Consider the following 57,671-nt stretch of genomic DNA (forward strand, 5'->3'; position numbering starts at 1 on the left):
GAGAGGACTCGGTCACGTTCCGCGACCCCGGCATCGCTTGCAAGCGATGCCTTTCGAGTCCCCACGCAATGTGCACTGGCACATTGCTTTCTGGGCAGATATGAAAAAAGCCGATGATCTTTCGATCATCGGCTTTTTTGTATTTTTTTTGGTGCCCAGAAGAGGACTCGAACCTCCACGGTGTTACCCGCTAGTACCTGAAACTAGTGCGTCTACCAATTCCGCCATCTGGGCCCCGTCAGCTCGCTGTGTTGCTTGCTCGCTGCGAAGAAGTGAGATTATGCGTAGGGGACGCGGGAGTGTCAACAGATTTGTGTAAAAAATTTTCTTTTCTCTCACGCACCCGGATCACCACGCTCAAATTCCGCACAGGTGGCAGTTTTCATGAGGTTTGCCGTATGATTGTCCCTGACTGTATGACGCCGCTCCCCGCGCGTCATCCAACTCCACGGACCGTCGGGCGCATGGTGCGCCACTCGGCCGGACTCAACCGGCACAGTAACGCTACCGACCTTTGAGCAAATATCCCTATCCGATCCCGAGCCGCGAAGAAATCCTCGGTGTCCTGCGCACCGCCGACTCCGCGCTGTCCGCCAACGATATCGCCGAAGCCCTCGCCATCAAAAAGCAGGAACGCGAAGGCTTCTTCAAGCGCCTCGCCGCCATGGAGCGCGATGACCAGATCCGCCTCGATCGCCGCGGTTACTATCAACTGACTCACCCCTCGAATTTCATCGCCGGCCGTGTCATCGGCCACCGCGACGGGTACGGCTTCGCCGTGCGCGACGACGACGGCGACGACCTCTTCCTCCCCAACGAGGAGATGAAGAAGGTCATGCACAACGACCGCGTCCTGCTGCGTATCGCCGGCTATGACCGCCGCGGCCGCCCGGAAGGCCACATCGTCGAGGTCGTCAGTCGCGCCAATACTCATGTCATTGGGCGTCTCCTCAACGAGAACGGCGTGATGATCGTCGCCCCCGAAGACAAACGCATCGGCCACGACATCCTCATCCCGCCCCGCGCCCAAGGTAAGGCCAAGGTCGGACAGGTCGTCTCCGTCGAACTCACCGATTACCCCAGCCGCTACAGTCAACCGATCGGCCGCGTCTCCGAAGTCCTCGGCGATATCGACGATCCCGGCATGGAAATCGAAATCGCCGTGCGTAAGTACGGCGTGCCTCATCAGTTTTCCGCCGAAGCGCTCGCCGCCGCCGGTGCACTCCCCGATGAAGTCCGCGCCCCCGATCTGCGTCATCGCATCGATCTGCGCGATGTCCCCCTCGTCACGATCGACGGCGAAGACGCCCGCGACTTCGACGATGCCGTCTACTGCGAACCCGCGAAGGTCGGCCGCAGTAACGGCTATCGCCTGATCGTCGCCATCGCCGACGTGTCGCACTACGTCGCCCCCGGCGGCCCGCTCGACGCCGACGCCCTCACGCGCAGTACCTCCGTCTACTTCCCGCGACGCGTCATTCCGATGCTCCCGGAGAAGCTCTCGAACGGACTCTGCTCGCTGAACCCGGACGTCGACCGCTGCGTGCTCGTGTGCGACGCGCTCATCGCCCCGAACGGCGAAGTGAAGGCCTATCAGTTCTATCCGGCGGTCATCCACTCCGCCGCTCGCCTGACCTACACGGAAGTGGCGGCAGTACTCGGCAACACGAAGGGCGCCGAAGCCCAGCGCCGCGCCAATCTGCTGCCGCACCTCCAGAATCTGTACGACCTCTACAAGGTGCTCGCAAAGGCCCGCAAATCGCGCGGCGCCATCGAGTTCGATTCGACGGAGACTTACATCGTCTGCAACGCGCAGGGCAAGATCGAACAGATCCTGCCGCGCACGCGCAACGACGCGCACCGCCTCATCGAGGAATGCATGCTCACGGCTAACGTGTGCGCTGCGGATTTCCTCAAGCGCCACAAGCAACCCGGCCTGTACCGTATTCACGCCGGTCCCTCGGGCGAGCGCCTTCAGGTCCTGCGCACGTTCCTCAAGACCCTCGGGCTCTCGCTCGGCGGTGGCGACGAACCGGCCACGTCCGATTATTCGGAACTGATGACGCAGATCGAGTCGCGTCCCGATGCGCCCATGCTCCAGACGATGCTGCTGCGCTCGATGCAGCAAGCCGTCTACAGCCCGGACAACATCGGTCACTTCGGTCTCGCTTATCCGGCCTACGCCCACTTCACGAGCCCGATCCGACGCTACCCCGACTTGCTCACGCATCGCGCCATCAAGGCGATTCTCGCGGGCAAGAAGTACGAGCCGGAAGTGCCCGAAGGCGTGGAGCTGACGACCGGCCTGTCGCCGCACGCGCGCAAGCTTCAGAAAGACGACGACGCGGCGAAGAACAAGAAGTCGCCGGCCGCCAGGAAGCGCGATGCGATCTGGGATGAACTCGGCCTGCATTGCTCCGCCAACGAACGTCGCGCCGATGAAGCGTCGCGCGATGTGGAAGCCTGGCTCAAGTGCTACTTCATGCGCGACAAGCTCGGCGAGGAATACGGCGGCACGGTCAGCGCCGTCACGTCGTTCGGCATCTTCGTGCAACTCGACGATCTCTTCATCGAAGGCCTTGTCCACGTCACGGAACTCGGCAGCGATTACTTTCAGTTCGATGAAGTCCGTCACGAACTGCGCGGCGAACGCACCGGCATTCGCTACCGTCTCACCGACCGCGTTCGCGTGCAGGTGAGCCGAGTGGATCTCGACGCGCGCAAGATCGACTTCCGCCTCGTGCGCGAGCCGAACGCCCGCTCGCTGGCGAAGACGTCCGGCCGTAGCGAGCGCGGTGGTGCACCTGCGCCGTCACCGGCTGCCGGCACGCCCGGTGTCGCCGGTTCGGCAAGCCCGGGCCCGACCATTCGTCAACTGCCCAAGGGCGGGGCGTTGCTCAACGGCGTGCAACCTGCGCCGGCTGGCAAGCGTCCGGCCAAGCCGAAGTCCGCAAAGGTGAAAGCAGCGCGCGCCGATCGCGGCGCCGCGCCTGCCAAGCACTCCGGTGGAAAAGCGCCGGCCAAGCGGCAAGGCGGGCAGGGAGGGCAGGCGAAGAAGCCGCGCCGGTAATGCAAGCCATGCGTTTGCGATATGAGGCGAGCCGTTTGCAGTAATATGGGCGCCTTTGTCGGCAACGACCGGCATCGGTACCCGCGATGAAGTGCGGCGGCGGTGGCCCTGACGGGCTCCCGCCGCCGCGGTGCTTTTGGGGCCTGCCCCGCGCCGAAGGCACACGCTATTTTGAGGATGCAAAATGAGTAAATTGAAATTGCTGTTCGGCTTTCATGCCGTCACCGCGCGCTTGCGTCACGATGCGACCAGCATCGAAGAAATCTTTTACGACCCGACCCGCCGCGACCGCCGCATGACGGACTTCCTCAAAGCCGTGGAGTCGTTCAAGAACGCCCCGGGCGTCAAGATCAAGGTGATTCAGGCCGACGGCAAGCGCCTCGACGGAATGGCCGGATCGTCGCGCCATCAAGGTGTCGTCGCGCAGGCGCAGGAAGTGTCGCTGGCGCTCAACCTCGACGAACTGCTCGACGGGATTTCGGGCGACCCGCTGTTGCTCGTGCTCGACGGCGTGACCGATCCCCACAACCTCGGCGCCTGCCTGCGTGTGGCAGACGGGGCTGGCGCGCATGCCGTGATCGCCCCGAAGGATCGCGCCGTCGGCCTGAACGCCACCGTCGCCAAGGTCGCCAGTGGCGCGGCCGAGACGGTGCCGTACATCATGGTGACGAACCTCGCGCGCACGCTGCGCGAACTCAAGGACCGTGGTATCTGGGTCGTGGGCACGTCAGACGACGCGCCCGCCGACATCTACGGTACGAAGCTCACCGGCCCGATGGCGATCGTCATGGGCGCCGAAGGCGAGGGCATGCGACGTCTCGTCGGCGAAACCTGCGACGAACTCATGAGCATTCCGATGGCCGGTGGCTGCGAAAGCCTGAACGTCTCCGTGGCGAGCGCCGTCTGTCTGTATGAAGCCGTGCGTCAACGTACGGCGGCAGCGAAGGGCGCCAAGGGCGCGAAGTCCTGATCCGGACCTGCGCCCCGCGCCGCCGGGGTGCAGGCGATCTCAGCTCGGGGTGGCTGGACTTTTACGACCTGCACCCGTTTGCAAGTCACCGATCGAGTGCTGCGAACTGTGCGCGCTGCCGATGCCGCCCGACGGCAGAGGCGGATAATCAGGTGCGACCAGGCGGTCGTAGCGTTGCTGAAGTTCGCGCAGAGCCTGATTGGCCGCTTCCTGCCGAACGCGCGTCTGTTCGCACGTCTGTTCGCGCCGCTGTTCGATAGTCCGCGCGCGTGCCATCACGTCGGCGTGGCGCTCGGCCCGCAACTGGGCATCTTCCCGGGCACGCTCGGTGGCTTTTCGCGTGGCATCCGCCTGAGCTCTCAGTGTCGCGGCGTGTGCCGCCTTTTGCTGTGCTTCCCGAGCCGACTTTTCCTGCGCAATGCGACTGGCCTCGTTCACCCGGCTCAGGGTCGCCTGCGCGGCGCGCTCCCTAGCCCGTTGTGTCGCCGTCTCCTGTGTCTTGCGTGTGGCCTGTTCGTACGATCGTTCCGCTGCCTGCTGAGCTGCCTGTTTCTGTGCATTCTTCAACGTTCTGCGCCGCGTTTCATCCGACAACCATGACGCCGCTCCCATTCCCGCCGACAGGGTCTGCGTTTTCAGTGTTTGCTGCGTTTTCCGGCGCGCCTCGAGAATACGCTGAGAATAGCTGGACGATTGCTCGGCAGCGTCGCGGCTCGCCGACGCCATCGCCGCGGCGCTCCTGGCCGTGAACGCAGCAGCAGCGGTCTGCTGCGCTTTCAACGCCTGTGCGCTGGTCGATGCCTTTTCGCTGCCATGCACCACCAGCGCTCGCGCCGATTCCCCGGATTGCGACTCCGTGCCGAGCAACGCTATGCCATATTCGTCAAACGCGGCGCGCCAGAGCGCCTCATATTTGCTCTCCACTTCATCTTGCGTCGCGTCGGGATGCCGGGTCAGAAACGTCCGGTAGGCATCGAGCACGCGCTGCTTGATCGCCTTCACGCAGTCCCCGCGTGCGTCCGTCAGAGCGCGCCGGTAGGAGGGCATCGTATCTTCGCAGATAGCGTCGATGATCCTCGACGGCGGTGTCTCACCCGGCATCTTTTGGTGCCAGGCGTCGTTAACGGTTTTTGTGACCATACTGCGGAATTCGTAAATCTCACCGTCTGTGTATTCCGTCAGACGCTTGTTCAGATGGTTGCCGCACGCGGTGCTCGCCATCCGGACCATGGCCGAATGCGTCAGTCGATGGCAGAGCTGATCGAGCCAGTGTGCCGCAGCCTGCCGTCTCACGTGACGTTGCGATGGGGGTTTGCGCGAATCGACGTGGCGAAGTTCCAGGCCACGCTCGACCATCACCCGCCGGTTAAACTTTGAGGCGAACGAAGACGATTCGGAGATATATTTCCTGCTGAACATCACCTGTCTGAACTTGAGGGCGTGCGGTGGTTGGTTCATGCGCCGATCAGGCCAGAGTTCTTTCATGAACCCGCGGTTTCCCAACTTATCTCGGGATAGCAACAGGATCTTGATACACCTTAACAACACCCCAGCGTCGACCAGCGCATCCATCGCGTGGATGAAGGCCTCGCCGAGCGGCTCGTCAAATCCGGCTCTCATTCCGGTCATCGACGTCAACTGATAGCCTTCGTCGCTATCGAACATCTCCCAAACCTCCCTTGGCGCCAATAGTTCGTCGTCCACCAGTTTGGCTAGCAATTGGAGGTACTCCGTTGTGCATCTAATGGATAGCTGGGCGGTCGCTGGTGAATCGCCGTTGGCATGTTTGAGACCCAGGGCGAGTGTCTTGACGACGTCGTTGGACAACAGCTGCTTCGCCTCTTCCTTCATCAGGGTGCGATCGCCGGCATGCATTTGATCGCGCAACCGATGCATCACAGCGGCCACGTGTTGAAACTCTCTGACCGTGGCGAAGTTGCTGTTGACGACACGAACGCTGTCGTCCAGAAGGAAGATGTAATCGAGCGGGCGGCGCATCACGGCCTGCACGGCCGGCAAGGGACCGCTGTCGAACGTTTCGCTATGGGACAGACGGCCGACCAGCACACGGCTGATGATCTTCGATGGCATGTCGTCCATGTCAATGGCCCGCGCGATGACCGCTTCCGCCGTCTGTATCTCGGGCGGCAGCGTGCCCGTCGAGTTGCCGGCGCGTGCAAATGCGGAGCTTCGGCTGACCGCTTTGACATTGTTCACGCGATTGCGAGCGTCAACCACCCTCAATTTGCCGTCGAACAACGTGTTTCCCGCGCCGAGTTGACCATGAATCCACAGCATCGGGGCTGTCCCCTCATGCGCATCGATTTCCCGGGCGAAGTAGACGTGAGTGGTCGTGCTTGTGCAAAAGGCAACGTACATCACGTCGGCCACGCCCAAACGTGATTGCATGTCGATCACGCCCGAGCGGGTTCCGATGTTCCACATGCCGTCGGCGATGGTCACGTCTTTGGGTCCCAGAATCGCCTGGAAGATCCGAGGCACGATCGTGTGCTTTGCGGGATCGAATGCCATCAGGTGCACGGTCTGATCCGTGGCGTCCGGTTGACTCGGCTGCGGCTCGAGTTCCTGGGAGAAGGGTTCCGCCGCCGTCTCGTAGCTGTCGCTCAGCCAGACTCGCAGCAAAGGCGCGAGTCCGTCCAGGCAGGTCGCATCGGGTTGGTAAAGCGCCGGGGGCGACGCAGAGGGGGACTCGGCTTGCGTGTTGGTACTGCTGTCGAGCGTGTAATTGAGTGTCAGCGTGCCTGGGCCGGATTCGGTGTCTGGTGATTCGAAGCCCAACAGGCGGCTCAGGCTCGGTGAGTTCCGGATCGGCTCCGCAACAAACGCCGGCGTATGGGTATCAGGCGCACCCGGCGTGCGAACAAGAGATTCCATGGATGCGCTGCGTGGGCGAAGCTGCATCATCGGCCATTCGGTTTTCGACGTGGTGGGACGTGGATCAAGCGCGAAGTCGGCTGATATCCGTTTCTTGAGGGGAAGTCTGTTCCGCGGATCAAGGGCTTCTGTGCGCTGTGCTTGCGCGCTTGATGCGGCACCCGAGACGATTTGCGTATTCAACGGCATGACGTGTAAAAGGGACGTCTGCACCCGGTGGCGGAAGTTTTTGCTTCGTAGACCGAATCGAGTGGCACGTCCGCAGGAGTTGAGGTCCGGCGAGTGTTGCGGGGGGCTCGAATCGGACCTTTCCGAAATCGCTCAGCGGTGACGTCAGTAAGCCGGAGCCTTGCGGCACCAAGGCGATGCGGCTCGCCACGATGTTCGCTTTGGGCGTCGTCATCAATGCACCGCTTGCGTCGGCGGATCAACCGGTCATCGCGACCTTGCTGCTTTTTGACTTCGAATCCTTCGACGACGTTTGCTCACGTGTGCCTCCCACTGGCCCTTGCGGTATCGTCGGGAATGTGTGCAAGGCGCCCGATGGTGCCTGGCGGGTGGCTTGTCGGCTCGTCGAGGGGGAGGAAGTATGAGCACTGAGCGCTTCCGAGCGTCGTTGCCGTGCGGCGGCATCGTGTGCGGCAGTCTCCTTCGCATGCGTCTCGATTCTTTGCTGTATGACTTGCCGCTGCATGACGGCTTCTGCCGCGCGTCGCTGCGCCTCCTGACGCGTTCGCTCTTGCGTCGCTTGCGCCGAGCGAGACGCGATCGTTTGTGCGATGCGCTGCTCAGCGGCCTGCTTGGCCCGCGCATTCGCTTCTTGCTGCGCTCGCCACTGGACGGTCTGCTGTGCATGGCCCTGTGCGGTTGTCGCGGCGCGCTGTTTTACCGCTTGCGTGACCCGTATCGCGGTTTCTTCTCTCGTTCGCGCGCCGATGGTTTCCGCCGCACGAGTCTTGATCTGTTGAGCAAGCCTCACCTTTATCTGCTCGGAACTCTTGAAATTTGCTGCAGATTGGACACGCTTCTCGGCGTCCGCCTGGGTCGACGCGTAAATCCGGGCGCGGCTGTGCCGGGTTGATGCTTCGTCCTCGCTTGGGAGCGCAGTCGTTGCGGCTGCGGACAGTGCCTCCGAGGCCTTCTCTCCATGATCTTCTTCACCGGCGCTCGACGTGTCGAGGGACGTATCTTCCCCGGCGACCATGCGCCGATAGCGCTGAAGTGCGCTATCGATGATGTCCTCTTTCGCCGTGGATAACGCTTCGGTGGTCGCATCCGGATGCCGGGCAAGAAATTCGCCGAACTGCTGAATGGCGCGCTGGATAATCTGATCCACCGCAGTGGTTCGGAGATCGGTCATGTCTCTTCGAAAGCCGGGGAGAATATCGTTGACGATCATGTTGATCATTGCCGGCGGGGGGGGTTCCGAAGGAAATTTCTCTTGCCATACTTTGCGCGAGGCCGATTCTACCCAGTGCGAAACCTGCGCCTCGTCGGCCGACGTGACCCGAGGCATTCGTGGCCGCAATACCTTTTCGAGGTTGATCAGACTAATCTTGTCGAGAACGTCCTTACAGAGAATTGCGCGAAACTGGTCGAGCGCACGATCAAGGCTGGTGCCGCTCCCGGTGTCCTGCATTTCGGCAGATTTCCGGGTGTGCGGGCAGAACTTGAGCGGGCGTACGGCGATAGTGTTGCGGCGCGAAGCGCTGGTCGACAGTGCGGTCAGATTGATGTAGCCCTTTTGCAGCAACATCCTCTTGAATTCCTTCGGAAGATTTCCTGCATCGTTGCGGTACGAGCTTGCGCAGAGTTCCCTCGCAAAGCCTTCCACCTTGGACGCCTGGGTTGCGACAACAATGCTCATGATGCTGAAAGTTTCGATGCCATGTCGATGTAGCGTGTCGAGCATCGCGACATACGTGTCCCCGAACGTTCGCACGATCCTGGCCTGGCGTCCGACCATGGAGGAGAATTGGTACCCCGCATGGGTCGCGAGCATGTTCCAGATATCCGTTGGGCAGAGCACTTGAGCATTCACCAGCGCGCTCAGCAGTTCGATGTAGGCAAGGGTTATGCGCTGGGACAATTCGGCCGCTGTCCTTGAATCGCCGTTGATATGCGCCAGCCCTTTGGAAAGCGTCGTCACATGCGTTTCTTGCAGAAGCGCCAGCGCGGCCTGCTTCATCGTCGTGGTGTTTCCGACGATCCTCCAGTCGCGGAGAGTATTGACCGCGACTGCCAGCGCCTGAAGTCGCGCGATGGTGGGGACGTCGCTATTCACATAGCGGGCGCCGGCATCTCTCAGATAAACGTATTCGATGCTGCGATTCACGAGCGCACGAAGCGACGAGAACAGGTTGTCGCATGCGACTTCTGTATCGATCATGCGGCCGACATACAGGCGCGATTCGATTTGCTCGACGCTTTTGTTGATTCTCATGGCTTCGACGATCACTTTTTCCGCGCTGGGGTGCACGGGTCTGGCCGTGTTTTCCGTGTCATTGACGCGATAGAACGACGACGGCGCATTGTGGACGACGCGCCGTGCGTCGACGATGGTCAGCCTGCCCTCGACGACGGTGTCCGCGTCGCCAAAGGCGCCCTGGTAGTGGATCGGCAACCGAGGACACGTTTTCGTGGACGGATCGAGTTCCTGGGCGAAGTAGATCGTGGTGCCGCCCTGTGTGTTGTACATCACGTACATCAGGTTCTCGGCGCGGATCTTTTCCTGTGCTGCGATGGCGCCCGACGGGGTTGCGATGTTCCAGCCGTCCTGCGTCTTGTGAACGACATCGACCCCCATGATCTTCTGAAAGATGATGGCGGAGGCGTCGTGGAGCAGCGGATCGAATGCGCTTCGCAGCGCAACGATCGGTGCCAGAGGCCTGTTCGCCTGTGGCGCGTTCAACGTTGACCCACCCGGGGCGGACAGCACTTTCGTCAGCGAGGGGCAGGACGTTGCCAGCGTCTTGGAGAGTTCGATGACCTCGACAGATGCGCTTCGAACGGGGCCGTCGATGGTCTCAGGTCGGCACTCCGGTGAATCCTCGTCGTCACCGGAAGAGGGAGCGCGCCCGGCTGCTGCGCTTGCGACAAGGCGACGCGTTGTCAAATGATGTTCGACCGTCACTGGCAACGTCCCGGGGGCGGTGGTGCTCAAATCGAGCGGCAGTTGTGACGCACCGCATTGCCGGTTTGCCGGACTGAGATCCAGCGCGGCGTACAAGCTGACGTCGTGCGGGTGGGCGGGATGGATAGCAAGTGGGCGAACGAGTGATCCCCGGGGCGGTGGCGATGCGCTCAAGCGAAGGGTGGGGCCGAACTGAGAGGGGCGTAGTTCTCGCGGCGCGTTCAGGAATTCACTGACCAGTCGTTTCTTGAAATGTTTGGCAGTCTGCCTCACCGTCGTGACAGCACGCTGAACCTGCTCGGAGACGGTTGAAGTCGTAGGAGACGTCGGAGAAACCATGGTGATGGGTGGCGGAATGGGATCGCTCGGTGGCTGTCATCGGAGACGATGCAGAACAGGCCGGGCGAAACACACCGAAGAGAGTTGAGGTGTCGCGAGTGTTGCGAGGGGGAGGTGTGCGACCTTTCGGAAATCGCTCAGCGACGGTGTCGGTTGCGACAGACTTGGTCGCTGTAAGGCAGCGGGATGCTGTGACGCCGTGGTTTGGGGGAAGTCATTGCCGCGCGCGCGGCCTCATTGCCGCGGCGCGTGCGTTATTGCGAGGCATATTGCGTTGATTTATCGCGCTGCGGCAATCAACGCTTCGAGCTTGAGGGCGTCGGCGGCAAACGCGCGAATGCCTTCCGCGAGCTTTTCGGTGGCCATGGCGTCGTCGTTCAGGGCGAAGCGGAACGAGGGTTCATCCGTCTTCACGCGTTCGATGCTCGCGTTGCGCGCTTCCTTCACATCGAGCTGGCGTTTGACTTCGCCTTCGGTGGTGCGTAATTGCTCCAGCAGCGCCGGGCTGATCGTGAGCAGATCGCAGCCGGACAGCGCCAGGATCTGACCCGTGGAGCGGAAGCTCGCGCCCATCACTTCCGTGTCATGGCCGAAGTGCTTGTAATAGCGATAGATGCTGGCCACCGAGCGCACGCCTGGATCGTTCTCGCCGGCATTGGCCGCTTCGTCCCAGTTGGCGCCGGCCGACTTCTTGTACCAGTCGTAAATGCGTCCGACGAACGGCGAGATCAGGCGTGCCCCGGCTTCGGCACAGGCGGCGGCCTGAACCAGCGAGAAGAGCAGCGTCATGTTGCAGCGAATGTTGTCGCGCTCGAGAATTTCGGCGGCGCGAATGCCTTCCCACGTCGATGCGATCTTGATCAGCACGCGCTTGCGCTCGATGCCTTCGGCTTCGTACATCGCAATGAGCTTGCGGGCGCGGGCCACCGTGCCTGCCGTGTCGAACGACAGACGGGCATCGACTTCCGTCGATACGCGCCCGGGCACGATATCGAGAATTTCGCGACCGAAGGCGATCAGCAGGCGATCGATGATCTCGTCCGTCGATGCCGAACGATGCTCGCCGACCACACGCGTGAGGATCGGGCGATAGGCGTCCTTCTGGACGGCGCCGAGAATCAGCGAGGGATTGGTGGTCGCGTCTTGCGGCTTGTAGGCGTCCATCGCCTGAAAATCGCCGGTGTCGGCGACCACGATGGTGTGACGCTTGAGTTGATCGAGCAGATTCATGAGAGCGGCCTTGCGAGAAATGCACTGCGTGACATGAGGCATGCCGGGCGACGAAAAACGGCGCGCCACGCCCGACTCCGGTAAACTTCCGACTTTACCAAACTTTGCCGGAAATCCCCATGACCCAGGACGAACTCAAACGCTTGGTTGGCCAGGCAGCGGCCGACTATGTGAACCAGCACGTGCCCGAGGGCAGCGTGATCGGCGTGGGCACCGGGTCCACCGCCAACTGCTTCATCGATGCGCTCGCCGCGCACAAGCGCCGCTATCGCGGCGCGGTCTCCAGCTCCGAAGCGAGTACCGAGCGTCTGCGCAAGCACGGCATCGAGGTGTTCGACCTCAATCAGATCGACAGCCTGCCCGTCTACGTCGACGGTGCCGACGAAATCAACGCGCTGGGCCATATGGTCAAGGGCGGCGGCGGGGCGCTCACGCGTGAGAAGATCGTGGCGTCGGTGGCGCGCGAATTCGTCTGCGTGGTCGATGCCTCCAAGGAAGTCGCCGTGCTCGGCGTCTTCCCGTTGCCGGTCGAAGTGATTCCGATGGCGCAGGCGAGCGTCGCGCGTGCGCTCGAAGCGCTTGGCGGCAAGCCGCAGGCCCGTGTGCGCGCCGACGGCAGCCCGTACATGACCGACAACGGTTGCGCGATTCTCGACGTGCACGGCTTGCAGATCATCGACCCGGTCGCCTTCGAGACGAAGGTCAACCAGATCCCCGGCGTGGTGACGGTCGGCCTCTTTGCACAACGCGGCGCAGACCTTACCCTCATGGGTACGCCGTCGGGCGTTCGTACGATCCACTACAAAGACTGATCTCAGGAGGGCAGGATGGCTGGATCCCGTCGTCTTCCCGAAACCTGGTTCCGCCGCGGCCTCTGGCTGATCGCCGTGTTGTTCGCGGCGTTTCTCATTGGCCTTGGCGGTCTTGTCGTCGACAAATTGCCGGGCGTAGCGGCTCCCCCGACGCTGGCTTCCTTCGTCGATGTCGCGCAGGCCCAACGCGCCGATGCGGCGATCAAGCAGGCGCAGACACAACTGGAAGATGTCGAAAGCCAGTTGGAGACAGCGCGCCTGCAACTCAAGGCGCGCAGCACGGCCTACCGCAATGCCCGCGAGTCTTTCAACGACTGGGTGGCGACACGGACGGCCACCGCGCAGGCCAGTCAGGACGCCGAACTCATCTCCCGCACCCGGGCGCTCGATACGCTCAAAGCCGCCGAGCGCGACGCGCAGACGCAGGTCGACAGCCTGGAGTCGAAGCAGTTGGAGGCGCAACGGGCGGTGCAATCGACGCGCGAGGCGCGCTTTGCCCTGAACGAAGCGGCGAGCGAGCAGTTGGCGGCGGTGCAGCGTTCGCAGGAATTGAAGGTGTTCGGCATACGGCTGGCGTTGACGCTGCCGTTGCTCGCGATTGCCGGCTGGCTTTTCGTGCGTCAGCGCAAGAGCACGTGGTGGCCGTTCGTGTGGGGCTTCATCTTCTTCGCGCTGTTCGCATTCTTCGTCGAACTGGTGCCATATCTGCCGGATTACGGCGGCTACGTGCGGTACCTCGTCGGTATCGTTCTCACGGTACTGATCGGTCGTTACGCGATCGTCTCGTTACAGCGTTATCTCGCACGGCAGAAGGCTGAAGAGCAATTGCCGGACGAAGAGCGTCGCAAGACGTTGTCATACGATCTGGCGCAGGCGAGGCTGGCGAAGTCGGTGTGTCCGGGATGCGAGCGGCCGGTCAAGCTGGATGACCCGGATCGTGACTATTGCGTGCACTGCGGCATTTGCCTGTTCGACCATTGTGGCACGTGCAAGACGCGCAAGAACGCGTTTGCGCACTTTTGCCATCATTGCGGCGCGCGTTCGACGGGCACAAACGCCGATCTGCAATCCCACCCGAGTCCCGCGGCATGATCGCTGGATAAGTCAACGTGCTCGGCGAGTGCGCTGAAGTTTCGGTGCACTCGCTGTATGTCACCTCCGCCTGTTCTGGCCTGATCGGGGCCACGTCCACGGGCAAACGGCTCACCCGGCACGCCGTACCTCCAGCCCGTCGACCAGCGCGTCCAGTCCCAGCGCAAATGTGGCGTCCGGCCCTTGCGCTCCTATCTCATCGAAAAGCTGCTGAAGAAAGGCGGATGGTTCCGGCACGTCGGCATCGGCGCCCATCTGCCGAGTTGGCGCGTTCGCCTCATATCCCTGTTGTTCCATGACGGCGCCGACCGTGTAATGGCTGATGGCGATCAAGGCATGGGCGGCATCGGTCGGGCTGAATCCTGCGTTGCACAGGAAACGGATTTGCGCTTCGATGACACCGAACTGTGGCGCTGAAGGCCGTGTGCCCGCGTGAATGCGTGCTCCATCGCGATAAGCCAGCAGGGCATTCCGGAAGCTGTGCGCGTTTTCCTTCAGGAAAACCTGCCAGTCCTCGCCGACCACAGGCAGCGAACGCCGATGACGTTGCGTGAGCATCGCTTCCGCCAGCGCGTCCAGCAGAGCGCGCTTGTTCCGAAAATGCCAGTACAGCGCAGGCTGCTGCACATCAAGCCGGTCAGCCAGCTTCCGTGTCGTCAAGCCATCGACGCCGACCTCGTCGAGCAGATCGAGGGCGGCGCGAATCACGCTGGCCCTATCCAGTTTCGTCATCGTCTGTCTCATCTTTCTTTCTGAATTTATCGATGATAAAATTTTTAAGTTATTTATCAATGATAAATTTTTTGGAAAATTCCGTGAGTGCATCGCTTTTCGTCGTCATGATCGTGGTCGTACTCGATGCGATGGGGCTTGGGTTGATCATGCCGGTGTTGCCGACATTGCTGCGCTCCTTCGTGCCGGGCGATCAGGTGGCAGCCCATTACGGTGTGCTGCTCGCGCTCTATGCGTTGATGCAGGTTGTTTTCGCGCCGGTGCTCGGGCGTATGTCGGATCGGTATGGGCGGCGTCCCGTGTTGATGGTGTCGCTGGCCGGGGCGGCGCTCGACTACGCGGTCATGGCGTCGGCGCCGATGCTGTGGGTGTTGTACGTGGGGCGAAGCATTTCGGGTATCACGGGGGCGACGGCGGCGGTGGCGGCGTCGACTGTCGCCGACGTTACGGCACCTTCGGCGCGCGTGCGCTGGTTCGGCTATATCGGCGCGGGTTTTGGCGCGGGCATGATTGCGGGGCCGGCACTGGGCGGCCTGCTGGCGGGGCATTCGGCGCATACCCCCTTCGCGGCGGCCGCCGCGCTCAACGGGGTGGGGCTGGTGCTTGCTGGATGTCTGTTAAGGGAAACGCGGCAGGCGCATCGAGAGGGGCGGGGCCGCAGAGCGGTACGCACAGTACGAGCGGGTGAACGCGTCCGCGTGCTGGCCGGTTTTCGCGTCGGCGGTGCTTTTCGGGGGATGGCGGGATTGATCGGTGTGTTCTTCGTCGTTCAGTTCATCTCGCAGGTGCCGGGCGCATTGTGGGTCGTGTATGGCGAGGACCGTTTCTGTTGGGACACCACAAGGGTGGGGGTGTCGCTGGCGGTCTTCGGCGCCGTGCACGCGTTGTTTCAGGCGGTGTTGGCGGGGCCGTTGTCGGTGCGATTGGGAGAGCGCAGAACGCTGCTGCTGGGGATGGCGGCGGATGCCCTGGGGTTCGTGATGCTGGCGTTTGCCACTACGGGATGGATGGTCTTCCCGGTCTTGTTGCTGCTTGCCGCCGGGGGCGTGGGCATGCCGGCTTTACAGGCGATGTTGTCGAGGGGTGTCGATGAGGCTGCGCAGGGTGAGTTGCAGGGCGTATTGACGAGCCTGACGAATGCGAGTGGCATCGTAGGGCCGTTGTGCTTCACGGCCTTATATTCGGCGACGCGCCTGGTGTGGCCCGGATGGGCATGGATGACGGGCGCTGTTCTGTATGCGGTGTGTGTGCCGGTGGTGTATCGATGCACCGCGACGCGGCACCGTCCGGAGGGCGGTTCAAGGGGGAGATAAAGCGCCGAAGCACGCGCCGCACCCGGTCCCCGCCCACCTGACGCGAGGTATTACTCGGCTGCCGGCGGCGGCACGTAGCCTTGCGCCACGTCGGCGCCATCGCCGAAGAAATACTTCTCGGTTTGCTTGACGAGATACTGGCGGGCGCGCGGATCGGCCATGTTCAGGCGGTTCTCGTTGATGAGCATCGTCTGTTGCTTGAGCCATCCGGCCCAGGCTTCCTTGGAGACGCTTTCCCAGAGGCGTTTGCCGAGTTCACCGGGCATCGGGGGGAAATCGAGACCTTCGGCTTCTTTGCCGAGCTTGATGCATTGAACCATGCGGGCCATGAGGGGACTCCTTCGTGATCGTCGTATGTGTGTGAATGGGTGGCTGGCGCGCGTTCACCGGATTGCTGCCGTGGCAAGGGCAGCCGGTGAGTCGAAGCGCTGGCCGATATCCGGATATGGGGGCAGGGGCGCACGATGCAAGGGCGGTTGTCGAACCCTTGCCGCGCCGCCCCTGACCCTCCTGAAATTACAGCTTCTTGATGAGCACCAGCGAGCGGCGCTGCCAGTTGTAGAGCCGGCGCCGGTCGGCGGGCAGATCATCTACGCCTGCCTTGACGAAGCCGCGCTTGAGGAACCAGTGCTCCGTGCGGGTCGTGAGCACGAACAGCCGCTCCAGACCGCGCGCGCGGGCGCGCTGCTCGATGTGCTTGAGCAGACGTTCACCGTCGCCCGATCCCTGAGCTTCCGGATCGACCGTCAGGCAGGCCATCTCACCAATGCGCTCCGTCGGATACGGGTAGAGTGCGGCGCAGCCGAACAGGCGCCCATCGTGCTCGATGACCGAGAAATGATCGATGTCGCGCTCCAACTGGTGACGGCCGCGCCGCACCAGCGTGCCGTCGGCCTCCAGCGGCTCGATGAGTTGCAGGATGCCGCCGACGTCGTCGATGGTCGCCTCGCGCAGGCTTTCCAGATTCTCGTACGAGATCATCGTGCCGACGCCATCGTGCGAGAAGAGTTCGAGCAGCATGCTGCCGTCGAGCGCGAACGGCACGATGTGGGCACGGCCCACGCCGGCGCGGCAGGCGCGCGTCGCATACTTCAGATAGAACGCCGAGTCGCGGTCGATCGTGCCCTGCGACTGCATGCGCTGGGCGTCTTCGAGCGTCAATTCACGCTGCAACTCGTTGTATTCGTTGAGAACGCCGGGCGTCTCGGTGATGAAGATCAGCTTGTCCGCGCGCAGCGCAATCGCTGCCGACGACGCCACGTCTTCCATCGTCAGATTGAACGACTGCCCGGTCGGCGAGAAGCCGAGAGGCGAGAGCAGCACGATCTTGCCGTTCGCGAGCGACAGGCGAATCGATTCCGCGTCGACCTTGCGAACCACGCCCGTGTGCTGGAAGTCCACGCCGTCGACGATCCCGACCGGGCGGCCCGTGACGAAGTTACCCGACACCACGCTGATGCGCGCGTTGCCCATCGGCGTGTTCGGCAGCCCCTGGCTGATCGACGCCTCGATGTCCAGACGCAACTCGCCGGCGGCTTCCTTCACGGCTTCGAGCGCGGCGGCATCCGTGATGCGCAACTGCTGGGCAAAGTGCGATTCGATATGTCGCAGGCGCATCTGCTCTTCGACCTGCGGTCGCGAGCCGTGCACCAGCACGATGTGCATGCCCATGGCGCAGAGCAGCGCGACGTCCTGAATCAGGGAGTCGAGCCCGCCTGCCGCGACCAGTTCGCCGCCAAAGGCGACCACGAAGGTCTTGTCACGGAATGCATGGATGTAGGGGGCGACCGAACGCAGCCAGTCTACGAACTGGGCTTGATGGGCGGTCTCTTCGTCTTGGAGGGCGGGGTCGGGTTCGGTCAGCATGGGTGTACGTGCGCAAACATGCGCAGATTATATAATGCGCGCCCATGGCAAGTGATGAACGAAATCGACAATCTCAGCCCCCGAAGCCGAAAGTGACGGCGCCGGGGCAGACGCGTGCCCAAACCGCAGGCACGTCGCAAACTTCCGACCCCGGGAATCCCGTGAGGACGGGCAAGCCGCAGCCGCCTGCGCAGCCGGCCGACAAGGGCCGCCCGACGAAGGGCGGTGCCGGCACAGGAAACCCCGGGCAGCCCAAAGGCGCGCGCGCAGACAGTGGGCCGACGGCCGGCGCACGCCGTGCGTCCCCCGCCGAGCGAGAGGCGGAACGCGTCAAACGCGATGCCGAACGCCTGGCCGCCCGGCAGGCCGCCGCCAACCGTGTGCCGGAGATCGCCTTCCCCGAAGCGCTGCCGGTGTCCGGCCGACGCGAGGAGATCGCGCGCGCTATCGCCGACCATCAGGTCGTGATCGTGAGCGGTGAGACCGGCTCGGGCAAGACCACGCAGCTTCCCAAGATATGCCTGGCGCTGGGCCGCGGCCTGGGCGCGGGCGGTACCGGCCTCATCGGTCACACGCAGCCGCGCCGGATCGCTGCCTCGGCCACGGCACGCCGCATTGCCGACGAACTGAACACGCCGTTGGGCGAAATCGTCGGCTTCAAGGTGCGCTTCAACGACACGCTCTCGAATGGCGCGTCCGTCAAATTGATGACGGACGGGATTCTCCTCGCCGAGACGCAGACCGATCCGTTGTTGCGTGCGTACGACACTATCATCATCGACGAGGCGCACGAGCGCAGTCTGAACATCGACTTCCTGCTCGGCTACCTCAAGCAGTTGCTGCCGCGCCGCCCCGACCTGAAGGTCATCATCACCTCGGCGACCATCGACGCCGACCGCTTCGCCCGCCACTTCGGCACAGGCGAGGGAGATGCGCTGCGTCCGGCGCCGGTCATCGAAGTGAGCGGACGTCTGTATCCGGTCGAGGTGCGCTATCGACCGATTCAGGATGACGTGCGCATCGCGAACGCCGAGGGACGTGATGGACGCGAGGGCAGCCGCGCCAGCGCGCGCGACCGCGAGCGCGATCTGATGGACGGCATCGTCGATGCCGTCGACGAACTCTGTCGCGAAGGCTCGGGCGACGTGCTCGTCTTCCTGCCCGGCGAGCGCGAAATTCGCGAGGCGGCCGAATCGCTGCGCAAGCACCATCCACCGCACACCGAGATTCTGCCGCTGTTCGCGCGCCTGTCGGCGACCGATCAGGAGCGGGTGTTCAAGCCGTCGAACGCGCGACGCATCGTGCTCGCCACCAACGTTGCCGAAACGTCGCTGACCGTGCCGGGTATCCGGTACGTGGTCGACGCGGGCACGGCGCGCGTGAAGCGCTACTCGTACCGCAACAAGGTCGAGCAGTTGCAGATCGAGTCGATCTCGCAGGCGGCGGCGAATCAGCGGGCAGGGCGATGCGGCCGTGTGGCCGACGGCGTGTGTATCCGTCTGTACGACGAGGCCGACTTCCAATCGCGCGCGCGCTTCACCGATCCGGAAATCCTGCGCTCGTCGCTCGCCGCCGTCATCTTGCGGATGCAGTCGCTGCGACTCGCGAAAGTCGAGGAATTCCCGTTCATCGAGCCGCCGCCGGGTCGCGCCATCGCCGACGGCTACCAGTTGCTGAACGAACTGGGCGCCGTCGACGACGCCAATCAGCTCACCCCGCTCGGTCGCGAACTGGCGCGCCTGCCGCTGGATCCGCGCGTAGGTCGCATGATCCTCGCCGCGCGCGACCAGCAGTCGCTGCGCGAAGTGCTGATCATCGCCAGCGGTCTGGCCGTGCAGGACCCGCGCGACCGGCCGATCGAAGCGCAGGACGCCGCCGACAACGCCCATAAGAAGTTCGCCGACGAGCGCTCCGAATTCCTCTCGTGGATCAAGATCTGGAAGTGGTTCGAAGACGCCATCGCGCACAAGAAGTCCAACCGTCTGCTCGCGCAGGCGTGCCGCGAGAACTTCCTGTCGCAACTGCGGCTGCGCGAATGGCGCGACGTGCACAGCCAACTGCTCACCGTGGTGCGCGAGCAAGGCTGGCGCCTCAACGAGTCCGAGGCGACCTACGAGCAGGTGCATCTGGCCTTGCTCGCGGGGTTGCTCGGCAATATCGGCTGCAAGGCCGACGACGATCCGCACTTCCTCGGCGCGCACGGTATCAAGTTCCACATCTGGCCGGGGTCCTCGTTCGTGAAGAAGGCTGGGCGCTGGGTGATGGCCGGCGAACTCGTCGAGACGAGCCGCCTCTATGCGCGCTGCATCGCCCGCATCGAGCCGGAGTGGATCGAGCGCGTGGGCAAGCATCTGGTGAAGACGTCGCTGTCCGACGCGCACTGGGAAAAGAAGGCCGCGCAGGTTGTCGCCTACGAGCGCGGCACGCTCTACGGTCTGACGATCTACGCGCGCCGACGCATGAACTTCGGCCCGCGCGATCCGCGTCGTGCGCGTGAGATTTTCCTGCGCAGCGCCCTGGTCGAAGGCGAATGGGAGACGAAGCTCCCGTTCTACGCGCATAACCGCAAGCTCATCGCGGACATCGAGCAACTCGAACACAAGTCGCGTCGTCAGGACGTGCTGGTCGACGACGAACTGATCTACGCGTTCTACGACGCTCACGTGCCCGCCGACCTGTACGACGGCGCGAGCTTCGAGCATTGGTATCGCGAGACGTCGAAGGGCGCGCCGAAACTGCTCTATCTCGTGCGCGACGATCTGATGCGTCACGAGGCCGCGGGCGTGACGACCGACCTCTTCCCGAAGAAGACGGCGATCGCGGGCATCGAAATGGCGCTCACGTACCACTTTGAGCCGGGTACGCCGCGCGACGGTGTCACGCTCGCCGTGCCCCTCTATGCGCTCAATCAGGTCGACGCCCGCCGCTGCGAGTGGCTGGTGCCGGGCATGCTCAAGGAGAAGGCGCATCTGCTCATGAAGTCGTTGCCGCAGAAGCTGCGCCGTCACTTCGTGCCGTTGCCGGAATACGCGGCAGGTTTCGTCGACCGGGCGACGTTCGGGCAGGGGGCGTTGCTTGACGCCCTGATGGCCGACGCGCGCGAGTTGACCGGCGTCATGCTCAAGTCGAGCGACTTCAAGCTGGAAGTGCTCCCGGCGCACCTGTCGATGAACTTCAAGGTGATCGACGAGCATGGGCGTCAGCTCGGCATGGGGCGCAACCTTGCACAACTGCGCGCCGAACTCGGCCAGCAGGCGCAACGTACCTTCCAGCAACTCGCGGCGAAGAGCGGGGCGACGCCGACCGGTGTCGTGTCGGCGGACGCCGGGCCAGCGCAAGGTCAAAGCGGGCGTGATGGCGCGAAGGCCGGTCAGTCGGGCAAGGGGACTGGCAAAGTCGCGGCGCCAACCGCTTCGTCGTCGGCGGCCGTCGAACCCGGTCGTTACGACAACCTCACGACATGGAGCTTCGGCGAACTGCCGGAAATGCTCGAGATCCGCCGGGGCGGTCAGACGCTGTTCGGCTACCCGGCGCTCGTCGACCGGGCAGACCATTGCGATCTGGAAGTGTTCGACGACCCGGACGAGGCGCAGCGCCAGCACCGTGCCGGTCTGCGGCGTCTTTTCGCGATCCAGTTGCGCGAGCAGGTGAAGTACCTCGAGAAGAACATCCCCGGTTTGCAGCAGATGGCCATGCAATACATGAGTCTCGGCACGCAAGAGGAACTGCGCGACCAGATCGTGGATCTGGCGCTGGAGCGCGCCTGTTTGCAGTTGCCGTGGCCGAGCGACAATGCGTCGTTCGTGGCGCGCAAGGACGAAGGGCGGGGACGTCTGACGTTGCTCGCGCAGGAGATCGCGCGGCTGGCCGGGCAGATTCTGGCCGAGTACGCAGCGCTACAGAAGAAGCTGGCGCAGGCCAAGCCGTTCGCACAGGCGTACGCCGATCTGACGGCGCAGTTGCAGCGGCTGATCGGCAAGCGCTTCCTGATCGACACGCCGTACGCGCAACTGGCGCATTTCCCGCGCTATCTGAAAGCGATGGCGGGCCGTATCGACAAGCTCAAGGCCGATCCGACCCGCGACGCACGCGCCATGAGCGAACTGGGGCCATTGCTGCAAAACTGGCAGCGCGCGACATCGCAACGACGCGATCACGGCGACGTGCGGCTCGACGAGTTCCGCTGGCTGCTCGAAGAGTTGCGGGTCTCGCTCTTCGCGCAGGAGTTGCGCACGCCGATGCCGGTGTCGGTCAAGCGTCTGCACAAGGTCTGGGAGGCGTTGCAGCGCTGACATGGCGTGGATGTCGCGCTGTTGGGGACACCCCGGCCTGCCGCGATTTGCGCCAGATCATGAAGTGTTGGAATCGTGTTTCGCCTGATCAAAAAATGTAGGTGGGACGCGCCTTGGCGGGGCGTTCCCGGCCTACAATAGCGACACTTTTTCCAGAGACTTCGTGATGCGCAAACTTCTGCTCGCTGCCGCTCTGGCAGCTTCCTTCGGTCTCGCGGCGCTGTCCGCTCCGGCCCGGGCGGCCGCCCCTGCGCCCGACAGCGTCGTGGTCGTGCTCAACTCGGCCGACGCCAGTGTCAGCCTGATCGACAAGGCCACGCAGAAGGTGATTCAGACGTTCCCGGTCGGCAAGGAGCCGCATCACCTGATGGCGACGCCCGACAACCAGTCGCTCATCGTCGCCAATTCGGTCGGCAACAACCTCGTCTTCCTCGATCCGAAGACGGGGCAGATCCAGCGCAAGATCGAGAACATCGAGGATCCGTACCAGATCGGTTTTTCGCCGGACAAGAAATGGTTCGTGGCGAACGCGCTGCGTCTGGATCGGGTGGACGTGTACCGCTTCGACGGCAAGAACCTGAGCGTCGCTCAGCGGATTCCCATCAAGAAAATGCCGAGCCACCTCGTGTTCACGCAGGACAGCAAGCTCGTGTTCATCTCGTTGCAGGAATCGAACGAGGTCGCCGCCATCGATCTGGCCACCCAGAAGGTGATCTGGAAGATGAAGGTCGGTGACAGCCCGGCGGGCGTGTGGCTCACGCCGAACGACAAGTATCTGCTCGTGGGCATGACCGGTGCGGACTATGCCGCGGTGGTCGACTGGCGTAACCAGAAGGTCGTCAAGACGATTCCGACGGGCAAGGGCGCGCACAACTTCCGCTCGCTCGCCGACGGCAAGCACGTGCTGATCTCGAACCGGGTGTCGAGCACGATCAGCATCATCGATCAGGACTCGCTCACCAACGTGGGCAACATCACCGGGCTGCTGCCGGGGCCGGACGACATGGAACTCACCGCCGACAAGAAGACGCTGTGGGTCACGTTCCGCTGGGCGCGCAAGGTCGGCATCATCGATCTGGCGTCGCGCAAGCTGATCAATACGATTCCGGTCGGGCGCTCGCCGCACGGGATCTATTTCTACGACCGCGCACCGGTGCTGTAACATCAAGGCCTTACTCCCAAGGCTCTGCCGAACGGGTGTCCTCGCGACGCCCGTTTCGGTTCGTACAGCACCTGAATGAACGATATTCTTCGCGCGCTCGGCCGCGCGCTCGTGAGTCTGCTGCATCCGCGCATGCTGTGGCTCACCGCAATGCCCTTCATCGTCTCCGGTCTTCTCTGGGGCGCCGTGATCTGGTTCGGATGGGAACCGTTCACCGATTTCCTTCGCGTCTGGCTTGAACAGTGGGAATTCACGCAGTGGATTTACCGCTTCTTCGGCTATTTCGGGGTGGACAGCGTGCGCATGGCGCTCGCGCCGTTCATTCTGGTGGCGCTGCTCGTCCCCCTGATTGTCGTGACCGCGCTGCTGCTCATTGCGGGATGGTCGATGCCGGCGGTGCTGCGGCATCTGTCGCGCCGTCACTTCATTCATCTCGAAGCCCGGCAGGGCGGCTCGTTCTGGGGCAGCCTCGGTCAGTCGCTCGGCGCGACGGTCGTGTTCCTGATCGCCGCGCTCGTCACGCTGCCGCTCTGGCTGGTGCCGCCGTTCTTCGCCATCGTGCCGCCGTTGCTGTGGGGCTGGTTGACCTATCGCGTGATGACTTACGACGCGCTGGCGTTTCACGCGAGTCCGGAGGAGCGGCGCAGGCTGGTGCGCGAGAAGCGGCTGCCGTTGCTCGTGATCGGCGTGGCCACCGGTTTGCTCGGCTCGTTGCCGACGCTGCTGTGGGTCTCGTCCGTCATCATGATCGTGCTGTTCCCGGTCATTGCGCTGCTCGCGATCTGGCTGTACGTGGTGATCTTCGTGTTCTCGGCGCTGTGGTTCGCCCACTATTGCCTGCGGGCGTTGTCGCGCATGCGTGCGGAAGAGGCGCACCGCGAGCCGGTGTTCGCCGGAACCGTGCTGCCGGTGACCGGTACGCCGACGTCCGAGAGCGAGGATCTGCCGCCGGCGCAGGCATTGCCGGAATCCCCGGAGTCGCCCCTGTTGCCGGGGCCACGCTCCCCCAACGGTTCGCCGTGAAAGTGGCACAATCGTCGAACGGCACGCGCCCGAGGCTCGGCGCGAGGCAATCCCCCAGGCACTGACGACAAAAGAAAGGAAGCATCATGGCGGTCGGCATCATCATCATCGGCGACGAAATCCTCTCGGGACGCCGTCACGACAAGCATCTGCCCAAGTTCATCGAATTGCTCACCGAGCGCGGCATGCAGCTTGGCTGGGCCGAGTATGTCGGCGACGATCCGGCGCGCATCACGGCCACGCTGCGCCGCACGTTCGCCAGCGACGACATCGTGTTCGTGACCGGTGGCATCGGTGCCACGCCGGACGATCACACGCGCCAGTGCGCGGCGGCGGCGCTCAACGTGCCGCTGGCGCTCACGCCGGAGGCCGAAGCGCTCATCATGGAGCGCATTGCCGACACGAGCCCCGACGGCGTTGCTGACATGTCGCTGCCCGATAACCGCCATCGTCTGAAGATGGGCGAGTTCCCGGTCGGCGCACGTGTGCTGCCGAATCCGTATAACAAGATTCCGGGGTTTTCCGTCGAGCAGCATCACTTCATGCCGGGCTTTCCGGTGATGGCGTGGCCGATGATGGCCTGGGCGCTCGATACCTACTACGCCGACCTGCATCACCTGACGAAGCACGCCGAGCGTTCGGTGCTCGTGTTCGGACTGGCCGAATCGACGCTCACGCCGCTCATGGAAGCCATCGAAGCGGAGTACGACGGCATCAAGGTGTTCAGCCTGCCGAGCGTGGGCGACGCCGAACGTGGCGCGATTTACGCACGTCGTCACATCGATCTGGGGGTGAAGGGCGATCCCACGCTGGTCGGTGCGGCGTTCGAACGTTTGATGGCCGGCGTGAACGCGCTGGGCGGCGAGATCGTGCATCCGGCCGAGGCGGTCGCGTTGCCGGAAGGGACGGTGCCGTCGGCCAAGTGACGATGGGATCGTGAGTCCGTCGAGGGGCGCCTCATGCGTTCGGCGGCGGTCTGAGCGGATTGGAATCGCAAAACGGCGCTTGCCTCGATGGGGCAAGCGCCGTTTTGTTTCTGCGGGCAAGGCACGCTGGCGGGCACACGCGCGTTACCAATCGTCGCGCCGCCGTGGTCGGCAAGGGGCTAGCCGCTTGCCGGTGCGTGCACTGCCGTGGCGGCGTGACTTATAACCCGGTCCGAAACTGGTCAGAACCCGGCGAGCACGAGCTTGCCGATGGTGCGGCCGCCTTCGAGTTGCGCGTGGGCGCGTCGCAGGTTGGTGGCATTGATCGGGCCCAGCACCTCGCCGACCGTGGTGCGCAGCGTGCCGGCATCGACCAGTCGTGCGACTTCGGTCAACAGCTTGTGCTGCGCGATCATGTCGGGCGTCTCGTACATGGCACGCGTGAACATGAACTCCCAGACGAACGTGGCGCTCTTGCTCTTGAGCAAACCGATTTCGAGCGGCCCCGCGTTCTCCACGATCGAGCAGATCTTGCCTTGCGGGGCGACGGCCTCGGCCATCGCGGGGAAATGCGTGTCCGTATCGTTCAGGCACAGCACGAAGTCCACCTGGGGCAGGCCGACGGCCTTCAACTGCGTGGGCATGTCCTGATAGTGATCGATGACGTGCTGCGCGCCGAGCTGACGACACCAGTCGCCCGATTCCGGCCGCGAGGCCGTCGCCACGATCGTCAGTTTCGCCAGTCGGCGGGCCAACTGAATGGCGATGGACCCCACACCGCCTGCGCCGCCCACGATCAGGATCGACTTGCCCTCGTCGCTGCCGTCCGGCGCGATGCCCAGACGATCGAACAGGGCTTCCCACGCGGTGATCGTGGTGAGCGGCAGCGCGGCCGCGTTCGCGAAGTCGAGCGACGTCGGCATGTGGCCCACGATCCGTTCGTCCACCAGATGAAATTCGCTGTTCGCGCCGGGGCGCGTGATGCTGCCGGCGTAGTAGACCGGGTCGCCGACCTTGAATAGGGTCACGTCCGGCCCGACGGCGGCGACGGTGCCGGCGGCGTCCCAGCCCAGCACGCGCGGTGCGGATTCGGTCTTGTCCTTCGGGGCGCGCACCTTGGTGTCGACCGGATTGACGGAAATGGCTTCGACCTTGACCAGCACGTCTCGGCCGGCGGGCGTCGGGGTGGGGAGTTCGATGTCTTCGAGCGACTTCGGGTCGTCGATCGGCAGGTAACGTGTCAATCCAATGGCTTTCATCTGCTTTCTCCTGAAGTGGTGGCCCGTCGCCCGCCTTGTGGCGAACTGGCGACGTGCCGGATCCGATAACGAGAGATTACGGCTAGTCGATTGCTTTGATAATTCGGATAATGCGGAAAAGATTTTTTGGAAATTCCGATAAATGTCATTGGACCTCGATACCGTAGCGTTGTTCGTTCGGGTTGCCGCGCTGGGAAACGTGTCGGCGGCGGGGCGCGAGCGGGGGTTGTCCCCGGCGGCGGCCAGCACGCGTCTGGTGCAACTGGAGACCGCGCTGGGCGCCCGCTTGCTGCACCGGACGACGCGGCGCGTCGCGCTCACACAGGAGGGCGAGGTGTTCCTGCTGCAGGCGCAGGCGTTGCTCGCAGCCGAAGCGCAGGCGCTGGCGAGCGTCGGGCAAGGGCTGGCTGCGCCACAAGGGCGTTTGCGGGTGTCGTGCTCGTCTTCGTTCGGGCGGCAGCACGTCTCGCCCGCGTTGCCGGCGTTTCTCGAGCGCTATCCCGGGATTTCACTGGATTTTCGGCTCACGGACCGTGTCGTCGACCTGCTGGAGGAGGGGGTGGATCTCGCCATCCGTGTCGGCGCCCTGCGGGATTCGACGCTGGTCGCCCGAAAGCTCGCGTCGAATACGCGCACGTTGTGTGCGTCTCCCGCCTATCTTGCGGCGCACGGCACGCCGCGGCATCCGGGGGATCTCGCCGCTCACGACTGTCTGATTCTCGGGGACCAGCGTGACTGGCGCTTCGTGACGCCGGGCGGCACGTTGAATGTGCGCGTGAGCGGGCGCCTGGCTTCCGATAACGGCGAGGTGTTGCGCGACGCGGTACTCGCCGGCATCGGCATTGCGCTCAAGTCGACGTGGGATATCGGGGCGTATTTGAAGCGCGGCGAACTCGTGCCGGTGCTGCCCGCGTACCCGCTGGCGGAGGAGGTCGCCATCTGGGCCGTCTATCCGAGCCGGGCTTTCGTGCCGCCGAAAACCCATGCGCTCATCGAATTTCTACAGGAACGTTTCGGTCCCGTGCCGTATTGGGATGTGGAGGCTGGCGTCGACCACGGAACCGCGTTGAGACGGTGACGTGGTGACGTGGCGGGGTGCGCCTCAATGTAGACGATGGGTACGAGGCAATTGCGTGCCCGTATCCTCGTGGCCGATGGCGGGGCTGGCGTGGTGCAACACGAGCCGCCAGCCGTCTGCCTCCTTCAGGTAGACGTTGGTTGCCAGCACGAACGCATACCGAGCTTCCGGACGGGTTTCGACCTGGATCTGCTCAAGCACGTTATGGACGGCGCACAACGGGTTGTGCGCGACCTGAAGGTGGCTGACCGTCACCTGAAGGCCGCCTTTGGTAAGAATTTGCCGCCAACTCGCGCGTACGGCCGCGGGGCCGACCTGGCGGGGGCCCGAGGGATGGATGCAGACGACTTCCTCGTCTTCCGACCAGACATCCATCAGCGTATCGGTGTCGCCGGCACGCAACGCTTCGTAGAACGCGTGCTCGGCGTCTTCCGGGCTAAGAAATATGGTTGCGGGCATAACGACGGCCTCCGTCGGGGTCCAACGCTCGAAACACCGCCCGGCGGATGTGCCGCGTGGTGAACGCGCCGATTATGGAGGGTTTGCCCGGGCTTGTCGAACGCGTGACGGATTGGCGTCGCCGCGGGTCGTCATGGCGGGCAGCAGGGGGCTGATTTGCCCGGCGGTGCTTGCGGGCGCCGGATTGGCTCATGTGCCGAAAGCCCGGGGCTGGCAGATGGACGCGCGGTGAGCGACCTTTGATCTGGCGCAAGGCATCCACCGGGCTGGGCCGGTAGCTTATGGGTAACGGTAACGCAGAAGTGGCGTCCGAGCGGATGGACGGTAACGAAACGAGCGAAACGTGTGAATCGTGCGGGGAAGTGAGGGGAAGTGCGAGCCGGTGAGGGGGCGCAGGAGCGGGGGCGCTCGTGCGCCCCCGGACGCCGGATCAGCAGTGATGCACGCCGGCGAGCTCGCGCAGGGCGACGCCGTCGATGATCTTGACGTGACGCTGGCGGATTTCGATCATGCCGTTCTGCGCGAAGCGCGAGAACAGGCGGCTGACCGTCTCCAGCTTGAGACCGAGGAAGCTTCCGATTTCTTCGCGGCTCATGCGCAGCACGAACTCGTTCGCCGCATAACCGCGCGCCGACAGCCGTTCCGACAGATTCAGGAGGAATACGGCCAGACGTTCCTCGGCACGCATCGTCCCGAGCGCAAGCAGTTGCTGGTGCTCGTTACGGATTTCCTGACTCATCAGGCGATGCAACTGGCGTTGCAGCGACGGTACCTGGCGCGACAGCGTCTCCAGCTCGTTGAAGCGGGCGATGCAAAGTTCGCTGTCTTCCAGTGCGACGGCGGTCGTCGGATGATGGTTGTCTGCGACGGCGTCCAGACCGATCAACTCGCCCTGGAGGTGGAAGCCGACGACCTGCTCGCGGCCGTCGGGGGCCGTGACGCAGCTCTTGAGCGACCCGAAACGAATGCCGTAGACGGCGTTCAGATCATCGTTGGCGTGATAGAGCACTTCGCCCTTCTTGAGGCGGCGGCGCTCGCTTACGAGTGCGTCAAGTCGTTCCAGCTCCGGCTCAGGGATGCCGACGGGCAGGCAGAACTGCCCCAGTGAGCAGGTGGAACAACGAGGCTGGGCAACCGGAATGGGGTTGCCGGGAATGCGACCGATCTCGGTGGTCATGGTGGCCCCTGAAGTTATTTTGAGAGTTTACCATGAGGCGTCGACTCGCCATTTCGGCTGGCGGGACGCCGAGGTTTCGACGATGCTTTACGGGCGTCAGTGTTTCAGTAATAATTGCGCACATACCGGACGTCCGTCTCGCCGCACTATCGGCCTGGGCGTTTTCCCGGCAGGTCGTTTCGAAGCATTCTGGTCGCGCCGCCGTCACTACGACCGAACACAAAAGGGCGCGCGCTTATGCGAAGCGGTTGTTTTTTCGATCGACGACCGTTTCTCGTTTTCCAAGCATCCATTTATTCCTGATACCGGGTTGCCAAGCCCCCGGTCTGCTTAGTCGCACATGAATACCCAAGAGGCGAAACTTGTCCTCGAGACCGCGTTGATTTGCGCGCAGGAGCCGCTCAAGGTCGGCGATCTGCGCAAGCTCTTCAATGACGCCGTGTCCGGTGACACGGTGCGCGCGCTGCTCGAGGAAATCCGCGTGCAATGGGATGGCCGAGGTGTGGAATTGGTGGCACTGGCCACCGGCTGGCGTTTCCAGAGCCGTCCGCGCATGCGTGAATACCTTGACCGCCTCAATCCGGAGAAGCCGCCGAAGTACTCGCGCGCCGTGATGGAGACGCTAGCGATCATTGCGTATCGCCAGCCGGTCACGCGTGGCGATATCGAAGAGATTCGCGGCGTAACGGTCAATACGCAGATCATCAAGCAGCTCGAGGATCGTGGCTGGATCGAGGTGATTGGTCACCGCGACGTGCCGGGACGCCCCGGCCTGTACGCCACGACCAAGGACTTCCTCGACGATCTGGGCTTGCGCGCGCTCGATGCGCTGCCGCCGCTGGAAGATCCGGCGGCGCAGGCGCAGATCGATTTGCTCGCGCAGCAGAACATCGAATTCGGCGAGCGTGCCGAGGGGGATGACGGTGACGAGGCGGTGTCTGATGATGCGCCGGTCGCCGACGCCGAAGCACTCGCACTGCTGGCGCAGACACGCGCCGACGATCTGCCGCTCGCACAAGGATTGCCGGAAGATCAGCGCCCGTTACCGCCTGGCGGCGACGCTGGCGAGGCGGTAACGGAAGAGGCCTTGCTGGACGCCGTGTTGGCCGAAGCCGAGCCTGAATCGTCGCCGGATGCCGGGCATGCGGTCGCGACGGACGTTGTCGTCGATACGTCGGACGATGCCGAAATTGGCCCGTCTGCCGAAATTTCCCCGGATGCCGAGGAACTCGACGAATCGGCGCACGTCAGTGAGCAGGACGGCGAGCCGCAAGGCGATGTGTCCGGCGTGGCCGATGTGAGCGATGACGATTGGCGTGACGAGGCATCGGCCGGGCTCGATGGCGAGCGGTCGGATGACGACGTCGCGCAATACAAGGAATTTTCCGAAGTATCGGAGGCTGTGGTTCCTGTCGGCGAGGATTCGCCGCAAGATATGCAGGACGCCGGTACGGAAGAAGGCGCGACGCATGCGGCAGATCCCGCAGCGTCGTTGGCGCAAGAGGTTTCCCCGCACGCTGTCGACTCGGCAGCGAACGAAGCCGCTGCCGGGCAGCCCACGCCCGGTGCGCTGGATGACGACGAGAACGACGGGGACGACAAGAATCTCGTCACCGGTACCTGAGGCGGCGGCGCCTGGCGCCGTACTCACCCGAAGGGCCGTTTGCGATAAGAACGAAGCCGCGGCACGCATTTGCCGCGCATTCATGGTGCGAACACGGATCAGGGCAGCGATTTACGCCTGCCCGCAACGATCCCGTTTTCCAATGAGGTTGTGTTGAAACAAAACGAAGAATCCCAGGACCTGCACGCACGCGATGCCGGTGCCGATGCACGTTCGCCGGAAGGCGAGGGCGGCGATGAAAAGGCGTCGCGCCGCGGTTTGCGCCGTGGTCCGCGCAGTTTGATCGCCCGCCGTCGTGCGGCCCAGCAGGCCAAGCGCGAAGGCGACGATAACGGCGAAGTCGCCGGTTCGGACGCAGCGCAAGGTGCGTTGTCCTTCGATGCGCCGCAGGCGTCGGATGCCGATGGTGCGCCTTCGGCGGCGCAAGGGCGTGCTCGCACGAACTCGCGCAAGCCGCGTGGCGCCAAGCGCGACGATGCGCAGCAGCCACAGCCCTCCGGTGGCGCCAATGGCGCTGCGCCGGGCGGCCGTGCGAAGCGAGGTGCGCAAGGCGGGCAGGGCGGACCGAGCGGACAAGGCGCTCAGGGCGGCCAAGGTGGTCAGAGCCCGTCCGGCAAGCCGCAAGGCCGTGGTCGCAAGGGACCGGCTGGCGGTGCGCGGGGTAAGGGCGGCGCCGGCAATGCTGGCAATGCAGGCAATTCGGGGGATGGCGATCTGTTCGCGTTCGTCACGTCGGGTGGATTCGACGCGGAAGACGGCGAAGGCGATAACGCGGCTTCGGCACGCGCTCAGCGCGGCCGCCGTCCGGCAGACCGTCGCGTGCTGTCCCCGGACGACGAAGCGCCGAAGCTGCATAAGGTGTTGGCCGAAGCCGGCATGGGTTCGCGTCGCGAGATGGAGGAGCTGATCCTCGCCGGTCGCGTCTCCGTGAACTCGGAACCGGCTCACATCGGCCAGCGCATTCTGCCGACCGATCAGGTTCGTATCAACGGCAAGCTCGTCAAGCGCCGTATCACGAGCAAGCCGCCGCGCGTGCTGCTGTATCACAAGCCGGCAGGCGAAATCGTCAGCCATTCCGATCCGGAAGGGCGCACGTCGGTGTTTGATCGTCTGCCGCCGATGAAGACGGCCAAATGGCTCGCGGTCGGGCGTCTCGACTTCAATACGGAAGGTCTGCTGATCCTGACGACGTCGGGCGATCTGGCGAACCGCTTCATGCACCCGCGCTATGAGATCGAGCGCGAGTACGCGGTGCGCACCGTCGGTCAGTTGAGCGAAGCGTCGCGTCAGCAACTGCTGCACGGCATCAAGCTGGACGATGGCGAGGCCAACTTCCTGCGCTTGAAGGACGGCGGTGGCGAGGGCTCGAACCACTGGTATCACGTGGCGCTGGCCGAAGGTCGTAACCGCGAAGTGCGTCGTATGTTCGACGCCGCAGGGTTGATGGTGAGTCGTCTGATCCGTACGCGTTACGGTCCGCTGACACTGCCGCGTGGCCTCAAGCGAGGCCGTTACGAAGAGATGGACGAAGCGCAGGTGCGCTCGCTGTTCGCGGCGGTCGGCATGAAGGTGCCGGGGGCGGCGTCGGACGAGAAGGGCGCACGTAACGGCGGTCGCGGCGGCAAGGCCGGCGCACCGAAGGAGCCGCGTCGTCAGCCGGATCCGATGCAGACGGCCCTTGGCGTGTTCGCTCGCGAGCCGGGCCAGTCGCGTCGCCCGCGTGCCAATCCGCTGACGGCGTTCGTCGGTCCGAGCGGCGGCTATCCGGGGCAGACGCCTTCGCCGCGAGGCGAGGGACGCCGCTTCGGTGGCGGTAACGCGGGCGGCGGTGGTTACGGCGGCCAGTCGCGTGGTGGCAATGGCGGTAATGGCGGCGGTGGTGGTAACGGCGGTTACGGTGGTAACGGTGGCAATGGAAACGGCAATCGCAGTCGCGGCGGAAATCGCGCGAGTGGCGGCGGCGGGAACCAGGGCAATCGTGGTAACCGCGGCGGTAATCGATCCCGCTGAGTGGGTGCCCCGATTTTGCAACGCAGCAAGGTAGCAACGGCGCTCGGTCAAGACGGTTTTCCGCCGCCAAGCGTTGCAAATCGGGCCAAAACCATATAAAATCAATGAATAAGCTGGTTTGCGTGTCGGGCGTTCTGCTGCGACGCGCACCTCATGCGCAATGAGGCTGTAAGAAATGGGCGTTTCGCCCATTTTTTTTTGCCGCGAGCGTTTAGCGCGGCCGATGCCGCCGTGTCGGGGAGTGGGTGTGCCGACTCAGGTACACCGGCCCGGACGGTCGAGGCGGGCATCGTGCGACGTCCCATGCGGGGCGCGCAGACATGTCGGGCGCTGCTGATGCGCGCGAGTTTTTCTAGGGTGAGCAAAGTTGCAATTGCCAGAACTGATCGAGACCACGGTCGAAGGCCTGGGTTACGAGCTGGTCGATCTTGAGCGCGCCGGCGGCGGACTGCTGCGCGTATACATCGACAAGCCGGAAGGCATCACGATCGATGACTGCGAGACGGTGAGCCGTCAGCTCTCGCACGTCCTGATGGTCGAGAACGTCAATTACGACCGACTTGAAGTGTCGTCGCCGGGGCTTGACCGTCCGCTGCGCAAGCTGCGTGACTTCGAGCGTTTTGCCGGCGTCGAAGTGAGTCTCACGTTGCGTGTGCCGCTTGAAGGCCGCAAGCAGTTCCGCGGTATTTTGCAGGCGCCGCAAGGCGAAAACTTGAGCCTTGAATTCGAAGGCAAGGGCGGCCCGGCGCTGCTCGAATTCACCCTCGCGGATATTGACCGTGCGCGCCTTGTGCCGCAGATTGATTTTAGGAGTCGCAAACGATGAGTCGCGAAGTATTGCTGTTGGTCGATGCGCTCGCGCGCGAAAAGAACGTCGACAAGGATGTCGTGTTCGGCGCGCTTGAAGCAGCATTGGCTTCGGCCACCAAGAAGCGCTACACCGAAGACGTCGACATTCGCGTGCACATCGACCGTGAGTCGGGCGAGCACGAGAGCTTCCGTCGCTGGCTGGTAGTGCCGGACGAAGCGGGTTTGCAGGAGCCGGACAAGCAGATCCTGTCGTTCGAAGCCAAGGAAGAAAATCCCTCGATCGAAATCGGCGAGTTCATCGAGGAGCCGGTGGAATCGGTCGAGTTCGGCCGTATTGGTGCGCAAGCTGCGAAGCAAGTCATTTTGCAACGCATTCGCGATGCCGAGCGTGAGCAGATCCTGTCGGACTTCCTCGAGCGCGGCGAAAAGATCATGACCGGTACGGTCAAGCGTCTCGACAAGGGCAACCTGATTGTCGAGTCGGGCCGTGTCGAGGCGCTGCTGCGTCGCGATCAGCTCATCACGAAGGAAAACCTGCGTATCGGCGACCGCGTTCGCGCGTTCATCGTGAAGGTCGACCGTACGGCTCGCGGCCCGCAAATCGAACTCTCGCGTACCGCTCCGGAATTCCTGATCGAACTGTTCGGCATGGAAGTGCCGGAAATCGAACAAGGTCTGCTGGAGATCAAGTCGGCTGCTCGTGATCCGGGCGTGCGCGCCAAGATCGCTGTCGTGGCGTACGACAAGCGTATCGATCCGATCGGGACTTGCGTCGGCATTCGCGGCACGCGTGTGCAGGCGGTGCGTAACGAGCTTGGCGGCGAGAACGTCGACATCGTGCTGTGGTCGGAAGACCCCGCGCAATTCGTGATCGGCGCGCTGGCGCCGGCGGCGGTGCAGTCGATCGTCGTGGACGAAGAGAAGCACAGCATGGACGTCGTCGTCGACGAGAACGAACTGGCAGTGGCGATCGGTCGCAGCGGTCAGAACGTGCGTCTCGCGTCGGAACTGACGGGCTGGCAGATCAACATCATGACGCCGGACGAATCGGCCGAGAAGCAGAACGAAGAGCGCGGCACGCTGCGCACGTTGTTCATGCAGCGTCTCGATGTGGATGAGGAAGTGGCGGACATCCTGATCGAGGAAGGTTTCTCGAGCCTGGAAGAAATCGCCTACGTGCCCCTGAACGAAATGCTCGAAATCGAAGCATTCGACGAGGACACGGTGCACGAGCTGCGCAATCGTGCGCGCGACGCACTGCTCACGCAGGCGATTGCCACCGAGGAGAAGGTCGAAGGTGTCGCACTCGATCTCAAGAGCCTCGACGGCATGACGCCGGAGTTGCTGGCCAAACTGGCCGAGCATGAAATTCAGACGCGCGATGATCTGGCCGAACTGGCTGTCGACGAACTGACCGAAATGACGGGCGTCGACGAAGAAGCCGCCAAGGCCCTGATCATGAAAGCGCGAGAGCACTGGTTCCAATGATGACCTGCCCCGGCATGCATATGGAACAGTGAACTTTGAAGTTAACCGCAAGGCGCCTGGCCTTGCTTGAAGAGGTTTGAATGGCGAGCATCAACGTAGCCCAATTTGCTGAAGAACTGAAAATGCCGGCCGGCGTGTTGCTGGAGCAACTCAAAGCCGCCGGCGTGGACAAACTCAGCGCCGACGATTCGGTGACGGAAGCCGACAAGGCCCGTCTGCTGGAGCACCTGCGCCGATCGCACGGCGCTGGCGACGGCGACAAAAAGAAGATTACTCTGACGCGTCGCCAGACCTCGGAAATCAAGCAGGCCGACGCGACCGGTAAGGCGCGGACGATTCAGGTCGAAGTGCGCAAGAAGCGCACGTTCGTCAAGCGCGACGACGTCGCGGAAGGCGCTGAGAACGCTGCAGCGGCTGCCGAAGACGAAGCCCTCCGTCTGCGCGAAGAAGACGCACGCCGCGAAGCGGAGCGTCTGGCAGCGGAAGCGGCCGAACTCAAGCGTCGCCAGGAACAACTGGAGCGCGAAGAGGCCGAGCGTCGCGAGCGCGAAGAGAAGGAAGCTGCCGAGCGCCGTGTGCGTGAGGAAGCGGAGCGCGTAGCCGCGGCAGCGAAGGCAGCCGAAGAGCAGAAGGCGAAGGCCGAAGCCAAGGCAGCCGACGCTGAAGCCGAAAAGCAGGCGCAAGTGGAAGCCGACAAGGCGGCCAAGGCCGACGCCGAAAAGGCAGCGCAGGCAGCACAAGCCGAGAAGGCCGCTGCCGCCAAGGCTGATGCCGAGCGCGAGCAGGCTCGCAAGGCGAGCGAAGAAGCCCGTGCCGCCGCCGAAAAGGCGAGCGCAGCGGCTGACAAGGCGCGCGCCGAAGAAGAAGCGATTCGCAAGCGTCGTGCCGCGGCCGAAGCCGAAGCCCGCGCGATTCGCGAAATGATGAATGCACCGCGTCGCGTGCTGAAGGCACCGGAGCCGGCACCTGCTGCCGCCGCACCGGCGAAGCCGGATGCTGCGAAGGGTACGTTGCACAAGCCGGCCAAGCCGGAAGGTGCGGCTGCCAAGCCGGCAGACAAGAAGCCGGCCGCCGCGCCGGCCTCGACGACGGCGGGTGCTGCCGACAAGAAGGACAAGAAGCCGGGCGCCTGGCAGAAGGACACCGACAATCGCAACAAGCGTGGCGGCATGAAGACACGCGGCGATACGAGCGGTGGTTCGGATGGCTGGCGCGGCGGTGGCCGTGGTGGCCGTCGCGGCGACCGTCATTCGCAGGACGACCGTCAGGCATTCCAGGCACCGACCGAACCGGTCGTGCGTGATGTGCACGTGCCGGAAACGATCAGCGTTGCCGATCTGGCGCACAAGATGTCGGTCAAGGCCGCCGAAGTCATCAAGCTGATGATGAAGATGGGCCAGATGGTGACCATCAACCAGGTACTGGATCAGGAAACGGCCATGATCGTGGTCGAGGAACTGGGGCATCGTGCGATCGCCGCGAAGCTGGACGATCCGGAAACGCTGCTCGACCTCGGCAACGACGTGACGGAAGCCGAAGCGCTGCCGCGTCCGCCGGTGGTGACCGTGATGGGTCACGTCGACCACGGCAAGACCTCGCTGCTGGACTACATCCGTCGCGCCAAGGTGGCGTCGGGCGAAGCCGGCGGCATTACGCAGCACATCGGTGCGTATCACGTCGACACGCCGCGCGGTACGGTGACGTTCCTCGACACGCCGGGTCACGAGGCCTTTACGGCCATGCGTGCTCGCGGCGCACAGGCAACGGACATCGTGATTCTCGTGGTCGCGGCGGACGATGGTGTGATGCCGCAGACGAAGGAAGCGATTGCCCACGCAAAGTCGGCCGGTGTGCCGATCGTGGTGGCGATCAACAAGATCGACAAGCCGGAAGCCAACCCGGACCGCGTGAAGCAGGAACTGGTGGCCGAAGGTGTGGTGCCGGAAGAGTACGGTGGCGATTCGCCGTTCGTGCCGGTGTCGGCCAAGACGGGTACGGGTATCGACGATCTGCTCGAGAACGTGCTGCTGCAAGCCGAAGTGCTGGAGTTGAAGGCACCGGTGGAAGCGCCGGCCAAGGGTATCGTGATCGAAGCGAAGCTGGACAAGGGTAAGGGTCCGGTCGCCACGATTCTGGTGCAGTCGGGCACGCTCAAGCGCGGCGACATGGTGCTGGCAGGTCAGGCTTACGGTCGCGTTCGCGCCATGCTGGACGAAACCGGCAAGAACACGAAGGACGCAGGTCCGTCGATCCCGGTCGAAATCCAGGGTCTGTCGGAAGTGCCGGGCGCCGGTGAAGAAGTGCTGGTGGTTCAGGACGAACGCAAGGCACGTGAAATCGCACTGTTCCGTCAGGGCAAGTTCCGCGACGTGAAGCTGGCCAAGCAGCAAGCTGCGAAGCTGGAGAACATGTTCGAGCAGATGGCCGAAGGCGAAGTCAAGACGCTGCCCCTCATCATCAAGGCAGACGTTCAGGGTTCGCAGGAAGCACTGGCGCAGTCGCTCAACAAGCTCTCGACGCCGGAAGTGCGTGTGCAGATCGTGCACGCTGCGGTCGGTGGCATCAGCGAAAGCGACGTCAACCTGGCAACGGCTTCGAAGGCGGTCATCATCGGCTTCAACACGCGTGCCGATGCACTGGCCCGTAAGCTGGCCGAGTCGAACGGTATCGATATTCGCTACTACAACATCATCTATGACGCAGTGGATGAGGTGAAGGCAGCAATGTCGGGCATGCTGGCGCCGGAGAAGAAGGAAGAAATCACGGGTATGGTCGAAGTGCGTCAGACGTTCAAGGTGCCGAAGGTCGGTACGGTGGCCGGCTGTATGGTGCTCGACGGCTTCGTCAAGCGTTCGTCGCACGTGCGTGTGCTGCGCGACAACGTGGTCATCTTCACGGGCGAGCTGGATTCGCTCAAGCGCTTCAAGGATGACGTCAAGGAAGTCAAGTCAGGTTTCGAGTGCGGTCTGTCGGTGAAGAACTTCAACGACATTACGGAAGGCGACCAACTGGAAGCGTTTGAAATCACGGAAGTTGCGCGCTCGCTGTAACGCGATTTGCACAATGGAAGTGGAATGGCCCACCAAGCCGGGAAACCGGTGGCGTGGGCCATTGCATTACTAGCGAGTATGTTATGGCAAAGAAACGTGGCGTTCCCGGTCGAAATCTTCGCATCAACGATCAAATCCAGCGCGATCTCTCGGAGTTGATTCAGCGCGAAGTGAAGGACCCGCGCATTGGGCTGGTCACGCTGCAAAGCGTGGAAGTGACGCCTGATTACGCGCATGCGAAGGTGTTTTACACGACGCTCACCGGCGATCCGAAAGCGACCGGCGAAGCGCTCAACGAAGCCGCAGGCTACCTGCGCAATCTGCTGTTCAAGCGCTTGCACATTCACACGGTGCCGACGCTGCATTTCCACTTCGACCAGTCGATCGAACGTGCCATCGAGATGTCGCGTCTGATCGATACGGCCAACGCCACGCGTGCGAAGGAAGATGCGGAAGATGCGCAAGCCGACGACGATGCCGACGACGGTGTTGAAGGCGATCACAAGGAAGACGACGGCAAGTAAGTCGTCGATTGACAACGTAGCCTGCCGGGCTGGCGCAAAGCGAGTCCGGCGGTGTTGCGATGCCCGAGCGCTGTCGATGCGCGCCGCGGCGTTACCCCATTCGAATTTCTCAAGTCATTCCCACACATGAAGGACCCGCGTTCGCAGGCACCCCGCCAAAAGCTCCCTCGTTTCCCGCTCGACGGTGTGTTGCTGCTCGACAAACCGCTGGGGCTGTCGTCCAACGATGCCTTGATCAAGGCCAAGCGTGCGCTTCAGGCGCTCAAGGCCGGTCACACGGGCACGCTCGATCCGTTGGCGACAGGGCTGTTGCCACTCTGTTTCGGTGAGGCGACGAAGTTCTCGCAAGACTTGCTCGAAGCCGACAAGACGTACGAAGCGCGAGTGCGTCTGGGGGAGACGACAACGACGGGCGACGCGGAAGGCGAGGTGTTGCAAACGCGTCCGGTGCAGGTGGACGAAGCCGCGATTCGTGCCGTATTACCGCGCTTCACCGGGCCGATTTCACAGGTGCCGCCGATGTACTCGGCACTCAAGCGCGACGGCAAGCCGCTTTACGAGTATGCCCGCGCCGGTCAGACCATCGAGCGCGAGGCGCGGTCGGTGACGATCCATCTGCTGGAAATGACGGAATGCGCGTTGCCGGCCGAGAACGAATTCACGTTCCGCGTGACGTGCAGCAAAGGCACTTACGTGCGTACGCTGGCGGAAGACATCGGCGAAGCGCTGGGTTGCGGGGCACATCTGCGTGCGCTGCGACGCACGGCGGTCGGTCCGCTCACGCTTGAGGGCGCCGTGACGCTGGAAGACCTGAATGCGCTCGATCATGCACAGCGCGTCGAGAAGCTCGCCCCGGTCGACGCACTGCTCAAGACGCTCCCCGCCGTGTGGCTCGACGATACGCTTGCGAAGCGCTTCAGTCATGGGCAACGTCTGCGTCTGGACGATCTGCGTTGTCCCGCGCCCTTGCGTGCATGTGCTGCCGGGCACGACGGCATCGAAGTCAAGGTCTACGCCGAAGCCAACGTCGACACCGCCGCACGCCTGCTGGGCGTTGCACGTCTCGACGGCGAAGCGCTGCTCACGCCTCAGCGGTTGCTCAAGACGCAGTGAGGGGCGGTGCCGCTGCTGGCGCCGCGCCGCAATTCAGCGCGGCTTGACGTTGTTAGCTTGAAGCCCCTTGGGACCGGCTGTCACCTCATACTCGACTTTCTGGCCTTCCGTCAGAAATCTGTCGGTGCCGCCACCCTGGATGGCGGCGAAATGGACAAATACGTCTTCGCCCCCATTGTCTGGCGTGATGAAGCCAAAACCTTTGTCCGGATTGAACCATTTGACGGTGCCGATCGGCATGGTGCGCTCCTTTTCGTCAGCGTTGTGGTTCGGAACAAACTCGCGAACCTACCGCTATTTCAGCACCCGCTTCCGCGATCGGTAACTGTCAACGTTGTCAGGTAGGTGGACGACGAACGGGGCGCGTGCTCAAAAGGGGCGATGAGCAGAGGGCGTGATCAAACCGGAGCGACGGGAAGCGAAGCGTCAGGCAGCCACTTCCCGCACGTTGACTGCCAGCAAATAGGCGTCTCCGCGCGTGGTCTCGTACTCGACGATCTGGCCGGTGCGAAGCTCGGGCGTGCCGGGCACGCATATTTCGGTCTCGTGGACGAAAACGACTTCGCTACCGTCATCCGGGGTGATGAATCCGTACCCTTTGTCCGGGAAGTAATGCTTGACCGTTCCGCGTGGCATCGGCGGCTTTCCTCCGAAACGACAAATCTGCAATCTATGCGTGGGGATGATGAGACGTCCGGGAGTTGCGATGCGCGCTGAAGGCAGTCTCTCCGGAAGTCTCGATTCGGCACCCGTACCGGTAAAGGCAGACGGCGCGGGCCGTCCACCCGACCCCGTCAGTTCGTGACGTTTTCCGGCTTGAGTTCGACGATGGCGTCGAGCGCTGCCTTCACGTCCATGGCGTACTTGGCCAATGCCTTCTGTTCGTCGGTTTTCGGCTCGAACGACGGCACGCCCACCGGGTGATTGCTCTCGTCGACGGCGACGAACACCATCAGGCAATCGGTCGTCTGACGCAATTCGCCCCACTTCGGATCGCCGGCGTGAACCGACACGTGGATGTGCATGCTCGTGCGGCCCGTGGCCACGATGCGTGCGCGCAGTTCCACCAGATTGCCGACGAGAATCGGACGGCGGAAGCGAATGTTGCCGACGCTGACCGTCACGCAATAGCGGCCCGACCACGTGGCGGCGCAAGCGTACGCCACCTCGTCGATCCATTTCATCAGCGAGCCCCCGTGCACTTTGCCGCCGAAGTTGACGGCGGCAGGCTCTGCCAGAAAGCGGAAGGTGACTTCGGAGCGTTCGATCGGGTTCTGCGGGGTAGTCATGATGTTTGTTTTTGCTGACGGATAGTACTTTCCCGGCCGTTCGGCGGCAGAGGCAGCGTACGCGGCATATTGCCGTGGGGGCATCGGGCCGGGGGATGCGCAATGATACTGCGATTGCGTGACATCTGCCTTCGCCTGGAAAACGGCGCGGATCCGCCTCATGCATGGGCATGGCAGCGGAGGCGGTGCTGGAAAGCGAATTACGCAAGCGTTCGGGCATGGGGCGGCGCACAGTGCTCGCGTCAGGCGGTGGGGCGCCGGTCGAGGCGCTGCCGTCACGCCGTCACGCCGTCGCAATCAGTTGCGATCAGTTGCAATCAGGCGCGATCAGTCGCAAGCGCAGACAGTCAGCCAACGCGCGGGAAGTCGACGAGACGCTGACGGGGCACGCACAAGCACGGGGCCAGACGAGGACACGCAGCGATGATCTCAGGCATCGGCGGGCCGCAATGCGCACCGTTTCACGCTATCCCGATCGAGGCGGACACCTGCAATGTGCCGGGAGACGTCCCGCAAGCGCGCAGCATGGCGACTTCGTCTCATGCATCCGAATTGCCTGAGTCGCGTGATTTTCGACCGATCGAATTATCGGATGATCCCCTGAACCCGGTTCCCGAAAGTCACTCGGTGGCTGAAGGGTTCGAGGCCGTAGCGAGCATTGAAGCAGAAACGGACGCGTTGCTCAGAGCGTGGCAGCTTCGTGAGGCGAACCGTGAAAACGTTTGCGGCGAGGTCATCGCGGCGAACGAGGGTAACGAAGAACACGTTGCAATCGTTATTGATCCCACCCCGGACGCCGCCAACAGCGCCAATTCCACGTCGAACTATTCCTGCCTGCTCAGCAGCGTCGTGCTGACGACCCATGTCGCGAGCCTGGTGTGCCAACTCGTGAGTGTGGCGTCGCCGTACTTCATGCCGGACGTCTTCGCCCGGCTTTCCGGCGAGATGGTGTGCGAACGGGTACGGCCCACGCAGCGGCGGGTCGCGCGTGCCGTGCAATGCAAGGTGCTGCGAATCGGTAGCGCTGTATTCACGCCGGGGATGTTGCTGTCGCCATATTTTGCGGTGCTGGCGCTGAGCGATCTCGTGTGCTGGGGTGTCGAGTTCCGTCGACCGGGGAGCTTGTCCTTCCAAGGGGACAGCCTCGCGAATCTGGTGGCGTGGATCGACAGGCAGGGCGGATTCGCAAAACTGCTCGACATACTCGGTCCCGCAACGTCGGGGGATCCGGCGGAAGCCACAAAAGTGCCGGGAACGGCAGAAGGGGCGGAAGGGGCTTCACCCTCGCGCTCGCTGCCCAGCCGCCTGATCAAGCGCATGCTCGACGAATTACGCAAGACACTCGTATCACACGGCGATCCGGCATGGCAAAAGGCCTTCGCCGTGCGGATTCGTCAGGCATCGGCGGCGCTGTTCGTCGGGCTGATCGCCCGTTTGCCGTTCAGCGACGATACGACGTCGTTGCCCGACGGTCTGCTCGACTTTTATCTGTGGCTGGAAAAGGCGGGCGGTGCGACCAAACTCGCTGCCGCAGGCTCGGAGTCGCTCGTCAAGCCGTCTGCCCCGAAGGCGTTGGATGAGGCGGCGGTAATCGACGACGATCTGCAAAGCATCCGGATCGATGCGCGTGACCCTGCACCTGAGTGATGGAGGTGGCGATGGTTTTCGTCGTCACGCAAAATCGCAAGAACATACAAGACATCAACGAGCGACGTCCGCTATCCTGCGCATCCAGTGGTTATTGCAGGAGTGGTTGTGTCTGGAATGTCTTCTTCGGCTGCGTCGTCACAGCAGTCCGATGTCAAATTCGAAGTGGCGCGCGGCATGCGTGCGTCGTTGCCCGTCATGCTTGGTTTCGTCCCCTTCGCCATGGTGCTTGGCGCGCAGGCCACCCAGAAGGGCATGCCCGCGTGGCTGGTGCCGCTCATGACCGGTATGAACTTTGCCGGTGGCTCGGAGTTCACCGCCGTTCACCTTTGGTCTTCGCCGCCGCATCTCGCGCTGATCGTGGCCATGTCGTGCCTCGTCAATTCGCGTCACGTCCTGATGGGCGCGGCGTTTGCGCCGTTGCTTCGTCATGTGCCATTGCGTCGCGCATTGCCGTCGCTGTTCCTGATGTGCGACGAAGCCTGGGCGATGGCGTTGGCCGATACGCAGGCGCGTAAGGCGGACCGCATCAGCCTGCCGTATTACCTCGGTGTCGGCGTGAACCTGTGGCTCGCGTGGATCGCTTTCACGGCCCTCGGTGCGGTACTGGGGCCCGTGCTCGGCGACATCGAACAGTACGGTTTCGATATGGCGTTCACCGCCGTCTTCCTCGTGTTGCTGCGGGGGATGTGGCGCGGCATGCGCAAGAGCTTGCCGTGGCTGGTGAGTCTCGTTGCCGCAGCGCTCACGTACCTTTACGTGCCGGGCTCGTGGTATGTCGCGGCGGGCGCGGTGGCGGGACTGCTGGCCGCCGTGCTGATGGAGCCACGCAATGTTTGACGTGCTCGATTCGCTCAATGCCGCCACGCTGCTGCCTGTGGCGACGGTCGCGCTCATGGCGGCCACCACCTATGCCACACGCGTCGTGGGCTTTCTCTTGTTGCGCGATCGTGTGCTGAGTCCGCGCATGCGTTCCGTCATGGAGAGCCTGCCGGGATGTGTCCTGATCTCGGTGATCGCGCCGTCGTTCGTGGCGGATCGGCCTGCCGATCTCATTGCGCTTGCGGTGACATTGCTCGTCGCAATGCGCTGTTCGCTGCTTCCGACCGTCGTCATCAGCATTGCGGCGACCGCCGCGCTGCGCTATCTCGTCGGATGAAAAAAACCCCGCTAACTTCAGCGGGGTTCAAGAAGTGCCCGGTAGTACAGAGCAGGGCCGGGCACTCGGGGGGAAGCCTGTTGCGTCAGTGGGCGCCCGCGGCAGCGTCGCCGCCACCTCCGCCACGGATCGGGCGCGTAATCCACACCATCGCGATCATCAGCACGAACAGCACCGCCGAGATCCAGAAGATGTCGTTCGCGCCGAGCATGGCCGATTGTTGCGTCACCAGCCGGTCGATGTAGCCGTGCGCCTGCGGTGTCGACATGCCGAGCTGATTGAGCGACTGCACCGAACCGTTGAACGTGGCGTCGTAGGGCGTCAGGTTTTCCGTGAGCTGCGCATGGTGCAGCGAGATACGGTTATCCCACACGGTCGTGGCGATCGACGTCCCCACGGCGCCGCAGGTAATCCGCACGAAGTTCGACAGACCCGCTGCGGCCGGAATGCGATGCCCCGGCAGGCCTGACAGGATGATGGCCGTGAGCGGGATGAAGAACATCGACATCGGCACCCCTTGCAGGAAGGTCGGAATCATCAGCGTGCGCGTGTCGACCAGCGTGTTGAAGTGCGAGCGCAGCAGGAACACGAGGGCGAACAGCAGGAACGAGACGGTCACGACCCAGCGCGCATCGAGCTTGGGCAGGAACTTGCCGATGATCGGCGACAGGATGATCGCGAACAGCCCCACAGGCGCCATCACCAGACCGGCTTCCGTTGCCGTGTAGCCGAGATAGATCTGTAGCCACTGCGGCAGGATCACGAGGTTGCCGAAGAACAGCCCGTACCCCACGGAAATGGCGATCACGCCGCCGGTGAAGTTGATCCGCTTGAACAGTGTCAGATCGACCACCGGGTGTTTCTCGGTGATCTCCCATATGACGAAGAAGCAGAACGACACGAGTGCCACGAGTGCCAGCACGACGATGGTCGACGAGTTGAACCAGTCGAGTTCCTTGCCCTTGTCGAGCATCACCTGCAACGACCCGACCCACAGCACGAGCAGGGCCAGACCGACGGTGTCGATTGGCTTGCGCTGCGTTGGTGTTTCGCGTTTGGCGTAGATCAGCCAGGTGACGTAAGCGGCGCCGATACCGACCGGGATGTTGATGTAGAAGATCCACGGCCAGTGGTAGTTGTCCGAGATCCATCCGCCGAGAATCGGGCCCATCACCGGGGCGACGAGCGTCGTCATCCCCCATAAGGCAAGGGCCATCGAACTCTTGGCGGGTGGATAGCTCGAGAGCAGCAGCGATTGCGAGAGCGGGATCATCGGCCCGGCCACGGCGCCTTGCAGCACGCGCGCCGCGAGCAGGATTTCGAGCGTCGGCGCCATGCCGCACAGCCACGAGGCCAGCACGAACAGCAGGATCGACGAGATGAACAGTCGCACTGCGCCGAAGCGCTCCGTCAGCCAGCCGGTGAGCGGCACCGAGATGGCGTTGGCGACGGCGAACGACGTAATCACCCACGTCCCCTGGCTCGATGAGACACCCAGGTCGCCGGAGATCGCGGGAATGGATACGTTGGCAATCGATGTGTCGAGCACGTTCATGAACGTGGCGAGCGACAACGCGATGGTGCCGAGTACCAGCTGCCCTCCCGAGAGCGGGGCAGGAGCGTTTTGAGTTGCCATGAGATGTCAAAGGGGGTGGGAGGCACCCCCCTCCGATTTACAGGGGACGTGCGCGGGCCGGCTGATTGCGCGTGTCGTTGGCACCGCCTGCGCTGGCGCCTGCATTGGCGCTTGCACCGGCGTTCTCGGTAATGATTTTGGCGACGATGTCGTCGGCGTCGTGACCGACCTTGTCGTACACGTCGGTCGAGTACACCGGCAGGGTGGGCGCTTCGCCCAGTTCCTTGCCATCGGTGTTACGCACGTTGACCTTGACCTGCATCGACAGACCGACACGCAGCGGATGCTGCTGCAACTGCTTCGCGTCGAGCGCGATACGCACCGGCAGACGTTGCACCACCTTGATCCAGTTGCCCGTGGCGTTCTGCGCCGGCAGCAGCGAGAAGGCGCTGCCCGTGCCTGCGGAGAAGCCTGCGACCGTACCCTTGTATTCCACGGCCGAGCCGTACACGTCTGCCGTGAGGGTCACCGGCTGACCGACGCGCATGTGGGCGATCTGCACTTCCTTGAAGTTGGCATCGACCCACACTTCGTTGAGCGGCACCAGCGCCATGAGCGGCGCGCCGGTCGCCACACGCTGGCCGACCTGCACCGAGCGCTTGGCCACGTAGCCGTCCACCGGGGCAGGGATCGACGTGCGTGCATAGTCGAGATAGGCAGCGCGCACCTTGGCAGCCGCCTGCTGCACGTTCGGATGCGTGGTCACCGACGTCTTGTCAGTGAGCGCCTTGTTCGACACCAACTGGGCGCGGGCCTGTTCGAGCGCGGCTTGCGCGGTCTTCACGGCGTCCTGGGCGTGGGCCAGTTCTTCGCGCGACACGGCACCCGTGGCGATGGCCATCTCGCGACGCTTCACGTCGGCCTGTGCCTTCGTGAGTTCCGACTCGCGCATGGCGACGGTGGCGGCATACGCATCGTTGTTCACGAAGTACGTGCGCACCTGACGCACGGTCTGCGCGAGGTTGGCTTCGGCTTGCAGCAACGCGACGCGCGCGTCGGTCTGGTCCAGCGTGACCAGCGGCTGGCCAGCCTTGACCATCTGCGTGTCGTCGACCTTCACGCCGGTGACGGTACCGGCCACCTGCGGCGTGATCTGGACCACGTTGCCGGCGACGTAGGCGTCGTCGGTGTCTTCGTAATAGCGCGCGTACAGGCCGTAGTAAGCGCCGTAGCCGATGGCTGCGATTGCGATCACGGCCGTCAGCGTCAGCATCATGCGGCGGCGCTTGCCATTGCTTTGCGCCGGCTGGGCAGGCGCTTGTTGTTGGTTCTCGCTCATCATTTGCTCCGTACTAATCTCTCAATGTGCTTTTGACGTTTGTCTTGTTTTGTGTGGCGCTCAGGGCCTTAGTGGGACTGTGCGCTGACGGATTCACCGTCCGTCTTTGCCGGGCGTTCCTGTCCGACGACGAGGCCCGCGGCCTGTGCGTCGAAGCCGCCGCCCAGCGCCTTGATCAGACCGATCTGCTGGTCGCGGCGGGCGAAGTCGATATTCACGCGCGCCTGTTCCTGCGCGAGCAGCGACGACTCGGCGGTGAGCACGGTCAGTTGCGGCGTCAGGCCGGCCTTGTAGCGATCGATCGCGAGGTCGTAGGCGCGTTGCGCGGCGTCTTGCGCCACGCGTTGCGACACCATCTGCTTGTCGGCCGAACGAATCGACGACATGCGATCGGCGATGTCGCCGAGGGCCTTGTTCAGCGTGGAGTCGTAGTTCGCCACGGCGCTCTCATAGGCCGCGTACTGACCCTTCAGGTTGGCGCGCAACCGGCCGCCGTCGAAGATCGGCAGCGAGATCACCGGACCGGCCTGGATGTTCTGGCTGGTCGGGTCGATCAGCTTGCCCAGCCCGAAGGTGGAGAAGCCGAACGCGGCGTTCAGGTTCACGTCCGGATAGAAGCGGGCCTTGGCGACATCCACGCCCTGAAGCTGCGATTCGACGCCCCAGCGTGCCGAGACGATGTCCGGGCGACGGCCGAGCAGGGCGAGCGGCAGGTTATCGGGCAGGGCAGGCGTGGCCAGTTGGGCGAGCTTCGGCGGTGCAATCTCCAGACCACGATCCGGACCCTTGCCAAGGAGCACGCCGAGTTGATGGCGCGTGAGCAGGATCTGGCCGTCGAGCTGCGCGAGCTGCGTCTGAATGTCGGCGCTGTTGCTGTCGGCCTGTTTCTGCTCGACTTGCGTGTCGAGTCCGGCGCGCACGCGATCCGACGTCAGCTTGCCGAGGTTCTGGCGTTGCTTGCCGATGCGATCGAGCACGTCGTGCAGGGCATATTGCTGAGCCAACTGGTTGTACGCGCGGGCCACGGCGGTCGACAGGGCGAGACGCACTTCCTGATCTTCGGCTTCTTCGGCGCGCTCGGCTGAGGTGGCCTGAGCGCGTGCCGAACGGTTCTTGCCCCAGAGATCGAGTTCCCACGACAGCGAGGCAGTCAGATCGCCCTGCGTGAACCACGTGCCGCCGTAACCCGGCGGGTAAATGGTGTTCTGTGTGAATTGCGTGCGATACACGTCGCCCGAGAAGCCGACCGACGGCAGCAGCGCAGCGGCCGCGCCTTCGGTCTGTGCCTGCGCGGCCTTGAGACGGGCGGCGGCCATGGCGAGATCGGGGTTGCCGACGAGGGCTTCGTCGATCAGGGAGACGAGTTGCGGATCACCGAAACGCTGTGCCCAGTCGGTGCCCGGCCACTGGCCGCCCTCGGAGGGCAGGCTGCGCTGGGTCTGATACTGATCGGGCGTGCTGATCTGCTTGTCGCTATGGATGCCGGCGAAGTTTGCACAACCGGCAAAGCCCAGCGTCACAGCCGCCAGACAAATGGCGGAAATCGCTGAGCGGGCCCGCAGATGCGGGAGGAACGGTGAGGCCGCTTTCATCGCAAAACCTTTACGAGTGAAGTCTTGTACTGACAGTAATCGGGAAACTGCTGCTGGCGAGGCCTTGAAATAGTGGACTCGACAGGCTTTTTCGAAGGGAAATCAATGGATTCCGGACGTTTTCAGGATCGGTTCGCCGCCGTCATCCGACTTCGCCGTTGGCAATCACCCGTCGCAGCAGACTCTTCAGAAATCCCACTTCTTCCACGCTGAAACCACGCATCAGATGGTCGGCGGCGCGCGTAAAGATGTCCGGCATCCGGTCGGCCATGGCATAGCCGGCCTCGGTCGCACTCAGGTTCACGGTGCGTCGGTCCATCTTGCTGCGCTCGCGAACGAGCAGTCCGTGGGCTTCGAGCCGGTCGAGCAGCCGGGTCACGGCGCTCGCATCTATACAGTAGTCACGCGCCAGATCGGCTGCCGTCTTGCTTTTGCCCGTCGCCACCTTGTAGAGCATGGTGGCCTGCGTGCTGGTGAGACCGTACTGCGACGTTTCCTTCGTCAATTCCGCCAGGATCAACTGACGCACACGCGCCACCAGGTACCCGAGCGAATCGTCGATGTTGTAGCCGTCACGTGGGGGATCGGCTTGCGGCGCTTCCGGCTGAGACGTCGGCACGGTCGCGGAGGAAGTCACAGGAGGTTCGGACATTTTCGTGCTGCTGCAATAGTTGACTTGTCACGATTATAGCGGGTACTTAATTAATTTCAAGTCGATGCAATAGTTGACTAGGCAAATATTGCGGTGAAAATTAGACGAAATGCTCTAGGATGGTGCGCTGCGGGGGAATCCGAGGGGGGCGGAAGGAGAGGATGTCACTCGGAAATTTCGTGACGCCCGTGAGTCAGCAAAGGGCGGCGTTGTTGCAATGCAGAAAGGCCATGACGCGAGACGCATGCAAGTGGTAGAATCGCGGATTCTCCAAAGGCTTTTTCGAGCACCTCTTTCATGACCCGCGCTCTCCGTAATATCGCCATCATCGCGCACGTCGACCACGGCAAAACCACGCTCGTCGACCAGTTGCTGCGCCAGTCGGGCACCTTCCGCGAAAACCAGCAAGTCGCTGAACGCGTGATGGACTCGAACGACATTGAAAAAGAGCGCGGCATCACGATCCTCGCCAAAAACTGCGCCGTCGAATACGAAGGCACGCACATCAACATCGTCGACACGCCGGGACACGCGGACTTCGGCGGTGAAGTGGAGCGTGTGCTCTCGATGGTCGACAGCGTGCTGCTGGTCGTCGACGCCGTTGAAGGCCCGATGCCGCAAACGCGCTTCGTGACCCGCAAGGCCCTGGGCCTCGGTCTGAAGCCGATCGTTGTGGTCAACAAGATCGACCGCCCGGGCGCACGTCCGGACTGGGTCATCGACCAGACGTTCGACCTGATGGACAAGCTCGGTGCGACCAACGAACAGCTCGACTTCCCGGTCGTCTACGCGTCGGCCCTGAACGGTTTCGCGAGCCTCGATTCGGACGTTCGCGAAGGCACGATGAAGCCGCTTTTCGACGCGATTCTCGAACACGTGCCGGTGCGCGACGCCGATGCGGACGCGCCTCTGCAATTGCAGATCAGCTCGCTCGACTACTCGACGTTCGTCGGCCGCATCGGTATCGGCCGTATCACGCGTGGCCGCATCAAGCCGGGCCAGCAAGTCGTGATGCGTTCGGGCCCGGACGGTGAAATTCTCAAGCGCAAGATCAACCAGGTTCTGACGTTCAAGGGGCTGGAGCGCGTGATGACGGAAGAAGGCGCACAAGCCGGCGACATCGTGCTGATCAACGGTATCGAAGACGTGGGCATCGGCGCGACGATCTGCGACGTGGAAACGCCTGAAGCGTTGCCGCTGCTGACCGTCGACGAGCCGACGCTCACGATGAACTTCTGCGTGAACACGTCGCCGCTCGCCGGCCGTGAAGGCAAGTTCGTGACGAGCCGTCAGATCCGCGACCGTCTGGACAAGGAACTGAATCACAACGTGGCGCTGCGCGTGAAAGACACCGACGAAGATTCCGTCTTCGAAGTGTCGGGCCGTGGCGAACTGCACCTGACGATTCTGATCGAGAACATGCGTCGCGAGGGCTATGAACTGGCCGTGTCGCGTCCGCGCGTGGTGCTCAAGGAAATCGACGGCGTGAAGCACGAGCCGTACGAAATGCTGACCATCGACCTGGAAGACGAACACCAGGGCGCGGTCATGGAAGAAATCGGCCGCCGCAAGGGCGAAATGCTGGACATGGTGTCGGACGGCCGTGGCCGTACGCGCCTCGAATACCGCATTCCGGCACGTGGTCTGATCGGCTTCCAGGGCGACTTCCTGTCGATGACCCGTGGTACGGGCCTGATGAGCCACATCTTCGATGCCTACGCCCCGCTCAAGGATGGTTCGCTGGGCGAGCGTCGCAACGGCGTGCTGATTTCGCAGGACGACGGCGCTGCTGTGGCCTACGCTCTGTGGAAGCTGCAAGATCGCGGCCGCATGTTCGTGTCGCCGGGCGACGCGCTGTACGAAGGCATGATCATCGGTATCCACAGCCGTGACAACGACCTCGTGGTCAACCCGATCAAGGGTAAGCAGCTCACGAACGTGCGTGCGTCGGGTACCGACGAAGCCGTGCGTCTGGTGCCGCCGATCGCGCTGAACCTCGAATACGCCGTGGAATTCATCGACGACGATGAACTGGTGGAAGTCACGCCGCTGACGATTCGCCTGCGCAAGCGTCACCTGAAGGAACACGAGCGCAAGCGCGCTTCGCGCGAAGAGAAGTAATGCCGGCGACGGTGTGCGCGGTGCGATGGATGTGAGTTCATATGCCGCGATGCCAGTCTGTTGGAAGAAAAGCCGGTGCCTTGCGCCGGCTTTTTTGTTTGCCGTCTCGTTTGTCGTTTTGATGGTGTCTTTGCTCGCGCCGAGTGCTTGAGGGCAATGTCCCATGTGCGCCGGCGGTCAATCCCCCTGGGGATCGTGACGTGCCTTTGCCGGATGGTCGGCGGGGCCATGCCAGATCCATTTCGTTGACGCTTGTGAATCGTTCACCAGACATGACCGAATTTGTTCGAACCGAAATCCGCGGCCGCATCGGCTTTATCACGCTGGCACGTCCGAAGGCGCTCAACGCGCTCTCGCACGACATGATTCGTGCGATGGCGTCGGCGCTTGCCGAATGGCGCGACGATCCGGCGGTGCTGGGTGTGGTGTTGCAGGGAGAGGGAGAGAAGGGGCTGTGCGCTGGTGGCGACATTCGCTATTTCCATGAGGCGATCGGTGCCGGGCGCACGGATATCATGGATTTCTTCACCGACGAGTACGTGCTGAACTACACCATTGCTTCGTATCCGAAGCCTTACATCGCGTTGATGGACGGTGTCGTGATGGGCGGTGGTATGGGAATTTCACAAGGGGCTGCGCTGCGTATCGTGACGGAAGCCACGCGCATGGCGATGCCGGAGACGGCTATCGGCCTGTTCCCCGACGTCGGCGGCGGCTTCTTTCTCGCGAACCTGGCGGGTCATCTCGGTGAGTACCTTGGGACAACGGGTGTCGTGTTTGGCGCTGTCGACGCATGCGAAATCGGTCTGGCCGATGTCGTACTGCCGCGCGCCTCGTTGCCGGCGCTGTGCGAGCATCTCGCCCGTGGCGATTGGCCTGACAGCGACGCCGTGCTCGACGCCGCGCGGCGTTTCTGTCGCGAAAGTCTTCCCCCGGCAGGGCTCGCACCAGGCAAGCTGGCGCCGTTGCGCGACGTCATCGACGAGCACTTCGCGCTGGCCGACATGCCGGCGATCCTGAAGGCGCTCAAACTCGAAGCGCGTTGCGAGTATTCAGGTTGGGCGGAGGAGACGGAAGACCTGCTGCGTACCAAGCGCTCGCCGCTCATGGTGTGTGTGGCGCTGGAACAGGTACGTCGCGCACGCAAACTGTCGCTGGCGGACGAACTGCGCGAAGAGTGGTTGATGATGCGCAGTGTCTTCAACCTCGACGGTCGCACGGGCGCCGAAGGCGTAGAGGGCATTCGCGCGATGGTGGTCGACAAGGACCACAAGCCACGCTGGCAACACCCGAGCATCGAAGCGGTCAAGCCGGAAGACGTCCGGCGATTCTTCGACGGCGAGCGGTGCGGCGCAGACAATCCGCTACGCGACCTCGGCAAGTCGCCCGAATAAGCCCGCGCTCGCCCTCGATCGATGTATCGGATCTGCGAACCGGCATCGCCGGTAGTTTCGAGGTCTTGAGCGCAAGCCGACGATTCCATCAGCGATACCGTCAACAAGTCCGACACGCGCGTGCTACCTCTGCGACCAGGGGCGATGCGTGGGTCGTCGGTGGCACGACTGAGGTTACACCGCCGCCTGACAGAACTGTTCGCCGACGGCCTGATCGAGCTTGCGGCAAATGTCTGCGAACGTGCCGACCATCACGATGTGCGACATATCGCGATAGACGCGCACGTCATGACTTTTCTCTACCGCCTGGCTGTCACGCCGCGCTTGCGGTTCGCGCACATCACGCGATGCCTTGACGGCTTTTCCGGCAGGGCAGGCGCGACGCGTGGCCGTCGCCATGGCCGCCGCAATCGTGCGTGGCAACGTTGTGGTGCGAGTGCGCGCGGGCACCGTGTAGGAGCGGGCGATGGCGGGGGCTGATGCGAACGGGCCGGACAACGCCGACAGTCCGTACACCGCCGAGAGTCGCGTCTGTGATGACACGCGCACGCGCGGTTGACCAAGCGACGTACGCAGCAAACCTAAGAGTCGAGCCATGATGCGATCCTTCTTCCAATGCGGGTCAGAGGGACGTGTTCTGCTGTCTGGTGAATCTTCGATGGCACGGCGAAATCCGGTGCAAGAAGGCTTCGCAATGCGTCATCACAAATCACGGGCGCAGCAGGGCACGGGCGCCGGACCCAGCCCGGCGCAGTCGGAAATGCAAAACTTCAGGGAGTGGGGCGACGCGCTATGTTGCTACGTCAGGCCGCCCCGGTATTCGCGCTGAACGACCGTCAGAGATCGTTATTGCGGATCAAGCCGACCGCAATCCCTTCCAACGCAAAATCACCACTGCCTTCGTCGACATTGATGTTTTCGAAGTCGGGGTTTTCGGCAATCAATTCGACGCCGCCCTTGACGCGGTGAAAACGTTTGACGGTCACGTCGTCGCCGATACGGGCCACGACGATCTGGCCTTCACGTGCGTCTGCGGCTTTCTGAACCGCGAGCAGATCGCCGTCGAGAATGCCGGCATCGCGCATCGACATCCCGCGCACCTTCAACAGGTAGTCAGGCTGGCGCGCGAACATGTTCGGGTCGCACTGGAAGTTACGTTCGATATGTTCCTGCGCCAGAATCGGGCTACCCGCGGCAACGCGCCCGACCAGCGGCAGCGACAGTTGCATCAGGCCCATATGCGGCAACGTGAACTGGTGGGCGCCACCGGCGTCGTCAAGACGCTTGAGGCGAATGCCGCGCGACTGACCGGCCGCAAGCTCGATCACCCCTTTGCGCGCCAGCGCCCGCAGGTGCTCCTCCGCAGCGTTGGCGGAAGAAAAGCCCAGCTCGGCGGCAATCTCCGCGCGCGTCGGCGGAAAGCCGGTGCGTTCGATCGCTTGCTGAACCAGTTCGTAGACCTGCTGTTGACGGGCGGTAAGTTTGATCATGGCATCACTGTATGGAAGCACAGGTGGCTGTATTTTTGTACAGTGTTTGCAAAAACGCAAGGGAAAACTTCATGTAGTGGATGAAGTTCCTGCCACACGCCCCGGCGTGGGGGGCGTTCGGATGGCCCGGCACGGCCATGCGACGGGCTTCCCGTCCTGGGAGGCCCGCCACTGGCGCTTTGGTGGCTTACTTGTCCATTCTGACGATAGTGAGCGTGCCGCTTACGTTCTCCACGCGTACACGGACCTTCTCACCCGCATGGACGCCCTTGGCCATTGCAGCGTCTTTCGCCTTGTACGCCATGGTCATGGCGGGCATGCCGATGTTGGCCATCGTGCCGTGCTGGAGCATCACCATGCCGGTCGACGTATCGACGCTCTTGACGGTTGCATCGGTCAGCGCGGCGTTGGCGTCCGCCGTGGAGGCCGGTGTGGAGGCCGGTGTGGTGGTCGGTTTGGCGGGCATCGCCATATTGCCCATGTCACCGGCGGCAAACGCCGATGCGCTGAGCGAGGCCAACAGAACACCCGAGACGACAAGAACTTGCTTCATTGCTTTTCTCCAGAGAGAGTGGACGGCACATCTGTGCCGGGGGATACAACAGGGGAAACGACAGGGGAAATTACGACTACGTCGGGCGCCGCGTCGGAAACGGCCACATGCGTCGCATCGGAAGACGTGCCTGCATGAGGCGCGAGAGACTTCAGACGTCGACGTTGCAGCAGCAGCCACGCGGCTGGAATGACAAACATGGACAGCAGCGGGGCGGTGATCATGCCGCCGACCATCGGCGCGGCAATGCGCTGCATGACTTCGGAGCCGGCACCGTGACCGATCATGATCGGCACGAGGCCCGCGAGAATGACGGCGACGGTCATGGCCTTGGGGCGTACTCGCAACACCGCGCCCTCACGAATGGCGTCGATGAGCAACGCTTCGTTCAGCGTGGCGCCGTTTGCCAGATGCCGCGCCAATGCGCCACGCAGGTACAGCAACATGACCACGCCGAACTCCGCAGCCACGCCCGCCAGTGCGATGAAGCCGACTGACGTGGCGACAGACACGGCGTGTCCCAACCCCCAAATCAGCCAGAACCCGCCCACGAGCGCGAACGGAATCGTCGACATCAGCATCAACGCATCGACCGCGGAGTTGAACGTCAGGAAGAGCAGCACGAAGATCACGGCGAGCGTGATGGGAATCACGGTGCGCAACTTCGCCGCCGCGCGTTCGAGATACTCGAACTGTCCGGACCATGCGATGGAATAGCCGGGGGGCACCGCGACTTTCTCGGCAACAAGCCGCTGCATGCCGGCGACCGCCGTTTGCAGATCGGTGTTCCGGATGTCGACGTAGACGTACCCGGACAGGCGTGCGTTTTCGCTGCGAATCATCGGTGGCCCGTCTTCGATGCGAATCGCGGCCACGTCGCCCAGACGGATCTGCGCGCCGCGATCCGTCACGATCGGCAGATCGCGAAGCGTCTGCAGCGAGTCGCGAAATTCACGCGGATAGCGCAGATTGATCGGAAAACGTTCACGGCCCGCAATCACTTCGCCCACGTTGTCGCCGCCCACGGCCGAAGCCACCACGGCCTGAATGTCGGCAATCGCCAGGCCATAGCGCGCTGCCGCGAGCCTGTCGATGTCGACGTCGACATAACGCCCGCCGTTGATGCGCTCGGCAAGCACGGAAGTGACGCCCGGTGCGTGCCTGATGGTCTCCTCGATCTGCGACGCGATCTTGTCGATCTGTGCGAGATCGGGGCCGGATATCTTCACGCCCACGGGCGTCTTGATGCCGGTCGAGAGCATGTCCAGACGGTTGCGAATCGGCGGTACCCACACGTTCGACAAGCCTGGCACTTTCACGCGGTTGTCGAGTTCGTCGATCAGCTTTTGCGGCGTCATGCCCGGGCGCCATTGATCGCGCGGTTTGAAGCGGATGGTGGTCTCGAACATTTCCAGCGGTGCGGGATCGGTGGCCGAATCGGCACGTCCGGACTTGCCGAATACCGTGTCGACTTCAGGCACGGTCTTGATGAGCCGGTCGGTCTGCTGCAACAGTTCCGAAGCCTTTGCTGCTGAAATGCCCGGCAACGCGGTCGGCATATAGAGCAGATCGCCCTCATCGAGCGGCGGCATGAACTCGCCGCCGAGCCGTGAGATCGGAATCGCGGTGAGGGCCAGCGCCACGAGCGCGGTACCGATGGCGACCCACGGACGCCGCAGGGTCGCTTCGAGCAACGGCCGGTACATCGCCATCAGCACGCGGTTGATCGGGTTCGACGCTTCGTGTGGAATGCGTCCGCGAACGAGATAGCCCATCAGCACGGGCACGAGCGTCACCGACAACCCTGCCGCCGCGGCGATCGTGTACGTCTTCGTGAACGCGAGCGGTGAGAACAGCTTGCCTTCCTGCCCTTCGAGCGAAAACACCGGAATGAACGACAGCGTGATGATCAGCAGCGAGAAGAACAGCGCGGGGCCGACTTCTGCGGCCGACTCGGCGATGAGCGTCCATCGTCGCGATGCGCTCAGTCGTTCGCCGGGGTGTTCGTGCTCGAACGCTTCGAGATGCTTGTGGGCGTTCTCGATCATCACGATCGCGGCGTCGATCATGGCGCCGATGGCGATCGCAATGCCCCCGAGCGACATCAGGTTCGCATTCACGCCCTGATAGCGCATGACGATGAACGCCGTGAGCACACCCAGCGGCAACGACAGAATGGCGACCAGTGCGCTGCGCAGATGGAACAGGAAGACGGCGCATACGATCCCGACGATGACGAACTCTTCGATGAGTTTGTCTTTCAGGTTGTCGACAGCGCGCTCGATCAGTTGCGAGCGGTCGTACGTCGTGACCAGTTCCACGCCGGGCGGCAGCGAGCGCTTCAGATCGGAGAGCTTCGCCTTGACGGCTTCGATGGTCGTGAGTGCGTTCTTGCCCGAGCGCATCACGACGACTCCGCCAGCGACTTCGCCCTGACCGTTGAGTTCGGCGACGCCGCGTCGCATCTCTGGTCCGACCTGAATGCGTGCGACATCGCCGAGCAGGACCGGTGTGCCGCCGGCGTCCGTGCGGAGCACGACATGGCGGAAGTCGTCGAGCGAGCGCAGATACGCCGTCGAGCGCACCATGTACTCCGACTCCGCCATCTCCACGACCGACCCGCCGGACGCCTGATTGGCCTTCGATAACGCTTCGGTGACCGTCGCCTGCGAGATGCCGAACGCGCGCATCTTGTCCGGATCGAGCACGACCTGATACTGACGCACCATGCCGCCGATGGAGGCGACTTCGGAGATGTCGGGCACGGCCTTGAGCTCGAACTTCAGGAACCAGTCGTTGAGCGCACGCAGTTGGCCCAGATCGTGACGTCCGGTACGGTCGACGAGCGCGTATTCGTAGACCCAGCCCACACCGGTGGCATCCGGGCCGAGCGACACTTTCGCGCCCTGCGGCAGACGGCTTTGCACCTGATTCAGATACTCCAGCACGCGCGAACGCGCCCAGTACTGATCCGTCTTGTCGTCGAACAGCACGTAGACGAACGCGTCGCCGAACGACGAGTACGCGCGGATCGTTTTCGCGCCGGGCACGCCAAGCAGCGTCGTGGTCAGTGGGTACGTCACCTGATCTTCGATGACCTGCGGTGCCTTTCCGGGGTAGGACGCCTTGATGATGACCTGGGTATCGGAGAGATCGGGCAAGGCGTCGAGCGGCGTCTGCGTGAGCGAGTAGACGCCCCACGCAGCGATGAGTAGTGACGCGAGCAAGACCAGCAGCCGGTTGTGAATCGACCAGCGAATGAGACGCGCAATCATTGACGGTCTCCTTCGGCTGCTGAAGACGCCATGCCCGCCATGCCCGACATTTCCGGCATGGTCCGCGTAGTTGACGTTGACGTTGACGTTGACGTTGCCCGCGACGCCGACGCCGACGTTGCCGGCATGGCAGCCGA

Annotated in this window: 44 protein-coding genes and 1 tRNA gene (1 of these 45 running past the window's edge); 22 read left to right on the top strand and 23 right to left on the bottom strand. The window is 63.3% G+C overall.

Annotated elements, in window-relative coordinates; all coding sequences use genetic code 11:
• Positions 1 to 149: 149 nt before the first annotated feature.
• Positions 150 to 234: transfer RNA gene (locus C5N93_RS05160), tRNA-Leu, on the bottom strand.
• A 280-nt stretch (positions 235 to 514) separates the two neighbouring features.
• On the opposite strand from C5N93_RS05160, the gene rnr reads away from it, so the two are divergent.
• A complete protein-coding gene (rnr, locus tag C5N93_RS05165; RefSeq protein ID WP_242558521.1) occupies positions 515 to 3,070 on the top strand; it encodes a ribonuclease R in 2,556 nt (851 codons plus the stop codon).
• 184 nt (positions 3,071 to 3,254) lie between these two features.
• On the top strand, positions 3,255 to 4,040 hold the full coding sequence (gene rlmB / locus C5N93_RS05170; RefSeq protein WP_242558522.1) for a 23S rRNA (guanosine(2251)-2'-O)-methyltransferase RlmB: 786 nt from the start codon (positions 3,255 to 3,257) through the stop codon (positions 4,038 to 4,040).
• A 39-nt stretch (positions 4,041 to 4,079) separates the two neighbouring features.
• Here rlmB and C5N93_RS05175 read toward each other — a convergent pair whose 3' ends face one another.
• The 3 genes from C5N93_RS05175 to tal all read right to left on the bottom strand — a co-directional run bounded on the left by C5N93_RS05175 (position 4,080) and on the right by tal (position 11,679).
• Positions 4,080 to 6,935 (bottom strand): hypothetical protein, encoded by a 2,856-nt coding sequence (locus C5N93_RS05175; RefSeq protein WP_242558523.1) that lies wholly within the window; start codon positions 6,933 to 6,935, stop codon positions 4,080 to 4,082.
• Positions 6,936 to 7,362: 427 nt separating this feature from the next.
• Complete coding sequence (locus C5N93_RS05180) at positions 7,363 to 10,164, bottom strand: hypothetical protein (RefSeq protein ID WP_242558524.1); 2,802 nt, start codon at positions 10,162 to 10,164, stop codon at positions 7,363 to 7,365.
• A 522-nt stretch (positions 10,165 to 10,686) separates the two neighbouring features.
• A complete protein-coding gene (gene tal, locus C5N93_RS05185; protein ID WP_170836319.1) occupies positions 10,687 to 11,679 on the bottom strand; it encodes a transaldolase in 993 nt (330 codons plus the stop codon).
• 77 nt (positions 11,680 to 11,756) lie between these two features.
• Between tal and rpiA the strand changes: the two genes are divergently transcribed.
• Complete coding sequence (rpiA, locus tag C5N93_RS05190; protein WP_242558525.1) at positions 11,757 to 12,449, top strand: ribose-5-phosphate isomerase RpiA; 693 nt, start codon at positions 11,757 to 11,759, stop codon at positions 12,447 to 12,449.
• 15 nt (positions 12,450 to 12,464) lie between these two features.
• A complete protein-coding gene (locus C5N93_RS05195) occupies positions 12,465 to 13,541 on the top strand; it encodes a serine endopeptidase (protein ID WP_242558526.1) in 1,077 nt (358 codons plus the stop codon).
• Between the two features lie 111 nt (positions 13,542 to 13,652).
• Here the strand turns inward: C5N93_RS05195 and tetR are convergent, their stop codons facing one another.
• Positions 13,653 to 14,273, bottom strand: coding sequence for a tetracycline resistance transcriptional repressor TetR (gene tetR / locus C5N93_RS05200; RefSeq protein WP_242558552.1), 621 nt, complete (start codon positions 14,271 to 14,273; stop codon positions 13,653 to 13,655).
• A 107-nt stretch (positions 14,274 to 14,380) separates the two neighbouring features.
• Between tetR and tet the strand changes: the two genes are divergently transcribed.
• Positions 14,381 to 15,586, top strand: coding sequence for a Tet(A)/Tet(B)/Tet(C) family tetracycline efflux MFS transporter (tet, locus tag C5N93_RS05205; protein WP_242558553.1), 1,206 nt, complete (start codon positions 14,381 to 14,383; stop codon positions 15,584 to 15,586).
• Positions 15,587 to 15,636: 50 nt separating this feature from the next.
• Here tet and C5N93_RS05210 read toward each other — a convergent pair whose 3' ends face one another.
• The gene (locus C5N93_RS05210) at positions 15,637 to 15,915 is read right to left on the bottom strand and encodes an oxidative damage protection protein (protein WP_242558527.1); all 279 of its coding nucleotides are present in this window, start codon (positions 15,913 to 15,915) and stop codon (positions 15,637 to 15,639) included.
• Positions 15,916 to 16,102: 187 nt separating this feature from the next.
• Positions 16,103 to 17,452, bottom strand: coding sequence for an amino-acid N-acetyltransferase (argA, locus tag C5N93_RS05215; protein WP_242558528.1), 1,350 nt, complete (start codon positions 17,450 to 17,452; stop codon positions 16,103 to 16,105).
• A 44-nt stretch (positions 17,453 to 17,496) separates the two neighbouring features.
• Here argA and hrpA point away from each other — a divergent pair, with 44 nt between their 5' ends.
• From hrpA to C5N93_RS05235, 4 genes are all read left to right on the top strand, one after another.
• On the top strand, positions 17,497 to 21,744 hold the full coding sequence (gene hrpA / locus C5N93_RS05220; protein WP_242558529.1) for an ATP-dependent RNA helicase HrpA: 4,248 nt from the start codon (positions 17,497 to 17,499) through the stop codon (positions 21,742 to 21,744).
• Positions 21,745 to 21,910: 166 nt separating this feature from the next.
• A complete protein-coding gene (locus C5N93_RS05225) occupies positions 21,911 to 22,906 on the top strand; it encodes a beta-propeller fold lactonase family protein (protein ID WP_242558530.1) in 996 nt (331 codons plus the stop codon).
• A 75-nt stretch (positions 22,907 to 22,981) separates the two neighbouring features.
• Positions 22,982 to 23,929: an EI24 domain-containing protein gene (locus tag C5N93_RS05230; RefSeq protein ID WP_242558531.1), complete on the top strand. Its 948-nt coding sequence runs from the start codon at positions 22,982 to 22,984 to the stop codon at positions 23,927 to 23,929.
• A gap of 86 nt (positions 23,930 to 24,015) precedes the next feature.
• Positions 24,016 to 24,855, top strand: a complete 840-nt coding sequence (locus C5N93_RS05235; RefSeq protein WP_069344882.1) for a molybdopterin-binding protein — start codon at positions 24,016 to 24,018, stop codon at positions 24,853 to 24,855.
• A 242-nt stretch (positions 24,856 to 25,097) separates the two neighbouring features.
• Here C5N93_RS05235 and C5N93_RS05240 read toward each other — a convergent pair whose 3' ends face one another.
• Complete coding sequence (locus C5N93_RS05240; RefSeq protein WP_242558532.1) at positions 25,098 to 26,114, bottom strand: zinc-binding alcohol dehydrogenase family protein; 1,017 nt, start codon at positions 26,112 to 26,114, stop codon at positions 25,098 to 25,100.
• 142 nt (positions 26,115 to 26,256) lie between these two features.
• Between C5N93_RS05240 and C5N93_RS05245 the strand changes: the two genes are divergently transcribed.
• Positions 26,257 to 27,192, top strand: a complete 936-nt coding sequence (locus C5N93_RS05245) for a LysR family transcriptional regulator (RefSeq protein WP_242558533.1) — start codon at positions 26,257 to 26,259, stop codon at positions 27,190 to 27,192.
• 24 nt (positions 27,193 to 27,216) lie between these two features.
• Here C5N93_RS05245 and C5N93_RS05250 read toward each other — a convergent pair whose 3' ends face one another.
• Positions 27,217 to 27,639 (bottom strand): nuclear transport factor 2 family protein, encoded by a 423-nt coding sequence (locus C5N93_RS05250; RefSeq protein WP_170836341.1) that lies wholly within the window; start codon positions 27,637 to 27,639, stop codon positions 27,217 to 27,219.
• Between the two features lie 442 nt (positions 27,640 to 28,081).
• Positions 28,082 to 28,828 (bottom strand): fumarate/nitrate reduction transcriptional regulator Fnr, encoded by a 747-nt coding sequence (fnr, locus tag C5N93_RS05255; protein WP_069344886.1) that lies wholly within the window; start codon positions 28,826 to 28,828, stop codon positions 28,082 to 28,084.
• A 340-nt stretch (positions 28,829 to 29,168) separates the two neighbouring features.
• On the opposite strand from fnr, the gene scpB reads away from it, so the two are divergent.
• The 7 genes from scpB (at position 29,169) to truB (ending at position 39,447) form a co-directional block, all read left to right on the top strand.
• A complete protein-coding gene (scpB, locus tag C5N93_RS05260; RefSeq protein ID WP_242558534.1) occupies positions 29,169 to 30,452 on the top strand; it encodes an SMC-Scp complex subunit ScpB in 1,284 nt (427 codons plus the stop codon).
• A gap of 180 nt (positions 30,453 to 30,632) precedes the next feature.
• Positions 30,633 to 32,462, top strand: a complete 1,830-nt coding sequence (locus tag C5N93_RS05265) for a pseudouridine synthase (RefSeq protein ID WP_242558554.1) — start codon at positions 30,633 to 30,635, stop codon at positions 32,460 to 32,462.
• A 367-nt stretch (positions 32,463 to 32,829) separates the two neighbouring features.
• Entirely contained in the window at positions 32,830 to 33,288 is a 459-nt protein-coding gene (rimP, locus tag C5N93_RS05270; RefSeq protein WP_044455501.1) for a ribosome maturation factor RimP, read from the top strand.
• Positions 33,285 to 34,760 (top strand): transcription termination factor NusA, encoded by a 1,476-nt coding sequence (gene nusA / locus C5N93_RS05275; protein ID WP_069344888.1) that lies wholly within the window; start codon positions 33,285 to 33,287, stop codon positions 34,758 to 34,760. The genes rimP and nusA overlap by 4 nt, the downstream gene beginning before the upstream one ends.
• An 80-nt stretch (positions 34,761 to 34,840) precedes the next feature.
• On the top strand, positions 34,841 to 37,810 hold the full coding sequence (gene infB / locus C5N93_RS05280; protein ID WP_069344889.1) for a translation initiation factor IF-2: 2,970 nt from the start codon (positions 34,841 to 34,843) through the stop codon (positions 37,808 to 37,810).
• An 83-nt stretch (positions 37,811 to 37,893) separates the two neighbouring features.
• Positions 37,894 to 38,334 (top strand): 30S ribosome-binding factor RbfA, encoded by a 441-nt coding sequence (gene rbfA, locus C5N93_RS05285; RefSeq protein WP_242558535.1) that lies wholly within the window; start codon positions 37,894 to 37,896, stop codon positions 38,332 to 38,334.
• Positions 38,335 to 38,460: 126 nt separating this feature from the next.
• Positions 38,461 to 39,447 (top strand): tRNA pseudouridine(55) synthase TruB, encoded by a 987-nt coding sequence (truB, locus tag C5N93_RS05290; RefSeq protein ID WP_242558536.1) that lies wholly within the window; start codon positions 38,461 to 38,463, stop codon positions 39,445 to 39,447.
• Positions 39,448 to 39,480: 33 nt separating this feature from the next.
• Here the strand turns inward: truB and C5N93_RS05295 are convergent, their stop codons facing one another.
• The 3 genes from C5N93_RS05295 to C5N93_RS05305 all read right to left on the bottom strand — a co-directional run bounded on the left by C5N93_RS05295 (position 39,481) and on the right by C5N93_RS05305 (position 40,736).
• On the bottom strand, positions 39,481 to 39,687 hold the full coding sequence (locus tag C5N93_RS05295) for a cold-shock protein (protein ID WP_242558537.1): 207 nt from the start codon (positions 39,685 to 39,687) through the stop codon (positions 39,481 to 39,483).
• Positions 39,688 to 39,873: 186 nt separating this feature from the next.
• The gene (locus C5N93_RS05300; RefSeq protein ID WP_069344893.1) at positions 39,874 to 40,083 is read right to left on the bottom strand and encodes a cold-shock protein; all 210 of its coding nucleotides are present in this window, start codon (positions 40,081 to 40,083) and stop codon (positions 39,874 to 39,876) included.
• Between the two features lie 158 nt (positions 40,084 to 40,241).
• Positions 40,242 to 40,736: an acyl-CoA thioesterase gene (locus C5N93_RS05305; protein ID WP_150723034.1), complete on the bottom strand. Its 495-nt coding sequence runs from the start codon at positions 40,734 to 40,736 to the stop codon at positions 40,242 to 40,244.
• A gap of 627 nt (positions 40,737 to 41,363) precedes the next feature.
• Between C5N93_RS05305 and C5N93_RS05310 the strand changes: the two genes are divergently transcribed.
• The 3 genes from C5N93_RS05310 (at position 41,364) to C5N93_RS05320 (ending at position 43,542) form a co-directional block, all read left to right on the top strand.
• A complete protein-coding gene (locus C5N93_RS05310) occupies positions 41,364 to 42,383 on the top strand; it encodes a hypothetical protein (RefSeq protein WP_242558538.1) in 1,020 nt (339 codons plus the stop codon).
• Positions 42,384 to 42,500: 117 nt separating this feature from the next.
• The gene (locus C5N93_RS05315; RefSeq protein ID WP_242558539.1) at positions 42,501 to 43,223 is read left to right on the top strand and encodes an AzlC family ABC transporter permease; all 723 of its coding nucleotides are present in this window, start codon (positions 42,501 to 42,503) and stop codon (positions 43,221 to 43,223) included.
• Complete coding sequence (locus C5N93_RS05320; protein WP_069344897.1) at positions 43,216 to 43,542, top strand: AzlD family protein; 327 nt, start codon at positions 43,216 to 43,218, stop codon at positions 43,540 to 43,542. Before C5N93_RS05315 ends, C5N93_RS05320 begins: the two co-directional genes overlap by 8 nt.
• An 85-nt stretch (positions 43,543 to 43,627) precedes the next feature.
• Here C5N93_RS05320 and C5N93_RS05325 read toward each other — a convergent pair whose 3' ends face one another.
• From C5N93_RS05325 to C5N93_RS28285, 5 genes are all read right to left on the bottom strand, one after another.
• Entirely contained in the window at positions 43,628 to 45,178 is a 1,551-nt protein-coding gene (locus tag C5N93_RS05325) for a DHA2 family efflux MFS transporter permease subunit (protein WP_150723037.1), read from the bottom strand.
• Positions 45,179 to 45,215: 37 nt separating this feature from the next.
• Complete coding sequence (locus tag C5N93_RS05330; RefSeq protein WP_242558540.1) at positions 45,216 to 46,457, bottom strand: HlyD family efflux transporter periplasmic adaptor subunit; 1,242 nt, start codon at positions 46,455 to 46,457, stop codon at positions 45,216 to 45,218.
• Positions 46,458 to 46,525: 68 nt separating this feature from the next.
• On the bottom strand, positions 46,526 to 48,049 hold the full coding sequence (locus C5N93_RS05335) for an efflux transporter outer membrane subunit (protein ID WP_150723039.1): 1,524 nt from the start codon (positions 48,047 to 48,049) through the stop codon (positions 46,526 to 46,528).
• A 142-nt stretch (positions 48,050 to 48,191) separates the two neighbouring features.
• Complete coding sequence (locus C5N93_RS05340; RefSeq protein WP_083254314.1) at positions 48,192 to 48,701, bottom strand: MarR family transcriptional regulator; 510 nt, start codon at positions 48,699 to 48,701, stop codon at positions 48,192 to 48,194.
• A 164-nt stretch (positions 48,702 to 48,865) separates the two neighbouring features.
• The gene (locus tag C5N93_RS28285) at positions 48,866 to 49,000 is read right to left on the bottom strand and encodes a hypothetical protein (RefSeq protein WP_277990216.1); all 135 of its coding nucleotides are present in this window, start codon (positions 48,998 to 49,000) and stop codon (positions 48,866 to 48,868) included.
• Between C5N93_RS28285 and typA the strand changes: the two genes are divergently transcribed.
• A complete protein-coding gene (typA, locus tag C5N93_RS05345) occupies positions 48,999 to 50,822 on the top strand; it encodes a translational GTPase TypA (protein ID WP_069344902.1) in 1,824 nt (607 codons plus the stop codon). The genes C5N93_RS28285 and typA overlap by 2 nt on opposite strands.
• 272 nt (positions 50,823 to 51,094) lie before the next feature.
• Entirely contained in the window at positions 51,095 to 52,216 is a 1,122-nt protein-coding gene (locus C5N93_RS05350) for an enoyl-CoA hydratase/isomerase family protein (RefSeq protein WP_242558541.1), read from the top strand.
• A 174-nt stretch (positions 52,217 to 52,390) separates the two neighbouring features.
• Here C5N93_RS05350 and C5N93_RS05355 read toward each other — a convergent pair whose 3' ends face one another.
• The 5 genes from C5N93_RS05355 to C5N93_RS05375 form a co-directional block, all read right to left on the bottom strand.
• On the bottom strand, positions 52,391 to 52,813 hold the full coding sequence (locus C5N93_RS05355) for a hypothetical protein (RefSeq protein ID WP_242558542.1): 423 nt from the start codon (positions 52,811 to 52,813) through the stop codon (positions 52,391 to 52,393).
• 239 nt (positions 52,814 to 53,052) lie between these two features.
• Positions 53,053 to 53,706, bottom strand: a complete 654-nt coding sequence (gene lexA, locus C5N93_RS05360) for a transcriptional repressor LexA (protein ID WP_150723043.1) — start codon at positions 53,704 to 53,706, stop codon at positions 53,053 to 53,055.
• Between the two features lie 187 nt (positions 53,707 to 53,893).
• Entirely contained in the window at positions 53,894 to 54,259 is a 366-nt protein-coding gene (locus C5N93_RS05365; protein ID WP_242558543.1) for a copper-binding protein, read from the bottom strand.
• Positions 54,256 to 57,534 carry an efflux RND transporter permease subunit gene (locus tag C5N93_RS05370; protein WP_242558544.1) on the bottom strand — a complete coding sequence of 1,093 codons (3,279 nt, stop codon included), beginning with the start codon at positions 57,532 to 57,534 and terminating at the stop codon, positions 54,256 to 54,258. The genes C5N93_RS05365 and C5N93_RS05370 overlap by 4 nt, the downstream gene beginning before the upstream one ends.
• Positions 57,531 to 57,671: the end of an efflux RND transporter periplasmic adaptor subunit gene (locus tag C5N93_RS05375; protein ID WP_242558545.1), read on the bottom strand. The gene runs 1,281 nt beyond the window's last position; the window shows 141 of its 1,422 coding nt (coding positions 1,282–1,422); its start codon lies off the right edge, out of view; its stop codon occupies positions 57,531 to 57,533. The genes C5N93_RS05370 and C5N93_RS05375 overlap by 4 nt, the downstream gene beginning before the upstream one ends.

This window comes from Pandoraea sp. LA3 (genome assembly GCF_022696215.1).
Classification (GTDB): Bacteria; Pseudomonadota; Gammaproteobacteria; order Burkholderiales; family Burkholderiaceae; genus Pandoraea; species Pandoraea capi.

What these genes read in the sequence shown, in the direction of transcription:
- C5N93_RS05225 (WP_242558530.1), top strand. Translation starts at nt 21,911, where the DNA reads ATGCGCAAACTTCTGCTCGCTGCCGCTCTGGCAGCTTCCTTCGGTCTC.
- C5N93_RS05370 (WP_242558544.1), bottom strand. Translation starts at nt 57,534, where the DNA reads ATGATTGCGCGTCTCATTCGCTGGTCGATTCACAACCGGCTGCTGGTC.
- tetR (WP_242558552.1), bottom strand. Translation starts at nt 14,273, where the DNA reads ATGACGAAACTGGATAGGGCCAGCGTGATTCGCGCCGCCCTCGATCTG.
- C5N93_RS28285 (WP_277990216.1), bottom strand. Translation starts at nt 49,000, where the DNA reads ATGAAAGAGGTGCTCGAAAAAGCCTTTGGAGAATCCGCGATTCTACCA.
- rpiA (WP_242558525.1), top strand. Translation starts at nt 11,757, where the DNA reads ATGACCCAGGACGAACTCAAACGCTTGGTTGGCCAGGCAGCGGCCGAC.
- tet (WP_242558553.1), top strand. Translation starts at nt 14,381, where the DNA reads ATGATCGTGGTCGTACTCGATGCGATGGGGCTTGGGTTGATCATGCCG.
- typA (WP_069344902.1), top strand. Translation starts at nt 48,999, where the DNA reads ATGACCCGCGCTCTCCGTAATATCGCCATCATCGCGCACGTCGACCAC.
- C5N93_RS05235 (WP_069344882.1), top strand. Translation starts at nt 24,016, where the DNA reads ATGGCGGTCGGCATCATCATCATCGGCGACGAAATCCTCTCGGGACGC.
- scpB (WP_242558534.1), top strand. Translation starts at nt 29,169, where the DNA reads ATGAATACCCAAGAGGCGAAACTTGTCCTCGAGACCGCGTTGATTTGC.
- C5N93_RS05245 (WP_242558533.1), top strand. Translation starts at nt 26,257, where the DNA reads ATGTCATTGGACCTCGATACCGTAGCGTTGTTCGTTCGGGTTGCCGCG.
- tal (WP_170836319.1), bottom strand. Translation starts at nt 11,679, where the DNA reads ATGCCTCATGTCACGCAGTGCATTTCTCGCAAGGCCGCTCTCATGAAT.
- C5N93_RS05175 (WP_242558523.1), bottom strand. Translation starts at nt 6,935, where the DNA reads ATGGAATCTCTTGTTCGCACGCCGGGTGCGCCTGATACCCATACGCCG.
- C5N93_RS05340 (WP_083254314.1), bottom strand. Translation starts at nt 48,701, where the DNA reads ATGTCCGAACCTCCTGTGACTTCCTCCGCGACCGTGCCGACGTCTCAG.
- nusA (WP_069344888.1), top strand. Translation starts at nt 33,285, where the DNA reads ATGAGTCGCGAAGTATTGCTGTTGGTCGATGCGCTCGCGCGCGAAAAG.
- C5N93_RS05365 (WP_242558543.1), bottom strand. Translation starts at nt 54,259, where the DNA reads ATGAAGCAAGTTCTTGTCGTCTCGGGTGTTCTGTTGGCCTCGCTCAGC.
- rbfA (WP_242558535.1), top strand. Translation starts at nt 37,894, where the DNA reads ATGGCAAAGAAACGTGGCGTTCCCGGTCGAAATCTTCGCATCAACGAT.
- C5N93_RS05210 (WP_242558527.1), bottom strand. Translation starts at nt 15,915, where the DNA reads ATGGCCCGCATGGTTCAATGCATCAAGCTCGGCAAAGAAGCCGAAGGT.
- C5N93_RS05240 (WP_242558532.1), bottom strand. Translation starts at nt 26,114, where the DNA reads ATGAAAGCCATTGGATTGACACGTTACCTGCCGATCGACGACCCGAAG.
- argA (WP_242558528.1), bottom strand. Translation starts at nt 17,452, where the DNA reads ATGCTGACCGAACCCGACCCCGCCCTCCAAGACGAAGAGACCGCCCAT.
- rlmB (WP_242558522.1), top strand. Translation starts at nt 3,255, where the DNA reads ATGAGTAAATTGAAATTGCTGTTCGGCTTTCATGCCGTCACCGCGCGC.
- C5N93_RS05315 (WP_242558539.1), top strand. Translation starts at nt 42,501, where the DNA reads ATGTCTTCTTCGGCTGCGTCGTCACAGCAGTCCGATGTCAAATTCGAA.
- hrpA (WP_242558529.1), top strand. Translation starts at nt 17,497, where the DNA reads ATGGCAAGTGATGAACGAAATCGACAATCTCAGCCCCCGAAGCCGAAA.
- C5N93_RS05300 (WP_069344893.1), bottom strand. Translation starts at nt 40,083, where the DNA reads ATGCCACGCGGAACGGTCAAGCATTACTTCCCGGACAAAGGGTACGGA.
- C5N93_RS05305 (WP_150723034.1), bottom strand. Translation starts at nt 40,736, where the DNA reads ATGACTACCCCGCAGAACCCGATCGAACGCTCCGAAGTCACCTTCCGC.
- fnr (WP_069344886.1), bottom strand. Translation starts at nt 28,828, where the DNA reads ATGACCACCGAGATCGGTCGCATTCCCGGCAACCCCATTCCGGTTGCC.
- C5N93_RS05325 (WP_150723037.1), bottom strand. Translation starts at nt 45,178, where the DNA reads ATGGCAACTCAAAACGCTCCTGCCCCGCTCTCGGGAGGGCAGCTGGTA.
- C5N93_RS05295 (WP_242558537.1), bottom strand. Translation starts at nt 39,687, where the DNA reads ATGCCGATCGGCACCGTCAAATGGTTCAATCCGGACAAAGGTTTTGGC.
- infB (WP_069344889.1), top strand. Translation starts at nt 34,841, where the DNA reads ATGGCGAGCATCAACGTAGCCCAATTTGCTGAAGAACTGAAAATGCCG.
- C5N93_RS05355 (WP_242558542.1), bottom strand. Translation starts at nt 52,813, where the DNA reads ATGGCTCGACTCTTAGGTTTGCTGCGTACGTCGCTTGGTCAACCGCGC.
- C5N93_RS05230 (WP_242558531.1), top strand. Translation starts at nt 22,982, where the DNA reads ATGAACGATATTCTTCGCGCGCTCGGCCGCGCGCTCGTGAGTCTGCTG.
- truB (WP_242558536.1), top strand. Translation starts at nt 38,461, where the DNA reads ATGAAGGACCCGCGTTCGCAGGCACCCCGCCAAAAGCTCCCTCGTTTC.
- C5N93_RS05335 (WP_150723039.1), bottom strand. Translation starts at nt 48,049, where the DNA reads ATGAAAGCGGCCTCACCGTTCCTCCCGCATCTGCGGGCCCGCTCAGCG.
- C5N93_RS05330 (WP_242558540.1), bottom strand. Translation starts at nt 46,457, where the DNA reads ATGAGCGAGAACCAACAACAAGCGCCTGCCCAGCCGGCGCAAAGCAAT.
- lexA (WP_150723043.1), bottom strand. Translation starts at nt 53,706, where the DNA reads ATGATCAAACTTACCGCCCGTCAACAGCAGGTCTACGAACTGGTTCAG.
- C5N93_RS05320 (WP_069344897.1), top strand. Translation starts at nt 43,216, where the DNA reads ATGTTTGACGTGCTCGATTCGCTCAATGCCGCCACGCTGCTGCCTGTG.
- C5N93_RS05195 (WP_242558526.1), top strand. Translation starts at nt 12,465, where the DNA reads ATGGCTGGATCCCGTCGTCTTCCCGAAACCTGGTTCCGCCGCGGCCTC.
- C5N93_RS05350 (WP_242558541.1), top strand. Translation starts at nt 51,095, where the DNA reads ATGACCGAATTTGTTCGAACCGAAATCCGCGGCCGCATCGGCTTTATC.